This window comes from Pseudorhodobacter antarcticus (assembly GCF_900110135.1).
Classification (GTDB): Bacteria; Pseudomonadota; Alphaproteobacteria; order Rhodobacterales; family Rhodobacteraceae; genus Pseudorhodobacter; species Pseudorhodobacter antarcticus.
In genome coordinates, this window is record NZ_FOCO01000002.1 from 112233 (window position 1) to 163507 (window position 51275).

At 61.1% G+C, this 51275-nt stretch carries 47 protein-coding genes, 1 tRNA gene and 1 riboswitch (1 of these 49 only partly in view); of the genes, 27 read left to right on the top strand and 21 right to left on the bottom strand.

Going from position 1 to position 51275, the window contains the following annotated elements:
* Both BMY36_RS01565 and BMY36_RS01570 read right to left on the bottom strand, forming a co-directional pair.
* A protein-coding gene (locus tag BMY36_RS01565; RefSeq protein ID WP_050518737.1) for a 5-guanidino-2-oxopentanoate decarboxylase crosses the window boundary here: on the bottom strand, positions 1 to 687 show its 5' end (the start). 873 nt of this gene lie to the left of the window's left edge; 687 of the gene's 1560 nt are visible here — the first part of the coding sequence; it begins with the start codon at positions 685 to 687; its stop codon lies off the left edge, out of view.
* Positions 684 to 1865, bottom strand: a complete 1182-nt coding sequence (locus tag BMY36_RS01570) for a pyridoxal phosphate-dependent aminotransferase (protein ID WP_050518736.1) — start codon at positions 1863 to 1865, stop codon at positions 684 to 686. The genes BMY36_RS01565 and BMY36_RS01570 overlap by 4 nt, the downstream gene beginning before the upstream one ends.
* Before the next feature lie 78 nt (positions 1866 to 1943).
* On the opposite strand from BMY36_RS01570, the gene BMY36_RS01575 reads away from it, so the two are divergent.
* From BMY36_RS01575 to BMY36_RS01590, 4 genes are all read left to right on the top strand, one after another.
* On the top strand, positions 1944 to 2717 hold the full coding sequence (locus tag BMY36_RS01575; RefSeq protein WP_050518735.1) for an ABC transporter ATP-binding protein: 774 nt from the start codon (positions 1944 to 1946) through the stop codon (positions 2715 to 2717).
* A gap of 64 nt (positions 2718 to 2781) precedes the next feature.
* Positions 2782 to 3540, top strand: coding sequence for a transporter substrate-binding domain-containing protein (locus tag BMY36_RS01580; RefSeq protein WP_050518734.1), 759 nt, complete (start codon positions 2782 to 2784; stop codon positions 3538 to 3540).
* A gap of 3 nt (positions 3541 to 3543) precedes the next feature.
* Entirely contained in the window at positions 3544 to 4278 is a 735-nt protein-coding gene (locus BMY36_RS01585; RefSeq protein WP_050518733.1) for an ABC transporter permease, read from the top strand.
* Positions 4275 to 5045 (top strand): ABC transporter permease, encoded by a 771-nt coding sequence (locus BMY36_RS01590; protein WP_050518732.1) that lies wholly within the window; start codon positions 4275 to 4277, stop codon positions 5043 to 5045. The genes BMY36_RS01585 and BMY36_RS01590 overlap by 4 nt, the downstream gene beginning before the upstream one ends.
* Here the strand turns inward: BMY36_RS01590 and BMY36_RS01595 are convergent.
* Both BMY36_RS01595 and BMY36_RS01600 read right to left on the bottom strand, forming a co-directional pair.
* The gene (locus BMY36_RS01595) at positions 5042 to 5920 is read right to left on the bottom strand and encodes a cation diffusion facilitator family transporter (RefSeq protein ID WP_050518731.1); all 879 of its coding nucleotides are present in this window, start codon (positions 5918 to 5920) and stop codon (positions 5042 to 5044) included. The genes BMY36_RS01590 and BMY36_RS01595 overlap by 4 nt on opposite strands.
* A gap of 15 nt (positions 5921 to 5935) precedes the next feature.
* Positions 5936 to 6547 (bottom strand): SH3 domain-containing protein, encoded by a 612-nt coding sequence (locus tag BMY36_RS01600; protein WP_050518730.1) that lies wholly within the window; start codon positions 6545 to 6547, stop codon positions 5936 to 5938.
* A gap of 85 nt (positions 6548 to 6632) precedes the next feature.
* Between BMY36_RS01600 and BMY36_RS01605 the strand changes: the two genes are divergently transcribed.
* Entirely contained in the window at positions 6633 to 7619 is a 987-nt protein-coding gene (locus BMY36_RS01605) for a 2-hydroxyacid dehydrogenase (protein WP_050518729.1), read from the top strand.
* A 266-nt stretch (positions 7620 to 7885) separates the two neighbouring features.
* Here the strand turns inward: BMY36_RS01605 and BMY36_RS01610 are convergent, their stop codons facing one another.
* The 8 genes from BMY36_RS01610 to BMY36_RS01645 all read right to left on the bottom strand — a co-directional run bounded on the left by BMY36_RS01610 (position 7886) and on the right by BMY36_RS01645 (position 17850).
* The gene (locus BMY36_RS01610; protein WP_050518728.1) at positions 7886 to 9124 is read right to left on the bottom strand and encodes an NAD(P)/FAD-dependent oxidoreductase; all 1239 of its coding nucleotides are present in this window, start codon (positions 9122 to 9124) and stop codon (positions 7886 to 7888) included.
* 244 nt (positions 9125 to 9368) lie between these two features.
* On the bottom strand, positions 9369 to 10301 hold the full coding sequence (locus BMY36_RS01615) for a 2-hydroxyacid dehydrogenase (RefSeq protein WP_050518727.1): 933 nt from the start codon (positions 10299 to 10301) through the stop codon (positions 9369 to 9371).
* 121 nt (positions 10302 to 10422) lie between these two features.
* Positions 10423 to 11562, bottom strand: coding sequence for a rod shape-determining protein RodA (gene rodA, locus BMY36_RS01620; protein ID WP_050518726.1), 1140 nt, complete (start codon positions 11560 to 11562; stop codon positions 10423 to 10425).
* Complete coding sequence (gene mrdA, locus BMY36_RS01625; RefSeq protein ID WP_050518725.1) at positions 11559 to 13499, bottom strand: penicillin-binding protein 2; 1941 nt, start codon at positions 13497 to 13499, stop codon at positions 11559 to 11561. The genes rodA and mrdA overlap by 4 nt, the downstream gene beginning before the upstream one ends.
* Positions 13496 to 14035, bottom strand: a complete 540-nt coding sequence (locus BMY36_RS01630) for a hypothetical protein (protein WP_050518724.1) — start codon at positions 14033 to 14035, stop codon at positions 13496 to 13498. Before BMY36_RS01630 ends, mrdA begins: the two co-directional genes overlap by 4 nt.
* Positions 14036 to 14947: a rod shape-determining protein MreC gene (gene mreC, locus BMY36_RS01635; protein WP_050518832.1), complete on the bottom strand. Its 912-nt coding sequence runs from the start codon at positions 14945 to 14947 to the stop codon at positions 14036 to 14038.
* 25 nt (positions 14948 to 14972) lie between these two features.
* Positions 14973 to 16010, bottom strand: a complete 1038-nt coding sequence (locus BMY36_RS01640) for a rod shape-determining protein (RefSeq protein WP_050518723.1) — start codon at positions 16008 to 16010, stop codon at positions 14973 to 14975.
* Between the two features lie 262 nt (positions 16011 to 16272).
* A complete protein-coding gene (locus BMY36_RS01645; protein ID WP_050518722.1) occupies positions 16273 to 17850 on the bottom strand; it encodes a 2-isopropylmalate synthase in 1578 nt (525 codons plus the stop codon).
* Between the two features lie 268 nt (positions 17851 to 18118).
* On the opposite strand from BMY36_RS01645, the gene BMY36_RS01650 reads away from it, so the two are divergent.
* Positions 18119 to 18769, top strand: coding sequence for an SDR family NAD(P)-dependent oxidoreductase (locus tag BMY36_RS01650; RefSeq protein WP_050518721.1), 651 nt, complete (start codon positions 18119 to 18121; stop codon positions 18767 to 18769).
* The gene (locus BMY36_RS01655; RefSeq protein WP_050518720.1) at positions 18763 to 20292 is read left to right on the top strand and encodes a cryptochrome/photolyase family protein; all 1530 of its coding nucleotides are present in this window, start codon (positions 18763 to 18765) and stop codon (positions 20290 to 20292) included. Before BMY36_RS01650 ends, BMY36_RS01655 begins: the two co-directional genes overlap by 7 nt.
* 1 nt (position 20293) lies before the next feature.
* Here BMY36_RS01655 and BMY36_RS01660 read toward each other — a convergent pair whose 3' ends face one another.
* Complete coding sequence (locus BMY36_RS01660; protein ID WP_414811672.1) at positions 20294 to 21787, bottom strand: MORN repeat-containing protein; 1494 nt, start codon at positions 21785 to 21787, stop codon at positions 20294 to 20296.
* 159 nt (positions 21788 to 21946) lie between these two features.
* Between BMY36_RS01660 and BMY36_RS01665 the strand changes: the two genes are divergently transcribed.
* Positions 21947 to 23605: an NAD+ synthase gene (locus tag BMY36_RS01665; RefSeq protein ID WP_050518719.1), complete on the top strand. Its 1659-nt coding sequence runs from the start codon at positions 21947 to 21949 to the stop codon at positions 23603 to 23605.
* A 34-nt stretch (positions 23606 to 23639) separates the two neighbouring features.
* Here BMY36_RS01665 and BMY36_RS01670 read toward each other — a convergent pair whose 3' ends face one another.
* The gene (locus BMY36_RS01670) at positions 23640 to 24566 is read right to left on the bottom strand and encodes an MBL fold metallo-hydrolase (RefSeq protein ID WP_050518830.1); all 927 of its coding nucleotides are present in this window, start codon (positions 24564 to 24566) and stop codon (positions 23640 to 23642) included.
* A 190-nt stretch (positions 24567 to 24756) separates the two neighbouring features.
* Here BMY36_RS01670 and gltX point away from each other — a divergent pair, with 190 nt between their 5' ends.
* Positions 24757 to 26091, top strand: a complete 1335-nt coding sequence (gene gltX / locus BMY36_RS01675; RefSeq protein WP_050518718.1) for a glutamate--tRNA ligase — start codon at positions 24757 to 24759, stop codon at positions 26089 to 26091.
* A gap of 154 nt (positions 26092 to 26245) precedes the next feature.
* Here the strand turns inward: gltX and BMY36_RS01680 are convergent, their stop codons facing one another.
* The gene (locus tag BMY36_RS01680) at positions 26246 to 26824 is read right to left on the bottom strand and encodes a hypothetical protein (protein ID WP_050518717.1); all 579 of its coding nucleotides are present in this window, start codon (positions 26822 to 26824) and stop codon (positions 26246 to 26248) included.
* 338 nt (positions 26825 to 27162) lie between these two features.
* A complete protein-coding gene (locus BMY36_RS01685; protein ID WP_050518716.1) occupies positions 27163 to 27591 on the bottom strand; it encodes an RrF2 family transcriptional regulator in 429 nt (142 codons plus the stop codon).
* Positions 27592 to 27671: 80 nt separating this feature from the next.
* Between BMY36_RS01685 and BMY36_RS19780 the strand changes: the two genes are divergently transcribed.
* Positions 27672 to 27827, top strand: coding sequence for a hypothetical protein (locus tag BMY36_RS19780; RefSeq protein ID WP_175469228.1), 156 nt, complete (start codon positions 27672 to 27674; stop codon positions 27825 to 27827).
* Between the two features lie 20 nt (positions 27828 to 27847).
* Here the strand turns inward: BMY36_RS19780 and BMY36_RS01690 are convergent, their stop codons facing one another.
* Complete coding sequence (locus tag BMY36_RS01690; RefSeq protein ID WP_050518715.1) at positions 27848 to 28381, bottom strand: gamma-glutamylcyclotransferase family protein; 534 nt, start codon at positions 28379 to 28381, stop codon at positions 27848 to 27850.
* Between the two features lie 75 nt (positions 28382 to 28456).
* A riboswitch (glycine riboswitch) is annotated at positions 28457 to 28561 on the top strand.
* 159 nt (positions 28562 to 28720) lie between these two features.
* Between BMY36_RS01690 and gcvT the strand changes: the two genes are divergently transcribed.
* The 6 genes from gcvT to BMY36_RS01720 are packed head-to-tail and all read left to right on the top strand — an operon-like array spanning position 28721 to position 34810.
* Complete coding sequence (gcvT, locus tag BMY36_RS01695) at positions 28721 to 29833, top strand: glycine cleavage system aminomethyltransferase GcvT (RefSeq protein ID WP_050518714.1); 1113 nt, start codon at positions 28721 to 28723, stop codon at positions 29831 to 29833.
* A 33-nt stretch (positions 29834 to 29866) separates the two neighbouring features.
* Complete coding sequence (gene gcvH, locus BMY36_RS01700; protein ID WP_050518829.1) at positions 29867 to 30226, top strand: glycine cleavage system protein GcvH; 360 nt, start codon at positions 29867 to 29869, stop codon at positions 30224 to 30226.
* Between the two features lie 58 nt (positions 30227 to 30284).
* Positions 30285 to 33128: an aminomethyl-transferring glycine dehydrogenase gene (gcvP, locus tag BMY36_RS01705; RefSeq protein WP_050518828.1), complete on the top strand. Its 2844-nt coding sequence runs from the start codon at positions 30285 to 30287 to the stop codon at positions 33126 to 33128.
* Positions 33128 to 33580, top strand: a complete 453-nt coding sequence (locus BMY36_RS01710; RefSeq protein WP_050518713.1) for a thioredoxin domain-containing protein — start codon at positions 33128 to 33130, stop codon at positions 33578 to 33580. The genes gcvP and BMY36_RS01710 overlap by 1 nt, the downstream gene beginning before the upstream one ends.
* Entirely contained in the window at positions 33570 to 34175 is a 606-nt protein-coding gene (locus BMY36_RS01715; RefSeq protein WP_050518712.1) for a flavin reductase family protein, read from the top strand. The genes BMY36_RS01710 and BMY36_RS01715 overlap by 11 nt, the downstream gene beginning before the upstream one ends.
* Complete coding sequence (locus tag BMY36_RS01720; RefSeq protein ID WP_050518711.1) at positions 34175 to 34810, top strand: hypothetical protein; 636 nt, start codon at positions 34175 to 34177, stop codon at positions 34808 to 34810. The genes BMY36_RS01715 and BMY36_RS01720 overlap by 1 nt, the downstream gene beginning before the upstream one ends.
* Here BMY36_RS01720 and BMY36_RS01725 read toward each other — a convergent pair whose 3' ends face one another.
* Together BMY36_RS01725 and BMY36_RS01730 are read right to left on the bottom strand one after the other, a co-directional pair.
* Positions 34811 to 37135: a Tex family protein gene (locus BMY36_RS01725; RefSeq protein ID WP_050518827.1), complete on the bottom strand. Its 2325-nt coding sequence runs from the start codon at positions 37133 to 37135 to the stop codon at positions 34811 to 34813. It lies immediately after the preceding gene.
* A gap of 207 nt (positions 37136 to 37342) precedes the next feature.
* Positions 37343 to 37419, bottom strand: a tRNA-His gene (locus tag BMY36_RS01730).
* 128 nt (positions 37420 to 37547) lie between these two features.
* On the opposite strand from BMY36_RS01730, the gene BMY36_RS01735 reads away from it, so the two are divergent.
* Positions 37548 to 37772 carry a DUF6324 family protein gene (locus BMY36_RS01735; protein WP_050518826.1) on the top strand — a complete coding sequence of 75 codons (225 nt, stop codon included), beginning with the start codon at positions 37548 to 37550 and terminating at the stop codon, positions 37770 to 37772.
* Here BMY36_RS01735 and BMY36_RS01740 read toward each other — a convergent pair.
* Positions 37769 to 38206: an MmcB family DNA repair protein gene (locus tag BMY36_RS01740; protein WP_050518710.1), complete on the bottom strand. Its 438-nt coding sequence runs from the start codon at positions 38204 to 38206 to the stop codon at positions 37769 to 37771. The genes BMY36_RS01735 and BMY36_RS01740 overlap by 4 nt on opposite strands.
* A 106-nt stretch (positions 38207 to 38312) precedes the next feature.
* Here BMY36_RS01740 and BMY36_RS01745 point away from each other — a divergent pair, with 106 nt between their 5' ends.
* Complete coding sequence (locus BMY36_RS01745) at positions 38313 to 40325, top strand: M3 family metallopeptidase (protein WP_050518709.1); 2013 nt, start codon at positions 38313 to 38315, stop codon at positions 40323 to 40325.
* A gap of 75 nt (positions 40326 to 40400) precedes the next feature.
* On the opposite strand, the gene BMY36_RS01750 is transcribed toward BMY36_RS01745, so the two are convergent.
* Positions 40401 to 41366 (bottom strand): GlxA family transcriptional regulator, encoded by a 966-nt coding sequence (locus BMY36_RS01750; RefSeq protein WP_050518708.1) that lies wholly within the window; start codon positions 41364 to 41366, stop codon positions 40401 to 40403.
* A gap of 73 nt (positions 41367 to 41439) precedes the next feature.
* On the opposite strand from BMY36_RS01750, the gene bcoG reads away from it, so the two are divergent.
* The 9 genes from bcoG to BMY36_RS01800 form a co-directional block, all read left to right on the top strand.
* Positions 41440 to 42354: a 3-dehydrocarnitine:acetyl-CoA trimethylamine transferase BcoG gene (gene bcoG / locus BMY36_RS01755; RefSeq protein WP_050518707.1), complete on the top strand. Its 915-nt coding sequence runs from the start codon at positions 41440 to 41442 to the stop codon at positions 42352 to 42354.
* Between the two features lie 6 nt (positions 42355 to 42360).
* Complete coding sequence (locus BMY36_RS01760) at positions 42361 to 42723, top strand: hypothetical protein (RefSeq protein ID WP_050518706.1); 363 nt, start codon at positions 42361 to 42363, stop codon at positions 42721 to 42723.
* 41 nt (positions 42724 to 42764) lie between these two features.
* A complete protein-coding gene (locus BMY36_RS01765; protein ID WP_050518705.1) occupies positions 42765 to 44219 on the top strand; it encodes a carnitine 3-dehydrogenase in 1455 nt (484 codons plus the stop codon).
* Between the two features lie 3 nt (positions 44220 to 44222).
* Complete coding sequence (locus BMY36_RS01770; protein WP_050518704.1) at positions 44223 to 45386, top strand: acyl-CoA dehydrogenase family protein; 1164 nt, start codon at positions 44223 to 44225, stop codon at positions 45384 to 45386.
* A gap of 281 nt (positions 45387 to 45667) precedes the next feature.
* Positions 45668 to 47662 (top strand): acetate--CoA ligase family protein, encoded by a 1995-nt coding sequence (locus BMY36_RS01780; RefSeq protein WP_050518702.1) that lies wholly within the window; start codon positions 45668 to 45670, stop codon positions 47660 to 47662.
* Positions 47659 to 48456, top strand: a complete 798-nt coding sequence (locus BMY36_RS01785; protein WP_050518701.1) for a carnitinyl-CoA dehydratase — start codon at positions 47659 to 47661, stop codon at positions 48454 to 48456. Before BMY36_RS01780 ends, BMY36_RS01785 begins: the two co-directional genes overlap by 4 nt.
* A gap of 62 nt (positions 48457 to 48518) precedes the next feature.
* A complete protein-coding gene (locus tag BMY36_RS01790; RefSeq protein WP_231579665.1) occupies positions 48519 to 48983 on the top strand; it encodes an OsmC family protein in 465 nt (154 codons plus the stop codon).
* A gap of 61 nt (positions 48984 to 49044) precedes the next feature.
* Positions 49045 to 50646: a GMC family oxidoreductase gene (locus tag BMY36_RS01795; protein ID WP_050518699.1), complete on the top strand. Its 1602-nt coding sequence runs from the start codon at positions 49045 to 49047 to the stop codon at positions 50644 to 50646.
* Positions 50647 to 50995: 349 nt separating this feature from the next.
* On the top strand, positions 50996 to 51275 hold a 280-nt coding region (locus BMY36_RS01800; RefSeq protein ID WP_175469229.1), incomplete at its 3' end, for a transposase.

The window sequence follows — 51275 nt, forward strand, 5'->3', positions numbered from 1 at the left end:
CACCGTCTGCACCACCGGCGCGTCCAGCGCAGCCGCCAGCCCCGCCACATCCGCCCGCCGTGCGCCCCCGCCCGCCAAAATCACGGGCCGCCGCGCCGCCGCCAACCAACCCACCGCTTGCGCCACCAAATCGGGGCAAGGGGCTGCCACAGGCACAGGCAGCGGCGCGCCAACCTCCACCGCCGCCATCCCCATCACATCCACCGGCACCTCAATATGCACCGGGCCGGGCCGCCCCCCCAACATCGCGGCAAAGGCCCTATCCAAACACTGCTCCAACACCTCCGGCGATGTCACTTGAAAACTGGGGCACAGCGCGCCCACCAACCCCGCTTGGTCGGGCAATTCATGCAACGCGCCCATGCCCAGCCCCAAACTGCCCCGCCGATTGACCCCCGAAATCACCAGCATCGGCACGCTATCCGCCCGCGCCTGCGCCATCGCGGTTAGCGTGTTGGTCACCCCCGGCCCGGTGATCACAAACGCCACCCCCGGCCGCCCCGAAACGCGGGCATATCCATCGGCCATAAACCCCGCCCCTTGTTCATGGCGCGGCGTCACATGGCGCATCCCCGACCCCGCCAGCCCGCGATACAGCTCAATCGTATGCACGCCGGGGATGCCAAAAACCACCTCAACGCCCCGCGCGCGCAGGCCTTGGGTCAACGCCTCGCCCACGGTCGTCATGTCCGCTGCCCGCCCGAAAATTTTGGCGCAAACCGCGCAATCCGCACGCAAGCCTCCGCGATCACATCATCGGGCTGTGTCAAACTCACCCGCACCCACCCCCGCAACGCCGCCCCGAACGATGGCCCCGGCATCACCGCGACTCCCTCGGCCTCCAGCAACGCCAGCGCAAACGCCTCGCCGTCCGTGCCCACATCGACCAGCGCAAACATCCCCGCATCCGGCCTGTGCACCGCCAACCCCGCCACGCCGTCCAGCGCGTCAAACACCAAATCCGCCCGCCGCGCAAACCGTGCGCACATCCCCACAGCCACCGGCGACCCCGCCTTAATCGCCGCCGCCGTCATATCCGCGATGAACGGCTGGTTGCCAAACAACATGGTTTCGGACAGCGGCAACAAGGCCTGCACAAACGCCTCCGGCCCCACGCACCACCCCGACCGAAACCCCGGCGCCGCATGGCTTTTGGAAATAGACGATGCCACAATCACCCGCTCCGCCAAATCTGGCAGGTCCAGCGGCGACGCAAAGGTCACGCCCTCAAACACCAAATCCTCATACACCTCGTCGCACAAAATCCACAGATCATGTGCCTTTGCCACCGCGCCAATCGCCGCAAAATCGGCACGGGTCAAAACCGCGCCAGTCGGGTTGTGCGGCGAATTCAACATGATAACCCGCGTGGCAGGCGTGACCCGCGCCGCAATATCATCCGCCGCAACCCGAAATCCCGTATTCGCGCGCAATGGCACAGGCACGGCCACCGCCCCCGTGGCCGCGATCAACCCTTCATAGGTTGCATACATAGGGTCGCCCACCAGCACCTCATCGCCGGCCCCCACCAACCCCATCAACACCGCATAAAGCGTGGTCTGCGTGCCCGGAAAACACATAATTTGCGCCGGCGTAATCGCCCGCCCGCGCCGCGCCGAATACCGATCGGCCAGCGCACGCAGCAGCGCCGCCTCGCCTTGCCCATTGGAATATCCCGTGCGCCCCGCCCGCATCGCCGCCGCCGCCACGTCCATCAACGCGTCCGGCGTGGCCACATCCGGCTCGCCAATCGTCAGCTCAATCACCGCTCGCCCCTCGGCCTTCATCGCGCGCGCGCGGGCATGCACCGCCCATTTCGCCCCGCCCAACCCCGCCAAACGCTCCGTCACCGCTGCATATCTCATGCCAATCGCCCCCAAATTATGGCTTGCACAATCACGCCTTGGCGGGTGTACTGCAATGGTGAACTTGATGATGGACCCATGACTGCACCAAACACACCCAGCGTTGAGGCGATCCGCGTGGAACGGTTGCACAAATCCTTTGGCCCACTGGAGGTGCTTAAAGGCGTCAATCTAACCGCGCATCAAGGCGATGTGGTGGCGATCATCGGCGGCTCCGGCTCCGGCAAATCCACCATGCTGCGCTGCATCAACTTCCTTGAAACCCCCACCTCCGGCCGCATTATCATTGGCGGGCAGGAGGTTGCCTTGCGCCCAGATGGCCAACCCGCCAACCGCAAACAAATCGAAAATCTGCGCCAAAGCCTTGGCATGGTGTTCCAGCAATTCAACCTGTGGTCCCACAAAACCGTGCTGGAAAATTTGATCGAGGTGCCGACCCAAGTCCTAAAAATCCCCAAGGATCAGGCGATCACCCGTGCCCGCGCCCTGCTCGACCGGGTCGGGCTGGCCGATAAGGAAAACACCTATCCCGCCTTCATGTCGGGGGGCCAGCAGCAACGCGCCGCCATTGCCCGCGCCCTTGCCATAAACCCCCGCGCCATGCTGTTTGATGAACCCACATCCGCACTCGACCCCGAATTGGTGGGTGAGGTGCTGGGCGTCATCCGCGATCTGGCAACCGAAGGCCGCACCATGATCCTTGTCACCCACGAAATGAAATTCGCGCGTGAGGTGGCAAGCCACGTCATCTACCTCCACAATGGCGTGATTGAGGAGGAGGGGCCACCCGACCAATTGTTCGCCGCGCCAAAATCTGAACGATTGCAACAATTTCTTGCGACTGTGGGCTAATTCCTCGCCAATATTATCAAAAAACGAACAAATCAAAAAACGAACCAACAGAAGGAGACTACAAATGAAAAAACTAACCCTCACCCTCGCGGCCCTCGCCCTTGGCACCGCCGCCTATGCCGAACCCGTCAAGGTTGGCATCGCCTCTGAACCCTATCCCCCTTTTGCCGCGCCCGATGCCGCTGGCAACTGGACAGGCTGGGAAGTGGACATGATCAACGCGGTCTGTGCTGCCGCCGAAATGGACTGCGTGATCACCCCCGTCGCATGGGATGGCATCATCCCTTCGCTAACATCGGGTCAGGTCGATGCGATAATGGCCTCCATGTCGATCACCGCAGACCGGATGCAAACAATTGATTTTTCGAACAAATACTACAACACCCCCACCGTGATCATCGCAGCCAAAGGCGCTGGCATCGCGCCAAATGCCGAAGGGTTGGCAGGCAAAATCCTTGGTGTCCAAGTCTCCACCATCCACCAAGATTACGCGCAAACCCATTTCAGCGGGGCGCAAATCAAGCTTTATCAAACCCAGGATGAAGCGAACCAAGACCTTGTCGCAGGCCGCATTGACGCCACCCAAGCCGACAGCATCGCGCTGGATGCGTTCCTAAAATCCGATGCCGGGGCGTGTTGCGAAATGATGGGTGCTGTGCCCGATGATCAGGCGATCTTGGGCCAAGGTGTGGGCGTCGGTCTGCGCAAAGGTGACACCGCGCTGGCCGAAAAATTCAACGCAGGCATCGCCAAAGTTATCGCCGATGGGACGTATGACACCATCTCCGCGCCCTATTTCGACAGCTCGATCTACGGCGGCTAACCCATGTGGGAAGCGCTGATTACGGCGTTTCCAACCCTCAGCCTGCTGGCATGGTCGCCACCGGGCTGGGGGGCCAACCTTATGCGCGGTCTGGCCAATTCCATCCAGATCGCCCTTGGGGCTTACGCCGTTGGGTTGATCATCGGCACCGCAGGCGCGTTCGGCAAACTGCACGGCGGCCCCGTCACCCGCGACCTTTTGGCGGTCTACACCACCGTGGTGCGCGCCGTGCCCGAACTCGTCCTCATCCTCATCCTTTATTTCGCCGTGACCGATTTGGTGAACCAAGCGATGGTCGCCTTCGGCTACGCCCGCATCCAAATATCGGGCGTGGCGGCGGGCATCGCCGTTCTTGGTGTCGTCCAAGGCGCCTACGCGACCGAAGTTATTCGCGGCGCTATCCTCGCCGTGCCCGCAGGCCAGCTAGAGGCCGCGCGCGCCATGGGCATGCCGCCAATGCGCACCGCATGGCGCATCACGCTGCCCCTGATGCTGTCCAACGCCATCCCCGGCCTTGCCAACCTGTGGCTGATCGCGACCAAGGATACCGCCCTCTTGGCCATCGTCGGCTTTGCCGAACTCACGCTGCAAACCCGTCAAGCCGCATCATCCACCAAGGCATTTCTCACCTTTTTCCTCGCTGCCGGGGCGCTTTACCTCCTCATCACCCTCGTCTCCACCCTCATCTTTGCAATCATCGAACGCTGGGCGCGGCGCGGCCAACGGCCCAGCACATGACCAATTTCTGGCACCCCCACCGCATCGTCATGGCCGCCATTGCAATCGCCATCATCCTCGCTTGCGCGCTTTTGCTGCGCTGGGATTGGCTGCCGAAATACCTGCCCCTGATCGGCCAAGGCATCTGGCGCACCCTCTGGCTGCTCGCCGTCACCGCCACCCTCGGCTTCCTCATTGCCATCCCCTTGGGCCTCGCCCAGGCCGCTGGCCCGTGGTATCTCGCCGCCCCCGCCCGCATCTTTTGCACCGTCATCCGGGGCACGCCGCTCTTGCTGCAACTCTGGCTCCTCTACTACGGCCTCGGCTCCTTGTTCCCGCAATTCCCCGCCATTCGCGAAAGTGACCTCTGGCCCTACCTGCGCCAAGCCTGGCCCTATGCCGTGGTCGCCCTCACCCTCAGCTTCGCAGGCTATGAAGGGGAGGTGATGCGCGGCGCATTCAAAGGCGTGCCGGGGGGCCAGCTAGAGGCCGCGCGCGCCATGGGCATGCCCCGCACCACCATCCTGCGCCGCATCTGGCTGCCACTCGCCATCCAACGCGCATTGCCAACGCTTGGTGGCGAAACCGTGCTGCAACTCAAAGCAACGCCCTTGGTCGCCACCATCACAGTCGTCGACATCTACGCCGTCGCCAGCCGCGTGCGCCAAGATACGTTCATCGTCTATGAACCCCTGCTGCTGCTCGCTGTGGTCTATATGGTCATCACAGGGCTAATCGTGCTGGCGTTTCGCTGGCTGGAAAACCGCATCCCCTCGCGGGTCGCTTAACGCGCCACGTCCTTGTGAATAATCACATCCGCCTGCGGATAGGCCAGCAGAATGGTCCGCTTCAACCCCGCGCCAATTTCATGCGCCTCGCGCAAACTCAAATCCCCGTCCAATTCAATGTGCAAATGCACAAACACTTTGCTGCCCGACATCCGCGTTTTCAGATCGTGAAACCCCACCACCCCCGGCCAGTCGCGCGCCAAGGTCGCAATCCCCTCCACAACGTCGGCATCGGCCGCGCGGTCCATCAACGCATCCCACGCCCCGCGTCCAATTTTCAACGCACCAATCACCAACATCCCCGCCGCGGCCAGCGCCATCACACTGTCAATCTGGATCAACCCAAAGCGGGCGGAGGCATAGAGCGACGCAATCGCCCCCAAATTCGGCAGCAAATCGCCCAAATAATGCAGCCGGTCCGCCTTCACCACCTTGTTGCCCGTCAACCGCGCCACCCGCGTCTGCCACGCAACCAACGCCAGCGTCAAAACGATCGACACCACCATCGCGGCAATCCCCGCCCCCTCGGCCTGCAACCGCTCGGGCTGCGCGGTGATCAACCGCCGCACCGCCGCCCACCCAATCACACCCGCCGAGATTAGAATGAACAGCGATTGCCCCAACGCGGCCAAATCCTCGGCGGATGAATGGCCAAACTCATGGTCCTCATCCGCCGGGCGCGCGGCATAGATAATCGCCGCAATCGCCCCCAAACTGACCATCAAATCCATCGCGCTGTCCGCCAGCGACGCCGCCACCGACAGCGCCCCGGTTTCCCCCAGCGCCCACAGCTTCAGCGCCACCAACAAACTGGCGACAATAACCGACGCGGCGCCCGCCGACAGGTTCATCCGTGTGGCATCCGGCCCGCTCATCGCACGCCCGCCAAATCAGTCAAAAATCTCATCCGGCCGCACCCCCCAAAACGCGGTCTTTATCGCCCAACCGCGCTCGCCTTCCACGCTCAACCGGCACCATTCCGCGCGACATTCCAAAACCCGCGCAATCACGCCCGCTTCGGCATGCAGCACCACCGCCGCCTCGGCCATCGGCTGGGCGCGCAAATCCAACACCGCGTCACTGACCAACGCGCTGCGCGTGCCCGATAACAGCGAATAATGCACCCAACCGCCCGCGCCTTCGGCATCTTCAATCCGCCGCCAGTTTTCATATTCGGCGGTGATGCGCAGCGGCATGCCCGCGCGGGTGAACACCCAATCAATCCGGTGCGTCAGGCCCGGCCCGCGCCGCGCATTGCCCTCACTGGTTTTCAAGGACACATAGCGGGGCAGGGGCAAACGTGTGACCGCCCCGCGCGTGCCCGCCAAAACCTCTGCCTCAATCTGCTCTTTGGTCAGATCTTGCGCCACCACAGGGGCCGCCATTGGCAACCCCAGCACCAAAACCGCCGCAAAAACCTTTACCCACACTCGCATAAATCCCGTCCGCCTGTATTCCTTGGCCCCCGCGCAGGCGGGTTTGCCGTCTTTGTTGCCGATCATTGCCGTTCCGGGGCTTGTACGTCGCCCCGCTTGGCGTCACCTTGCCATTAATGCAAAAGATTTGAAAGTGAATCGGGGAATTTTCATGCCAGTACCGCGCCTAACCGTTGTCGTCACGCGCCGCTTGCCCGAAACCGTTGAAACCCGCATGAAGGAGTTGTTTAACGTCGAATTGCGCGACCCCGACGCCAAAATGACCCGCGACGAACTTGGGGCCGCGATGCGTCGCGCCGATGTGCTGGTCCCCTGCGTCACCGATCAAATCGACGCGAATTTGCTGGCGCAAGCTGGTGAGAAATTGAAACTAATCGCCAATTACGGCGCGGGCGTGGACCATATCGACGTGGCATCGGCCCGCCAACGCGGCATCCTTGTTTCCAACACGCCGGGCGTTGTGACCGATGATACCGCCGATATGACGCTGGCCCTAATATTGGCCGTGACCCGCAACATCCCGCAAGGGCTGGCGGAAATGCAGGGCGGCGCATGGAAAGGCTGGTCGCCAATGGCCCATTTGGGCGGTCGCATTGGTGGGCGGCGCTTGGGCATCCTTGGCATGGGCCGCATCGGCCAAGCGGTGGCACGGCGTGCGGCGGCGTTTGGCATGCAAATCCACTATCACAACCGCAAACGCCTGCGCCCGGAACAAGAGGATGTGCTGGGTGCCACCTATTGGGAAAGCCTTGATCAAATGGTCAGCCGGATGGACATTATCTCCATCAACTGCCCGCATACACCCTCCACCTTCCACCTGATGAACGCGCGGCGGCTGAAGTTGATGAAGCCCACGGCAGTCATCGTGAACACCTCGCGCGGCGAAGTGATTGACGAAAACGCTCTGACGCGGGGCTTGCGCGCAGGCGAATTGGCGGGCGCGGGCCTCGATGTGTTCGAACATGGGCACGAAGTGAACCCGCGATTGCGCGAACTGCCCAACGTGGTGCTGCTGCCCCATATGGGCTCCGCCACCGTCGAAGGGCGCGCCGAGATGGGTGAAAAAGTCATCATCAACATCAAAACCTTTGCCGATGGTCACCGCCCGCCCGATCAAGTCGTGCCCGGTATGCTGTAAAAGGGCATGCCGTAGGTCTGCAAACAGGGGGCGCTCCCGCCATTCCTTGATGCGTGCCGCATCGCGTCAATGTTGGGTCCAGATAACCAAAGGGGGCCGCGAAATGCGCCCTATGGGCTGTTTCGCGGCGACAGCCCATGGCGCGGATCGCAGGTTAAGATTTGGTAAACAGAAAAACACTCTCCCTGTAAAATCAAATCCTTACCGCGCGCATCGCGCGCGATGCACCCCCCGTATCGCACCTCAAATGCACCTCAAAACCGCGCCTAAAACCGCGATGGCAAACACGGCACAATCCGCGCCCCCGGGTCGCGCCCCGCCACCAAATCCGCCACCAAACCCGCCGTAACAGGGGCCAGCGTCAGCCCCACATGCCCATGCCCAAACGCATGGATAACCTCCCCCCCGCCACGGCTTGGCCCAATCACGGGCAAGCTGTCGGGCATCGACGGGCGAAATCCCATCCACTCCCGGTCGGGCGGCCCAAGGTCGGGGAAAAACGCCCGCGCCCCTTCGACCAATTTCTCAATCCGGTGGCGGGACGCGGGGGCCTCGGTCCCCCCCAATTCCACCGTCCCCGCAACCCGCAACCGCCCCTGCATCGGGCACAGATAAAACCCGCGCGATGTGGGGCAGCAGGGCCGCGACAGCCGTGGCACCTCCATATCCCACTCCACATGATAGCCGCGCTCGGTATCCAGCGGCACCCTATCCCCCGCCGCCCGCGCCAGCGGTTTTGAATGGGCACCCGCCGCCACCACAACCCGCCGCGCCACCAAATCAAGGCCCACCCCCGTCAGCCGAACCCCCGTCACCCCGCGCGCCAACCCGTCCACCCGCGCCGATAAAAATTGAACCCCCGCTGCCCGCGCCGCAACCGCCAACCGGGCCACCATCACACCGGGGTCAGCCATGAAAACCGCCTGCGGAAAATACGCAGCCCCGCCCGGCATCTCCGGCAAACCCGGTTCCATCGCGGCCACCTCCGCCGCCCCCAGCATCTCCACCGAAACCCCAAGGCCGCGCCGAAAATCCAAATCCGCCCGCGCCGCCTGCGCGCCCCGCGCAGTCTCATACAAATAAAAACACCCGCGCCGGATCAGCACATCCGTGCCGCCAATCCGCGCGGCCAAATCCTCCCACCCCGGCAGTGCGTCCGCCATCAACCCCGCAATCGCCTGCGCATTGCGCCGCGCGGCAGCGGGCAAAGATTGCCGCGCGAACCGCAACAGCCACGGCGTCAAACTCGGCAAGGCCGCCCGCCTGATGGACAGCGGCGAATTTTTGTCAAACAAAAGCGAAGGCAAGGCGCGCAAAACATCCGGGCTGCCCACGGGCTGGATCGCATAATCGGCGATCGTCCCCGCATTGCCAAACGACGCGCCAGACCCCGGCGGGGCAGGGTCGATCACCACCACGCCGTGCCCCGCATCCGCCAGCCGCAGCGCGATGGACAATCCAATCACGCCCGCCCCAATCACCGCAACCTCCACTTGCGCCACCATGATCTACCAGCACTCCTTAGACAAACGGTGGGTGTTGTCTCGCCTCACCTCCTCCGCCTTGGTGGTCCCAAACCGGGCATAATCCGCGTTATGGGGGGCGATGGGGTGCGCCTCAAAGGCCATGTTTCCCAGCATATGCAACATTCCTTTTGGGCGGGCGGTCCGGGGGGCACCCCTGACCGGTTTATCAAAACGCTACCGCGAGGGTTGCGACAATGCCAGCCCCCAATTGGGGGGGCCAATTTCAATAGCCGCGCGACTTGTCCACCAAATGCAGCAACGGCGCACCTGCCTGCGCCCGGCGGATGTTTTCGATAACCACCCGAGAGGCGGAACTGGGCCGAGTTTCTGCGGCCACATGGGGGGTGACGGTCACGCGGGGATGCGCCCAAAATGCGTGGTCTGCGGGCAGGGGTTCCGTGCGAAACACATCCAGCGTGGCGTGGCCCAAATGGCCTGTATCAAGGGCCGCAAGCAAAGCTGCGTCATCAATCAAATGGCCACGGCCAGGGTTCAGGACGGCGGCACCCGGGGCGAGCAAGGCCAAAGTTTGCGCGTTCAGGATGTTTTCCGTCGCCGGCGTTTTGGGCAGCAGTAAGACCACAATCGCAGCCCCCGTCAGCGCCGCGACCAATCCTGCGTCGCCATGATGCAGCGCCACATCCGGTACCGATTTCGCGGTCCTGCTCCACCCCGTCACCGGAAAGCCAACGGCCTGCAAAGCGTGGGCACAGGCAGCCCCCAATGCCCCCATACCCAAAAGGGTCACGGGGCGTTCGGCGGCGAGCGGGGGGCAGGTCGGGTCCCAAGTGTGGGTGGGATTGGTGATGTGGCGGTCCATGCCCAGATGGTGGCGCAGCGTGTGGCCCAGCACCCATTCCACCATCCCTTGCGTCAGCGCGGGGTCCACCATGCGGCACAAGGGCTGCGTCAATGTCGGGTTGCCCACTATCTTTTCCACCCCGGCCCACAGGTTCAAAACCGCATTGCAGCGGGTGTAGGGGCTGAAATCGCTGATGTCGCCCCCGGGGGCAAAGATGATATAATCGACCATCGCAGGATCGGCGCAATCGGGCGTCAGGCTTGCCACAATGCCCGCATCGTCCAGTGCCGCGCGCAACGGTGCGGCGTATCCGGGCCAAAGGCGCGCCCCTGCGGCGAAATAGATTTGGATCATGTGCAGCTCCTATAACGGGTTATGGGGCGGGCGGCGGAGAGGTATTTGGACCAAGCCGAATTGCAAAGCCTGTTTCTTGCTATTCATCTTGGCTTAAATACCTAAAACCCGGCGGCAGCGATCAGCGCGGGCGGTGGATATGCGCGCTTTGGACCAGCCCAAACGCGGCCATCAGCACCAGCATCGACGATCCGCCATATGATACCAAAGGCAGCGGCACGCCCACCACCGGGGCCAAGCCCATCACCATCAGCATATTGACCGAAAAGTAGAAAAAGAAGGTGGCAGCGATACCAAGCGTCATAAGGCTGGCAAAGCGATCCTTGTTCTGTATCGCGCTGGAGATGCAAAACGCCAGCACCAAAGCATAGAGGATGAGCAAGGAAAACGCACCGATAAAGCCAAACTCCTCGGCCAAGGTGGTAAAGATGAAGTCGGTGTGTTTTTCGGGCAAAAAGTTGAGCCGGCTTTGCGTGCCTTGCATGAACCCGCGCCCGGCCCAGCCACCCGACCCCAGCGCAATTTTCGCCTGTGAAATGTGATATCCCGCGCCAAGCGGGTCACTTGACGGATCAAGGAACGTGTCAATCCGGCGGTATTGGTAATCTTTCAGCAATTGCCAGCCCGTGCCACGCGATGCAAACACCCCCGCCACAGCGCCCACCAGCATCCCCGCCACCGCGCCAAAATACCACCAGCTGACGCCCGCGCAAAACATCACCACCGCGCCCCCGGTCATCAACAGCAAGGCGGTGCCCAGATCGGGTTGCACAAGCACCAAAGCGGTGGGCAGCATGATGAAGGCAATCGGGATCAATACCCAAACCGGGCGCGATGTTTTGCGGATATCCAGCCAGTCGTAATAGGCGGCCAGCAGCATCACCAAGGTGACTTTTGCCAATTCAGACGGCTGCAAACGCAGCGGCCCGATTTCAATCCAGCGCTGTGCGCCCATGCCGACTGAGCCGAAAAATTCCACGCCAACCAGCAGCAGCACGGACCCTCCATAGGCAATTGCCGCCATGTTGCGCCAAAACCAGATCGGTACGAAACCCACGAAAAACATCACAGCCAGACCCGCTGCAAAGCGTTTCATCTGCGGTTCCGCCCAAACCCCCATCCGCCCGCCGGCCACTGAATACAGCATCAAAAACCCGACCGATGCGATGGCGATCAGCAAGACCACAAGGGGCCAGTTGACATGCAACAGCTTGGTCGGCCCCGTGGGGACGGTTTTCAGGCGGTATTCCAGAAAGGTCATGCGCGGGTGCTTTCTGGGGGGGTGCCATCGGGCGCGCGCAGGGGCAGGTTGCGGTGCATCGTGTCTATGCGGTTGCGCTGCGATGCGGGATAGGCGGAGGTGGGCGGGATCCCATCGCTCAGCGCGCGCAGCAGCAAATCGCGGCCAATCGGGGCCGCCGCGGTGGACCCGCCGCCACCATGTTCCACCACCACCGCCACCGCATAGCGCGGCGCGTCATAGGGCGCATAGCCGACAAACAGCGCGTGGTCGCGCCGGTCCCACGGCAGGTTGGCGTTGCTGATAACACCGCGCGCGCGTTCCGCCGCACTGATATTGCGCACTTGGCTGGTGCCGGTTTTGCCCGACATTTTCAGCGTTTTATCATCCACCCGCGACCCATAAGCCGTGCCGCGTTGGCTGTTGCAAACCGCATACATTCCCTTATGCACCGCATCCAGCATATCGGGCGTCAGCCCCATGGGCTGTCCTGCATCAAAGGGTTCGGCCACCCCACCCACGCTTTGCACCAGTCGCGGCACCACCGATTTTCCCGTGGCCAACCGCGCGGTCATCACCGCCAGTTGCAAAGGCGAGGTCAGCACATAGCCTTGGCCAATCGACGCGTTGACCGTATCGCCAATCCGCCAATCCGTACCGTAGCGTTCCTGTTTCCACGCTTTATTCGGCATCAACCCTTCGGTGATCGCCGACATCGGAATGTTGTGCCGTTCGCCAAGTCCCAATTTGCGGCCCATTTCCGCGATTTTGTCGATGCCCACTTTCAACGCAAGATCGTAAAAATACACATCGCAGCTTTCGGACAGGGCGCGGTCAAGGTCCACGCGCCCGTGGCCGCGCCTGCTCCAACAGTGGAAACGGCGGCCGCCCACCTCTAGGTAGCCGGGGCAATTGACCGAAGATGCGGTGGTCGCCACCCCCGCCTCCAACGCCGCCAAAGCGGTCACCATTTTGAAGGTGGAGCCGGGCGGATAAGCCCCCGCCACCGATTTATTCGCCAATGGTCGGTGGTCGTTTTCGGTCAATGCGTTGTAATCATTGTGTGAAATGCCGCGCACAAACAGGTTTGGATCGAACGACGGCGCAGACACCACCGCGATCAAATCGCCATTGTTCACATCCATGACCACGGCGGCAGCAGATTCCTCGCCCAGTCGCGCCTGGGTATAATTTTGCACATCGGCGTCGATGGTCAGCAGCACATCGCCGCCAGCAACCCCTTCTTGGCGGCCCAGTTCGCGCATGACGCGGCCCACGGCGTTCACCTCCACCCTGCGGTTGCCCGCTTTGCCACGCAACGCATCCTCCATCCACGTTTCCACACCGATCTTGCCGATCTGGAATTTCGGGGTTTGCAGCAGGGGGTCGGGTTCTTCCAGCTTGGCTAGATCACTGTCGCTGACCGGGCCCACATAGCCTACGACATGCGCAAAATCGGTATCGCGCGGATAAATACGGCTTAACCCCACCTCGGGTGCGACGCCGGGCAGAGCGGGGGCATTGATAGCAACTTTGGAGACATCGTCCCACGACAGGCGGTCTGCCACGATAATGGGCAGGGGGCTGCGGCGGCGCGCATCCTTTAGCGCGCGGTCAAAATCCTCCGGCGCGATGGGCAAGATGCCGGACAAACGGTTCAGCACATCCTCGACGTTGCCTGCATCATCGCGACTGATCACCACGCGGTAATTTTGTTCGTTGCCCGCAATCAGCTTGCCGTTGCGGTCCATGATCAAGCCGCGCGCAGGCGGGATCAGGCGAATGGAAATGCGGTTATCCTCGGCCAGTAGGCGAAATTCATCGGCTTGGTCGACCTGCATATGGCGCATCCGTGCGCCCAGCACGGCCACCACGGCCGCCATGGAACCCCCCAAAAGCAGGCCACGCCGGGTGATTTTACCAGCACTTTCTTCCGTGTCGCGGGCAGATCGTCTCATAGGCGTCTTCCCTTTGCGTCAAGTTCGCCGGGGGTGAGTTTGCGCAATTGCAAGGCCACCCGCAGCACCCACACCACCACAGGATACATCAAAATGGACCCGACCGTCTGCGCAAAAGCAAAGCCAAAGCCGGGCTGCGACATAAAGGCGATCGCAAAGGCCAAACGGTAGGCCAAAAGCATTGCAATCATCACCCCCGCGATCAAAATCCATTCGGCCACAAACCCCAATTCGCGCGTTAGGCTGGACCGGGCGCGCAGAAATTCGGTGGCCAAGATCACAATCGCAGCCCACAGGCCGGGGGGGCGCATCAAGATCATATCCTCGGCCAGCACGACCAGCGCAAGCAGCCCCATCGGCAAATGATCGGGGCGCTGCGTGACCCAAGCCAGCATCAAACACAGCATGATATCGGGGCCGGGCCAATCGCCCGCGACACTGCCCAGCGGCAACATGCGCACGAACAAAACGCCCAAAGCGATCAGCACAAACGCCGCGCGGTAGGCCCACAGGCTGTCGCCCCAACGTTCAAACATCTATTGGCTCACCGTGGCGGGGGCTTTGGTCTGGACCTGCGGGGCCTTGGCGGCCGGAATAGCAATCAGATTGCCCGCATCGGTGATCGGTTCCACAGCATGGCTGCGCAGCACGCGCAAAAATTCCAACCGCTCGTAATCGGCAGACAAGGCCACGCGCAACCGCCTGTCCGCGCCTTGCACCACACTGCCCACCAGCAGGCCCGCCGGAAACACACCGCCATCGCCTGACGTCACAACTTGGTCGCCGGGGCGCACGAGGTCTGGCTTTTCCAAAAATTCTAACGGCGGGCGGGCGGTGTTATCGCCCGATAACAGGCCGCGCTGGCCCGATGGTTGGGCGATCACCGGAATTCGGCTGTTGCTGTCGGTCAGCAAAATCACCCGCGCGGTGCGGTTCCCCACGCCCGAAATCCGACCCACAAGGCCAATGCCATCCATCGTGGCCCAGCCATCTTGCAAGCCATCGCGTGCGCCCACATTCAGCAACACCGATTGGCGAAACGGGCTGCCGCTGTCGGCCAAAACCACGCCCGTCACATGGGTCAGTTTGGGGTCCAGCCGCACTTGGTTCAAATCCATCAGCCGGGCATTTTTCTGCTCCAGTTGCAGCGCTGCCTCTTTCCAGGCCTTCATCTGCTGCAATTCGCGCCGCAGCTCTTGGTTTTGGTCATAAAGGTTGGCGTAGGATTGGAAACTTTCCACCATGTCGGCGGCTTTGGTCACGGGCACCAAGGCCCATTCAAAACTGGGCACCATCCGGTCCACCAACGCGGTGCGAAACCGTTCCACGCGCGGGCTGTCAATGCGCCACACCAAAAACAGCGACACCAGCGCAAACACCAGCAACCCCACCAAAATCCTGCGCAGCGGGCGGGTGTATTCGTCGGGGGATATGCGGTTCTTTGCCACCAAAGCCTCGCGTTAAACGCCGCCCTTAGCTGTCGTAATCAATGACATGGCGGAGCTGTTTTTCATATTCCAACGCCTTGCCCGTGCCAAGGGCCACGCAGTTCAACGATTCGTTAGCGACGGAGACGGAAAGCCCGGTTTGTTCGCGCAGCGCCAAATCCAGATCGCCCAACAGCGCACCGCCGCCAGTCAACATCACGCCCCGGTCCACAATATCGGCAGCAAGGTCGGGCGGTGTTGCTTCCAACGCTTGCATCACCGCGTCGCAAATTTGCTGCACGGGTTCGGCCAACGCCTCGGCCACTTGGGCTTGGTTGATCTCGGTTTCTTTTGGCACGCCGTTCAGCAAATCACGGCCACGAATGGTCATGGAACTGCCACGCCCATCATCGGGCATCCGTGCGGTGCCGATGCTGGTTTTGATGCGTTCGGCGGTGGATTCGCCGATCAGCAAGTTTTGGTGACGGCGCAAGTAGTTGATAATCGCTTCATCCATCCGGTCGCCGCCCACGCGCACGGAGCGTGCATAGACGATATCGCCCAGCGACAGCACGGCCACCTCGGTGGTGCCGCCGCCAATATCCACCACCATGTTACCGGTGGGGTCGGTGATCGGCATGCCCGCGCCAATCGCCGCTGCAATCGGTTCGGCAATCAGCCCCGCGCGGCGTGCGCCCGCCGACAAAACCGACTGACGGATTGCGCGCTTTTCCACCGGGGTCGCGCCATACGGCACGCAAACGATGATCTTCGGTTTCGAAAATGTGGTGCGTTTGTGAACTTTGCGGATGAAATGCTTGATCATTTCTTCGGCCGCTTCAAAATCTGCAATCACGCCGTCGCGCATCGGGCGGATAGCCTCGATGCTGCCCGGCGTGCGGCCCAGCATCAGCTTGGCATCCTCGCCCACGGCCAGCACGACCTTTTTGCCATCCTTGGTGTGATAGGCCACAACGGACGGTTCATTCAGCACAATGCCTTTGCCTCGGATGTAGACAAGCGTGTTCGCCGTGCCAAGGTCGATCGCCATATCGGACGAGAACAGACCCGAAAAAAACCACATGCTGAAGCCATCCTTGTAGGTTGCCGCAAAGCGCCCGCGACTCAGATATCTAAGGCAGGCGTGTTCTTGTAAGATATGGGGCGGATAAGGGAAAGGGTCACGGCACGCGTCATGCGTGCCTTCTCGCCCGTGGGGGCTGTCACTTGGGCGGCGTGACCCTGTGGATAGGTTCGATTTAGGATGGTATTTCGGGTATTGGTGGCAATTTCCCGCCACCAATGTTTGATAATCACAAATTCAGACCGCTCACGAAAAAATGCGATTAGCCTTGATCTTTGTAGCTGACACCTTTGGTATCATAGCCCATTTCGGCCTTTTCGCGCCGCACGATCAGCCGATTCAACGCGTTCACATAGGCCCGCACGGATGCGACGATGGTGTCGGTGTCTGCCGATTGGCCTGTGGCAATCGCACCATTTTCCTCCAGCCGGACAGAAACGGTGGCTTGCGCATCGGTGCCTTCAGTCACGGCTTGCACCTGATACAGCTGCAAACGCGCCTTGTGCGGATACAGCATTTTCACCGCATTAAACGCCGCATCCACCGGGCCATCGCCCGTGGCGTCAATCGAATGGTCCTTGCCTTCAATCGACAGGGTCAGCTCCGCCTCTTGTGGCCCATCGGTGCCGCAAACCACGCGCAGGCGTTTGACTTGCAAGGTGTCATGCGCGGTGTTTGTCGCGCTGTCTTGGACCAAGGCGATCAGATCGTCGTCGAACACCTCCTTCTTGCGGTCGGCCAGTGCCTTGAAGCGCACAAAGGCGTCGTTCAACTGGTTGTCGGCCAGATCAAACCCCAAATCCTTCATCTTGGCCCGCAACGCCGCGCGCCCGGAATGTTTGCCCAAAGGCAAGGATGTGCCCGACAAACCCACATCTTCAGGGCGCATCACCTCAAACGTCTCGCGGTTTTTCAACATACCATCTTGGTGGATGCCGCTTTCATGCGCAAAGGCGTTTTTGCCGACAATCGCTTTGTTAAACTGCACCGCAAAGCCGGAAACGGTGGCAACCCGGCGGCTGATCGCCATGATCTTGGTCGTGTCCACGCCAGTGCGGTAGGGCATAATGTCATTGCGCACGCGCAGGGCCATCACGACTTCCTCCAACGCGGTGTTGCCCGCGCGTTCGCCAAGGCCGTTGATCGTACATTCAATTTGGCGCGCGCCCGCCTCGACTGCCGCCAGCGAATTGGCGGTCGCCATGCCCAGATCATTGTGGCAATGGGTGGCGAAAATGATGTTGTCCGCGCCCGGCACGCGGTCCAACAACATGCGGATCAATGCTGCACTTTCGCGGGGCGCGGTGTATCCCACGGTGTCGGGGATGTTGATGGTGGTCGCCCCCGCCTTGATCGCGATTTCCACCACGCGGCACAAATAATCATGTTCGGTGCGGGTGGCATCCATTGGCGACCATTGCACATTGTCGCACAGATTGCGCGCATGGGTAACAGTTTCATGGATGCGCTCGGCCATCTGGTCCATATCCAAATTCGGAATGGCGCGGTGCAGCGGCGATGTGCCAATAAACGTGTGGATGCGGGGGAAACGCGCGTGTTTCACCGCATCCCAGCAGCGGTCAATATCCTTGAAATTGGCGCGTGCCAGCCCGCAAATTTGCGCAGTTTTCGCTTGGCGGGCAATTTCGGACACGGCCGCAAAGTCGCCCTCAGACGCGATGGGAAAGCCTGCCTCGATGATATCAACGCCCATTTCGTCCAGACTGGCGGCAATTTCCAGCTTTTCATCATGGGTCATGGTGGCACCGGGGCTTTGTTCGCCATCGCGCAAAGTGGTGTCAAAAATCAAGACACGGGGCTGCGTGCTTTTATCGGTCATCTGGATTCTCTCTGGTAAATTATCGGTTAGCGGCGGTTCAGGGCGCTGTTCACATCCGAGCGTTCGCACCCAAGGGCACGCTCAGATGAGGCTAAGAAGGAGGAGGGCACGGGGGGGGGGGGGGCTGATTGCGCCTGCGTCGATTGAAATGATCAAATCCTGTGCCATGAGGCGACTATAGCCAAGGATTTGCGAATGAAAACCCTAAAAATGCGGGGTTGTTTAGGGCGGGGGGGGCGCTATTTGTGACATGGAATAGGGGAGTGTTATGGCAAAATCTTTGGTGATCGGGGCGTCGGGCGGTATTGGGGCGGCATTAGTGGCGGCCCTTGGGGCGCAAGGCATTTCACGCAGCGCGAATGGTTTGGACGTGACGGATGAAGCCAGCATCAAGGCCGCACTGGCAGAATTGGAAGGGCCATTTGACACCGTGTTCATCGCCACAGGTGCGCTGGAAATTGGCCCGCACACCCCCGAAAAAGCCTTGCGCGCCGTAACGCCCGAGGGCTTGCGCGCCCAGTTTGACACCAACGCGCTTGGGCCCATTCTGCTGCTGAAACACCTTATTCCCCTGTTGCCCCGCGACACGCCTGCCCGCATTGGCATCTTGTCGGCGCGGGTCGGGTCGATTGGCGACAACGGTATGGGCGGCTGGTATTCCTACCGCACGGCCAAGGCCGCGCTGAACCAATTGGTGCATACGGCGGCGATTGAACTGGCGCGCACCCACAAACAGGCGGTGCTGGCGCTGCTGCACCCCGGCACGGTCGCGACCGATTTTACCGCCAAATATGTTGGCAACCATCCCACCGTACCACCAGAGGAGGCGGCGGCAAATTTGACCCGCGTTTTGGACGGCTTAACGCCAGCACAAACCGGCGGTTTTTATGATTTTGCGGGCAAAACCGTGCCATGGTAGGGCGGCTGATCCTGATCCTTGGGGATCAACTGTCGCTTGATATTGCAGCCCTCAAATCCGCCAACCCCGCGCACGATGTGGTGGTCATGGCCGAGGTGCGGGCCGAGGGCACTTATGCCCCGCATCATCCGCAAAAGATCGCGCTGGTGCTGACCGCGATGCGCAAATTTGCGGCAGAACTGGGCGCAAAGGGCTGGCAGGTCGCCTATACCCGGCTGGATGACGCGGACAATTCCCACTCCATCAGTGGCGAGTTATTGCGCCGCGCGGCGGAATTTTCGCGCACCCATGTCACCGCCACCCGCCCCGGCGAATGGAGGTTGATCGCCGCGTTGCAAGACGTGCCATTGGACGTGACCATCCTGGAAGACGACCGTTTCATCGCCAGCCACGCCGATTTCGACACATGGGCGGACGGGCGCAAACAGTTGCGGATGGAATGGTTTTACCGCGACATGCGGCGCAAAACCGGGTTGTTGATGGACGGCGACCAGCCCACAGGCGGCCAGTGGAATTTTGACCACGACAACCGCAAACGCGCCGCCCAAGATATGCTGCGCCCGCAGGCGTTGCGGTTTGAACTGGACCAAGTGACTGACGAAGTGCTGGCCTTGGTGGAAACCGAATTTCCCGACCATTTTGGCCGCTTGCGCCCGTTTCATTGGGCGACCGACCGGGCAGGGGCCTTACAAGCCTTGCACCACTTCATCACCCACAGCTTGCCGCGATTTGGCGATGAACAAGACGCCATGCTGATGGACGCGCCGTTCATTTCCCATTCGCTGCTGTCGCCTTACCTAAACATCGGCCTGCTCTCGCCGCTGGAGGTGTGCCAAGCCGCCGCCACCGCGCATCAAAAAGGCAAAGCGCCCTTGAACGCGGTCGAAGGGTTCATTCGCCAGATCATCGGCTGGCGCGAATTTGTGCGCGGCATCTATTTCCATCAGGGGCCGGATTACACGTCCCGCAATGCGCTGGGCCACAGCCGCGCGCTGCCGCCGCTGTATTGGGGCGGCAAAACCCGCATGACCTGCCTGTCGCAATCGGTGGCGCAAACCCGCGACCACGCCTATGCGCACCACATCCAACGCTTGATGGTTACGGGCACCTTTGGCCTGCTGGCGGGCATTGACCCGGCGCATCTGCACGAATGGTATCTGGCCGTCTATATTGATGCGTTTGAATGGGTGGAGGCGCCGAACACCTTGGGGATGAGCCAGTTTGCCGATGGGGGCCTGCTTGCGTCCAAACCCTACGCGGCGTCGGGGGCTTATATCAACCGCATGTCGGATTATTGCGGCAGCTGCGCCTATAAGGTGGCGGAAAAAACCGGGCCGGATGCCTGCCCGTTCAACTCGCTGTTTTGGGATTTCGTGCAGCGCCACCGCGATGTGTTGGCGAAAAACCCGCGCATGGGCCAAATGGTGCGCACATGGGATAAAATGACCCCTGCGCACCAAGCGCAAGTTTTGGAAACATCGACCGATATTCTGGCGCGGTTGGACGCGGGCAAGGTGGTGTAATTCAGGGGGCGGCGGGGGCTGCCCCTTCTGGCACCGCCGCCTCGGGCAGCACCGCCTCGGGCACCTCAGGGTCGGGCACCACCTCCGCTGGTGGTGGCCCAGTCAAAATCCCATTGGTCCATTCGCCCGCCGTTTCTTGCCCCGCCTTATAGCGCAAAACCCCTTGGCCTTGCCGTTTTCCCGCCACAAATTGCCCGGTATAAGTGTCGCCATTGGCATAGGTGGCAACACCTTGCCCGTCAATCACGCCAGCCTTCCAATCGCCGGTATAGCGAAAACCGTCCGGCATCACCAATTCGCCCGTGCCGTGGCGCGCGCCCGCCACAAACCCGCCTTTGTACACGCTGCCATCGGCATAGGTGGCGACGCCTTCCCCTTGGCGCTGCCCGCCAACCCAAGCGCCTTCATACCGATACCCGTCGGGATAGGTCATCACGCCTGCACCTTGATACTGCGCCTCAACAAACGCGCCTTCATACACTTGCCCATTGGCATAGGTGGCCCGGCCTGTGCCGTGGATCACGCCTGCGCGCCATGCCCCGTCATAACTGGCCCCATCTGGATAGGTGATGACGCCCGCGCCATGGGGTTTGTCCTGCAAAAATGCGCCGGTATAAATGGCCCCATTGGGATAGGTGACGGTCCCCACCCCTTCAATCCGCCCTTCCACCCAATCGCCATTATAAACATAGCTTTCTGGCCCGCGAAACACGCCCTTGCCGTGGCGGCGGTCGGCCAAAAACGCCCCTTCATACAGATCGCCATTGGCATAGGTCACGCGGCCCAAGCCCACCCGCGCGCCCCCGTCAAACGTGCCGGTGTACACATCGCCATTGGCCTGCGTCAGCGTGCCGGTCCCGTTGATCTGCCCATCCTCCCATGCACCGTCATAGATCAAACCATCAGGCATCGTCAGCCGGCCCATGCCCACCCGCGCGCCCGCAATCAAATCACCTTCATACATCGACCCATCGGCAAAGGTGATGCGCCCCTTGCCCTGCTTTTCCTCTGCGACCCAATCCCCGTCATAGATATATCCGGTGGGGTCGCGCAAAACGCCTTTGCCGGTGCGCACCGCGTTCACAAACGCGCCCGTGTACACTGACCCGTCGGGATAGGTCGCCACCCCTTGCCCGGTCATCTGGCCCGCCGCCCAATCGCCATCATAACTGCCACCATCGGGATAGGTGATCTTGCCGCGCCCTTCGGGCTTGCCAGCCAAAAACATACCTTCATAGAGCGACCCATTGGGGAATCGCGCCACGCCTGCGCCGCGAATTTCCCCGTCCACCCACGCCCCGGTATAAGTGTATCCATTGGGCAAGGTATACGTCCCGGTGCCATGCTGCCGCCCATCCTTGAACGTGCCTTCATAAACAGACCCATCATCGTATTGCTTGGCGATCACGCCATCTTGGGCAAAGGCGGGTGGGACCGCGCATATTGCCACAGCCAAAATCACAGTTTTGGTCCATCCGCTTTTCGTCTGTGCCAATTCCCTGATCCTTTTGCAGCCATTCCCAAATCTTACCTCTCCACCTTGGTCGTGACAAGTTTGCAAAGCGCCGCTGCGCGTCCGGTCGGCGGTGGGCGGCCCTTTCCCTCGCGCGCCAGTCTGCTACATCTGACCGGGTAACAGACAAGGACCCAGCTTATGGCCACCCGATTTCGCCTGACTTTGGCACAGCTGAACCCGACCGTCGGGGCGATTGCCGCCAATGGCGATTTGGCGCGGGACGCGTGGAAAACCGCAAAGGCGGCAGGGGCTGATATGGTCGCGCTGACCGAGATGTTTATCACGGGGTATCAGATCCAAGACCTTGTGCAGCGCCCCCGGTTTATCGAGGATGCGATCGCCGCGATTGATGCGCTGGCTGTGGATTGCGCCGATGGTCCTGCGATGGGTATCGGTGGCCCGCTGTTCAAAGCGGGGCGTTTGTACAACGCCTATTTCATCCTGCAAGGCGGGCAGATCACCGCGACCGTGCTGAAACATCACCTGCCAAATGACAGTGTTTTTGATGAAAAACGTCTGTATTCCTCGGCCGAGGTGACAGGCCCCTACCGCGTCGGCCCCCTGCGCATCGGCTCGCCGATATGTGAGGACAGCTGGCACACGGACGTATCCGAAACACTGGCCGAGACGGGCGCCGAGATTTTGCTGGTCCCCAACGGATCGCCCTATCACCGCGAGAAACTGGCGGTACGCCAGAATATCATGGTCGCGCGGGTGGTCGAAACCGGGCTGCCGCTGGTCTACCTGAACATGGTCGGCGGCCAGGATGACCAAGTGTTTGATGGCGCGTCTTTTGTGCTGAACCCCGGCGGCGCGCTGGCCGCGCAGATGCCCGCGTTCGAAACTGCGATCACCCATGTCGACTTTGTGCAAACCCCTGACGGTTGGCGCGCGGACCCCGGCATGATGGTAAAACAGCCCGATACATGGCAGGCGGATTATCACGCAATGGTTTTGTCCTTGCGCGACTATCTGGGCAAAACCGGGTTCAAGCGGGTGCTGTTGGGCATGTCGGGCGGCATTGATTCGGCGCTGGTCGCCACCATTGCCGCCGATGCGATTGGCCCTGAAAACGTCCGCTGCGTCATGCTGCCGTCCGAATACACCAGCCCGCACAGCCTAGAGGATGCAAAGGACTGCGCCACCCGCCTTGGCACCGCCTATGATTTCGTGTCCATCGCTGCGGGCCGTGCGGCGATCACCGACACGCTGGCCCCGCTGTTTGACGGGCTGGCGGCGGATATCACCGAGGAGAATATCCAGTCGCGCCTACGCGGTATTCTCCTCATGGCGATGTCGAATAAATTTGGCGCGATGCTGCTGACCACGGGCAATAAATCCGAAGTGGCGGTGGGATATTGCACGATTTATGGCGATATGGCGGGCGGCTATAACCCGATCAAGGACCTGTATAAAACCCGCGTGTTTGAAACCTGCCGCTGGCGCAATGCCAATCATTTTGACTGGATGATGGGCGTGGCGGGCCAGGTTATCCCTCCCCGCATCATCGACAAACCCCCATCGGCTGAGCTGCGCCCCGACCAAAAGGATGAGGACAGCCTGCCGTCATACCCCGTCCTTGATGCGATACTCGAAGGGTTGGTGGACAATGATGTGGCGATTGAGGATCTGGTCGCCGCAGGGTTCGCGCGCGCCGATGTGGAACAGGTGGAACGGCTGATTTATCTGTCGGAATACAAGCGCTTTCAATCTGCCCCCGGCACGCGCCTGACGCGCCGCGCGTTCTGGCTGGACCGTCGGTATCCGATGGTCAACCGCTGGCGCGACCGGGAATAAGGGCCCGCGCCAGTTTCCCGGCGCGGGCCAAACATCAGCCCATCATCATCTGATAGCTGGCAGGCACATATTGGAACCCGTCACCGCGCGTGTCCACATATCCCAAAGCGGGAAAGGGCATGTGATAGCCGATAAAGGGCACACGGTCGGCGGCCAGCATCCCCAAAACACGACGGCGGGTGGCGGCAGCGGCGGTTTTGTCCATGTCAAACTTCACCTCCCAATCGGGATGCGCCAGCGACCAGACATAGTGGTTGGCAAGGTCGGCCACCAGCATCAACTGCGCGCCGTCGCTTTCCAGCATATAGCCCATGTGGCCGGGGGTGTGGCCCGCAGCATCCATCGCGGTGATGCCGGATGTGACCGCGCCACCATCTTCCAAAAACGTGATTTGGTCATTCAAAGGCCGCACGTTTTTGTCAAACCCTTCGTTGGCCGCAGCCATCCAGTGGTTATGTTCCACACTGCCCGTGATATATTTGGCGTTGGCGAAAGTTGGCCCCGCCTCACCCATCAAACCACCGATATGGTCGCCATGCATGTGGGTCAGCACCACCGTGTCGATCTGGTCGGGGGTGTATCCGGCAGCGGCCAGCGCGCCTGTGATGCCGTCGGCGTTCAGGCCAGTGTCGAACAAAACCAGCTCGGACCCGGTGTTGACGACCGTGGGGGTAAAGAAAAACTGCGCTTTGTCGGTGGGCAAAAATGCGGCCTTTGATACTTCGGCAAATTCGGCGGGGTCGGCGTTCAACCCGAAAATCTCGGTCGGGTTTTCGACGGTGCGGGTGCCGGCCAACAGGGCTGTCACTTCAAATCCGCCCAGTTTGAAACGGTTGAATTGGGCCATGGATGCGCCTTTCATGTCTGCGGCGGCGTGAGCCATCCCCGCCAATCCGGGGGCAAAAGGCAAGGCTGCGGCGGCCATCAGCGCGTGGCGGCGGGACAGATAGGGTGTTTTCATGCGCGGCGTCTCCTGTTCCATGTACTTGCGATGTAGGGCAGGTGCTGTCTGCGGCCAACCCACCGCAGTAAATCGTCCGGGTTTGCGGCGCAAATGGAAAGTCACGTCTGCGTCAGGGCGGGGCCTTTGCCCCCGATATGGACAAACCCGCCCCCATGTGACAGATCATCAGCGTCCAAAGGAGCCTGATATGACAACCCGCCCGACCGTGACCCGTTTCGCCCCATCCCCCACCGGATATATCCATGTGGGCAATCTGCGCACCGCTTTGATGAACTGGATGATCGCCCGCAAATCGGGGGGTACGTTCATTTTGCGGCTGGATGATACCGATCAAGAACGGTCCAAACAGGAATATGCGGACGGGTTGATGGAAGATCTGGAATGGCTGGGCCTGACCTGGGACCGGGTGGAAAAGCAGTCCTTGCGGATGGACCGTTACCGCGAGGCGGCGGAAGAGTTGAAAGCCGCGGGTCGGTTTTATGAGTGTTTTGAGAGCCCGACCGATCTGGACCTGAAGCGCAAGAAATTGCTGAACATGGGCAAGCCTCCGGTTTATGACCGCACATCTTTGCGGCTGTCGGAGGCCGAAAAGGACCGGCTGCGCGCCGACAGCCCCGGTTATTGGCGGTTCAAGCTGGATTTGGAACGGATTGAATGGCCGGACGGCATTATCGGCGATGTGTCGATTGATGCGGCATCCGTTTCGGACCCGGTGTTGATCCGGGGTGATGGGCAGGTTTTGTACACCTTTGCCTCGTCGGTTGATGACATTGATATGGGTGTGACCTTTATTGTGCGGGGCGCGGACCACGTGACCAACACGGCGACCCAAATTCAGATCATGCAGGCAATGGGGGGCACGCCGCCGAATTTCGCCCACCATTCGTTGCTGACCGGCCCGTTGGGCGAGGCGCTGTCGAAACGGCTGGGCACGCTGAGTTTGCGGGATTTGCGCGCGCAGGGGGTGGAGCCGCTGGCGCTGCTGTCGCTGATGGCGCGCTTGGGGTCATCCAAACCGGTGGAGCTGGCGGGCAGCCATCAGGAATTGATGGACGGGTTTGATATTGGCAGCTTTGGGGCGGCACCGACGAAATTCAATTCCGACGATCTGTTTCCGCTGACCCGCGCCCATGTTCAAGGTTTGCCTTTGGATGCGGTGGCGGCGCGGATTGCAGCGCTGGGCGTGCCCGACGCATTGGCAGACGGGTTTTGGCGCGTGGCCAAGGGAAACATCACCGTGCTGGCCGATTTGGACGGCTGGTGGGCGCTTTTCCGCGACGGGGCGGAGCCGTTGATCGACGAGGACGACCGCGAATTTGTGGCCCAAGCTGTGGCGATGCTGCCCGAGGGGCCGTTTGGCCCCGAGACGTGGAAAGACTGGACCGCGGCCGTAAAAGAGGCCACGGGGCGCAAAGGAAAAGCGCTGTTTATGCCGCTGCGAAAGGCGCTGACGGGGCAGGAACATGGGCCGGAAATGGGCGATGTGATGCCGTTGTTGCAGGTTGTGCGCGCGCGGGGTTGAAGTTTTGGGCGCGATAATGCGAAAGTATCGCGCGCGATGCGCTGGCTAAGGCACTGATTTAGAACGATATCTGAATTTTTGTTTACCAAATATTAAGGTTTGAACCGCGCAGATCGCAGGGCGATTTTGCGCGGGTCAACAGCTGCGCTGCGCCTTATTCTGTGACCCATTCGGGGTGGCCGATGCCCTGCAATGTTGTATGGATAAGGTCGTGATGTTTGGGGTCAAACCGATCGATGATCGACGACCCGTGCAGCTTTTCCTTTTGCGGGACCAAGGGCATATCTGCCATTCCCAAGAAATTCAGCACGGTCGAAAAACCGCCCGCCTTGATTTCATCATAAGTGCTGTGCAGCACAGCGCCTTTGGTGTTGGCGCGGTATTGCGCGAACATGTCGTTGTGCTGTTTCAAATAGGCGGCAAAGGTTTTGGCGTTGAAATCAATCAAACTGTCGAGTTTTTCCGACCGTTTTCCCCCCGGTTTGAGGTTGTAAATCTCGGTTTCCTTGACCAACCGGCTGGAGGAAAACCGCGCCAGCACGTTGGTGCGTTCGTAGATGATTTTTGCAACCGATGTGTCGGCCATCAATTGATCGGCAATCGCGGGCGCTTGGTTGTGCCAGATTTTGAAACCGACGGATTTCACCTCGGGGTGGTCATAAAACCATGTCACATAGGCTTGGGGGTCGGTGTCGCGCAGGGCGACGGCGGCGGCAAGATCCAGTCCGCGCATGTCGCCTTTTAGATGCGAATGGGGTGTGGGGTGAAAGGGTTCACCGTGGCACAAAATATCGGGGTGGCTGTTCAGCGTTTCGGACAAAAGCGAGGTGCCGGAGCGCGAGCCGCTGAGGATAATAAAGCGGGCGGGGGCGGTGGGGTGCGGGCCGACGGTAGAAGCGTTTATTTGTCAAAATCTCAACATATATTTTGGGTGAATATTGTTCGGGAAATGGAGCCGAAAAGCGATGATTTCATCAAGATTTTTTGGCGTTTAGCCCTAGAGGGTGCTGCCCGCCCTGTCAAGGCGCCCGCCAGATTGGGGGCGGATTTGGGGCAGATTGGCGGCGGCCTTTACGTCAGTATCAAGGCGGTAAGGGTTGCGCGGTTGCGCGTGATGTCGGCCAGTGTGTGGGGGTCGAGAGCGGCAAAAAACGCCTCTTGGGCTGCGGCCAGTGGCGCGCGCAACCCGCAGGCGGGCAGGATACGGCAGGAGGTGTTTGCGCCGAAACATTCGGCGACCGGGTCATCGCGCATCATGGCGCGCACCACGGCCCCGGTGCTGATTTGGTCGGCGGGGCGGGCCAGCACCATGCCGCCGTTGCGGCCGCGTTCGGACAGCACAAACCCATCGCGGGCCAATTGGGTGGCGACCTTGGACAGATGGTTTTCGGACAGCCCGTAAAGCCCCGCGATTTCAGACGTGGGCACACGGGCAGGCGCACGCACCGCAAGGGTCATGAGGATGCGCAGGGCGTAATCGGTGAATTTGTCTAACTGCATGAGCAGATAATTAGCATTTACAATGCGCAATTAAAATGGCTATTTAATAGGTATTGAAAATGCAGATTAAGGGGGCAAAGATGACATTGGCAGATATGATTTTATGGCCGGGCACCAAAGTATGCGAACGGCTGGGCGTTGACCCGACGGGCGATGCGGTGTTGATCCGATGGTTGATCAACACGCTGGTGTATCTGACCGTCAGCCTGATTATTGTTTGGATTGTGGTGGTTTGACGGGGTTTTGCGCGCGGGGATTAACCCCGCGCCGTCCGCAAACCTGCATCCACCACTGCCAATTCTGCATCCGATAGGCGCTGCGCACGCGGGTATTGCGGGGCTGCGCGGTCATCCAATATGGGCGCGTTCCAGCCTGTGGTGGTGGAAAAGAAATGGCTGGTGCCTTGGTGGCCATATTCAATCAAAAACCCTTGTATCACCGCGTCCAGATAGCTGAGCAGGATGGGTGCGTGGTCGCTGGGCGGGTTGCCGCCCGGGACAGCGTAAACTTGGATAGGATGCGGGTGATCGCCGACCATCGCGTGATCGGGGCTGCGGGTGTAGCCTTGTTCGCGAAGATCGAGGGCGGACCAATCGCCGCCCGGCACCTCGGCCACCAAACCCATAATGGTGCAGGTGGGGTCGGGGATGACGGATAAAAAGCTGCGTGTCAGGTCCGGGGTGTGGACCCAAGCGCGCCGCCAGCCGCGCAAAGTGGCGGGCCGGGCGTTGGGATAGCTGTGCGTGGCGCGGTTGACGAGCGAGCCGTAGCCGAAAAAATGGTGGGTCATGTCGGTTTCCTGTGGCGATGGGTCGGTTTCGTTTTGGGGCTTGCGCAGGCGGGCTGCGCCGGGCTAGGTTTTGCCCCATCAGGATCGGGAGAATCCGGTCGGGGCGCAAGCCCTTGTTTTCTGGTGCCGAAGGAGCAACCGCCCCGGTAAACTCTCAGGCAAAAGGACCGGTTCTGGTGGTGGACTCTGGAGAGTGGCTTTCCCGCGTTTGGGGTGGCCCGCCGAAGGGATAACGATCTCAGGCGCCCTGTTGCAGGGTAAGGACAGAGGGGGCATTTTGCAGATGGGGTTGGCCTGTCTGCGGGGTGCCGGGGTTTTTCCGGCGTGAAAGGGGGCGTTATGGCCGATCTGAAGCGGACCGGGTTGTTTGATTTACATGTGGATTTGGGTGCCAAGATGGTGCCGTTTGCGGGGTACGAGATGCCCGTGCAATACCCCATGGGCGTGATGGGCGAGCATTTGCATTGCCGCGCGCAGGCCGGGTTGTTTGACGTAAGCCATATGGGGCGACTGGTTTTGCGCCCGCTTGGTGACATGGCGGCGTTGGAGGCGGGGCTGGAGGCGATGATGCCTGTGGCCGTGGCGGGGCTGGCCGAAGGGCGGCAGCGGTACGGGTTGCTGACCAACGCGCAAGGCGGAATTATTGATGATTTGATGTTTGCCAACCGGGGCGATCATATTTTTATGGTGGTCAATGCGGGCTGCAAAGCGGGCGATATTGCGCATTTGCGGGTTGGTTTGGCGGGGATTGCGGAGGTGATTGAGGTCGCGGACCGCTGCCTGATCGCGCTGCAAGGCCCGCAGGCGGAGGAGGCGATATCGGGGATGATCCAAGCCGTGATGGGGATGCGGTTCATGGATGTGATCACCGCCCATTCGGTGTTTGGCGAATTGTGGATTTCGCGGTCGGGATACACCGGCGAGGATGGGTTTGAGATTTCGGTGCCCAATGGCGGGGCGGCGGGCCTTGCGCGCGCGCTGTTGGCGCATCCGGCAGTGGCCCCGATTGGCCTTGGTGCGCGCGACAGCCTGCGGCTGGAGGCGGGGCTGTGCCTATATGGTCATGACATGGACGAGGGTGTGACACCCGTAGAGGCGGGGCTGGTTTGGGCGATTTCCAAGTCGCGGCGCGGGGGGGGATTCCCCGGTGATGCGGTGATTTTGGCGCAGCTGGCGGACGGGCCTGCGCGGGTGCGGGTGGGTTTGCGCCCCGAGGGGCGTGCGCCGATGCGCGAAGGGGTTGAGATTTTTGACCGTTTGGAGGGGGGGCAGGCTGTTGGCCGCGTCACTTCGGGCGGGTTTGGGCCGTCGGTGGAAGCGCCGATTGCCATGGGGTTTGTGCCTGCCGCGCAATCGGCCGTGGGCACGCAATTGTGGGGTGAGGTGCGGGGCAAACGCTTGCCCGTCGCGATCGCCGCTTTGCCGTTTCAACCAACCACTTACAAGCGCTGAGGCCAGCGTTTTACCATAAGGACCAAGCACATGATGAAATTTACCGAAGATCACGAATGGCTGCGGGTGGAGGGCGATCTGGTGGTCGTGGGCATCACCGAACATGCCGCCACGCAATTGGGCGATGTGGTGTTTGTGGAGCTGCCAGAGGTGGAAACCATGGTCGCCACCGGGGATGAGGTGGTGGTGATTGAAAGCGTCAAGGCGGCGTCTGACATTCTGGCCCCGGTCGATGGTGAGATTGTGGAGGTCAATGACGCGCTGACCGACAAACCCGGTTTGGTGAATGATGACCCGCTGGGCGATGCGTGGTTTTTCAAGCTGAAGATTGATGACATGGGCGTGCTGGACGCGTTCATGTCCGAAGATGAATACGCCGATTTTATTGGCTGATACCCGCCCCTTTCGCCACGGCGGGGGGGCACCAAAACCGCGCTTTTTGGGGATGACCATGACCTATACGCCTGTTGACTATGACACCTATGATTTCGCCAACCGCCGCCATATCGGCCCATCGCCCGAGGAAATGGCCGCGATGTTGCGCGCGGTTGGGGCCGCCAGTCTGGATGCGCTGATGGATGAAACCATCCCGGCGTCGATCCAACAAAAGACGCCGCTGGGCTGGCCCGCATTGACCGAGCATGAGTTTTTGGCCAAAATGCGCGATGTGGCGGGGATGAACAAGGTGATGACCAGCTTGATTGGTCAAGGCTATTACGGCACCAACACGCCGCCTGCGATTCAGCGCAACATCCTTGAAAACCCCGCGTGGTACACGGCCTATACCCCCTATCAGCCCGAAATTGCCCAAGGGCGGTTGGAGGCGTTGCTGAATTACCAGACCATGGTGGCGGATTTGACGGGCCTGCCTGTGGCCAATGCGAGTTTGTTGGATGAGGCGACGGCGGCAGCGGAGGCCATGACCATGGCCGAACGCAGCGCGAAATCCAAAGCGCGCGGGTTTTTTGTGGACCGCAACTGCCATCCGCAAACGATTGCGGTGATCAAAACCCGCGCCGCCCCCTTGGGGATTGAGGTGCATGTGGGCGACCCGGCGGCGATGGATGCGAGCGCTGTGTTTGGTGGGATTTTTCAATATCCCGGCACGTACGGCCATGTGACCGATTACACCGACCAGATCGAGGCCTTGCACGCCTTCAAGGCGATTGCGGTGGTGGCGACAGATTTATTGGCGCTGACCATGATCAAGGAACCCGGTGCGATGGGGGCCGATATTGCGGTGGGGTCCAGCCAGCGCTTTGGGGTGCCGCTGGGGTACGGCGGGCCACATGCGGCGTTTATGGCGTGTAAGGATGAGTTGAAACGCGCGATGCCGGGGCGGATTGTGGGCGTGTCGATCGACAGCCACGGCAACATGGCGTACCGGTTGAGCTTGCAAACCCGCGAACAGCATATTCGCCGCGAAAAGGCCACGTCAAACGTGTGTACGGCGCAGGCGCTGCTGGCGGTGATGGCGTCATTTTATGCAGTGTTTCATGGGCCAAAGGGCCTGCGCGCGATTGCCGAACGCGTGCATTTTGCCACCGTGCGTTTGGGCCGGGCGCTGCGGGCGGCGGGGGCCAAAGTTTCCCCCGATGCGTTTTTTGACACCATCACGGTGGAGGTGGGGGTGGGCCAAGCCGGTATCCTTGCCGCTGCGCGCCATGAAGGGTTAAATTTCCGCAAGATCGGGCATGACCGCGTGGGGATTTCGCTGGACGAGACCACGGATGAGCGCGTGTTGATGCGGGTCTTGCGCGCCTTTGGGATTGACGGCGTGGCCCCGCACCGCGCGGAACTGGGGTTCCCTGAAGCGATGGTGCGGACCAGCGATTACCTGACCCATCCGGTCTTTCATATGAACCGGGCGGAATCGGAAATGATGCGCTATATGCGCCGATTGTCGGACCGTGATTTGGCGCTGGACCGCGCGATGATCCCGCTGGGGTCATGCACGATGAAGCTGAACGCGGCGGCGGAAATGATGCCGATCACTTGGCCGGAATTTGGGTCGTTGCACCCGTTTGTGCCGGTTGATCAAGCGCAGGGATATGCGTATGCGATTTCGGATTTGTCGGAAAAGTTGTGTGAGATTACGGGTTATGATGCCATGAGCATGCAGCCCAATTCCGGCGCGCAGGGCGAATATGCAGGGCTGCTGACGATTGCCGCCTATCACCGCGCGAATGGCGGGGCGGCGCGTGATGTTTGCCTGATCCCCACATCGGCGCATGGCACCAACCCGGCATCGGCGCAAATGGCGGGGATGAAGGTGGTTGTGGTGAAATCTGCGCCGAATGGCGATGTGGATTTGGATGATTTTCGCGAAAAAGCGGCGGCGGCGGGCGACCGGTTGGCTGCCTGCATGATCACCTATCCATCGACCCACGGCGTGTTTGAAGAAACCGTGCGCGAGGTGTGCCAGATTACGCATGACCACGGCGGGCAGGTTTATATTGACGGCGCGAACATGAATGCGCTGGTGGGCTTGGTGAAACCCGGCAAAATTGGCGGCGATGTGAGCCATTTGAACCTGCACAAAACCTTTGCCATTCCGCATGGCGGCGGTGGGCCGGGGATGGGGCCAATCGGGGTTGGCGCGCATTTGGCCCCCTATTTGCCGGGCCACCCAGAACAGACCGGGCTGGAGGAGGGGCCGGTTTCAGCGACACCTTATGGGTCGGCGTCTATCTTGCTGATTTCATGGGCTTATTGTTTGATGATGGGCGGGGAGGGGTTGACGCAAGCCACCCGCGTGGCGATTTTGAACGCCAATTATATCGCAGCTAGGCTGAACGGGGCCTATCCGATTTTGTTTATGGGCAACAAAGGCCGCGTGGCGCATGAATGTATTTTGGACACCCGCCCCTTTGCCGATGTGGGCGTGACGGTGGATGACATTGCCAAGCGGTTGATTGACAATGGGTTTCACGCGCCAACGATGTCTTGGCCCGTCACGGGAACCTTGATGGTGGAGCCGACCGAGAGTGAGACGAAAGCGGAGATTGACCGCTTTATCACCGCCCTTTTGGCCATCCGTGAGGAGATTAGGGCGGTGGAGGATGGCGAGATTTCGGCGGAGGACAGCCCGCTGCGCCATGCGCCCCACACGGTCAATGATCTCGTGGCCGAATGGGACCGCAAATACAGCCGCGAACAGGCCTGTTTCCCGCCCGGCGCGTTCCGGGTGGACAAATACTGGCCGCCTGTGGGCCGCGTTGACAACGTGCATGGCGACCGCAATTTGATTTGCACTTGCCCGCCGCTCTCCGATTACGCGGAGGCTGCCGAGTAATGGCGGACGGCGTCACGCTCGCCTGCATGACCTGCGGGCAGATGAACCGGGTGCCCGCTGCAAAACTGGCGGCGGGGCCGAAATGCGGGTCTTGTGGTGATGCGCTGGTCACGGGCCGGGTGGCGGAAATGGATGTGGCCGCCCATGACAAGGCCACGCGGGGCGATGCGCTGCCGCTGGTGGTGGATTATTGGGCGCCGTGGTGCGGGCCGTGCCGCATGATGGCCCCGGAATTTGCCAAAGCGGCCAAAGGGTTGGAGGGGCTTGCTCGCTTTGCTAAGATCAACACCCAAGACCATCCGAAAGTGGCGGACCGGTTGCGCATCCAAGGGATTCCCCTGTTGATTTTGTGGAAAAATGGGCGCGAAGTGGCGCGGCTGGCAGGCATGCGCCCGGCGGCGGACATTACGGAATTTGTGCGGACCAAAGGCGGGGTAAGCGGTGGAGTTTGATTTTGACGCGATCACGCCAGCGGTCGGGTACAAGCTGCTGACATCGACCATCCTGCCGCGCCCGATTGCCTGGGTGACCAGCGTGGGGGCGGATGGTGTGGTGAACGCGGCCCCGTTTAGCTTTTTCAACGCGATGGGGGCGAACCCGCCGACAGTGGCGCTGGGCATGGTGCGTGACGGGGTGCGGGGCTGGAAAGATACGCCGCGCAATATCCTTGATTCAAGCGAGTTTGTGGTGAATTTGGTGCCCGAAAACATGGCTGGCGCGATGAACGCCACGGCGATGGCGCTGCCTGCGGGGGAAAGTGAGATTGACGTGGCGGGGTTGCAGGTTTTGGCGTCCACCCGCATCGCGCCGCCGCGGATTGCGGGGGTGCCAGTGGCGTTTGAATGTCGGGCGATTTCAAGCGTGGTGACGGGGCCGATGCAGGTGGTGGTGATTGGGCGTGTTTTGGCGGCGCATATCGATGATGCGGTGATTTTGGATGCGGAGCGCGGCTATATCGACAGCCCGGCGCTGGGGTTGATTGCGCGGATGCATGGCGCGGGCTGGTATGCGCGCACCAGTGATTTGTTTCAGTTGGAGCGGCCTTGATGCGTTTGCTTTTTGCGATTGGCGTTGTGGGGTTGGTCGCAGGTGGTGCTGTGGCGCAAGACCGCGCGGGCGTGAATTTGGGTGCGGGCGTGGCGGTGCCGAAGGGTGTGGCGCAGCTTGATATGGCGCAGCGGTTATTTGCGCTGGCGGTGGTGCAAAAGGATGCGGTGCTGGCAGTTGCGGCGGCACGGTTGGTGGCGGGGGTGCAGATTTCGGGGGCCCAAACCCCGGAGCCTGCGATTGGGCCCGATCTGGGCGCGATGCTGGACACCGCGCGCGGGTTTGCCGGGGATGATGAAGGGATGCTGGGCGTGATTGACGGGGTCGCGGCAGCGGGTGCCTGGGGGCAGATTTCGGGGGCAGTGCGGCAAGCGGCGCTGGCAGAGGCGGGGGCTGCGGCGGTTTTCACGCAGCCGTTTTTTGGCGATGCAACCGCCGAGGTTGGGCTGTGGGGCGATGGTTTGGCCCCACTGGCCGTTGATATTACGGATGAAAATGGCAACGTGGTGCCGTGCCCCGTGCGCGCGGGGGCGGCGTTTTATTGCGCTTTTGTGCCATTGTGGAACGGTAATTTCACCGTGACAGTGACCAACGCGGGCACCGCCACGGCGCAATACGCGCTGATCACCAACTGATTATGTGTTGAATTTACCGCGCAGGGCATCGGCAAAAGGGTTGGCCGAAGGTGTGGCTTTGGGGGCGGCCTGCATTTGCGCGGGTTTTGGCGGGGATTTAGGCGCGGGGCCACGGGTATCGCGCCGTTCAGCCGCGTTTTCGCGCGCTTCTCCGCTGTCTTTTTTCATGGTCAGGGCGATGCGTTTGCGGGGCGCGTCCACTTCGACCACCCGCACCTTGACCACATCGCCAGCCTTCACCACCTCATGCGGGTCGCTGACGAATTTATCGGCCAATTGGCTGACATGGACCAAACCATCTTGATGCACGCCGATGTCCACAAACGCGCCAAACGCGGCCACGTTGGTCACAGTGCCTTCCAACATCATGCCGGGTTTGAGGTCTTTGATATCATCAACCCCATCGGCAAAAGTGGCGGTTTTGAATTCTGGGCGGGGGTCGCGGCCCGGTTTTTCCAATTCCAAAAGAATGTCTTTGATGGTGGGCAGGCCAAAGCGGGCATCGAAAAATTGCTGGGGGTCAAGGGCCGCGAGTTTTGGCGAGCCCATCACCTCGCGCAGGTCACGGCCGCAAGCGGCGACTATTTTTCGTGCGATATCATAGGCTTCGGGGTGGACGGAGGATGCATCCAGCGGTTCCGCGCCGCCTGTGATGCGCAAAAACCCTGCGGCCTGTTCAAACACTTTGGGGCCAAGCCGCGCCACTTTCAGCAGGTCACGGCGTTTGGCAAAGGGGCCGTTGGCATCGCGGTGGGCCACAATCGCCTCGGCCAAACCCGGCCCCACGCCGGACACACGGGCGAGCAAGGGGGCGGAGGCGGTGTTCAAATCGACGCCAACTGCGTTCACCGCATCCTCGACCACCGCCTCTAGGCTTCGGCCCAAACGGTGTTGGTCCACGTCATGCTGGTACTGGCCCACGCCAATCGCCTTTGGTTCGATTTTGACAAGTTCGGCTAGCGGATCTTGCAGGCGGCGGGCAATGGAGACGGCCCCGCGGATGGATACGTCCAAATCGGGGAATTCTTTTGATGCGAGTTCAGACGCGGAATAGACGGACGCGCCCGCCTCGGACACGATGACCTTGGTGGGTTTTTTGGCAGTGGCCGGCAGGTGCGCCAGCAGGTCCGCGACCATTTTTTCCGTCTCGCGGCTGGCTGTGCCGTTGCCGATGGCGATCAACCCCACGCCGTGTTTGCCGATCAGCTGCGCGATGGTGACTTGCGCGCCGCGCAGATCGTTTTTGGGCTGGAACGGATAGACGGTGTCATAACCAAGCAGCTTGCCCGTGGCATCAATCACGCACACCTTGACCCCGGTGCGGATGCCCGGATCGAGGCCCATGGTGGCGCGGCCCCCCGCAGGGGCGGCGAGGAGGAGGTCCTTGAGGTTGCGGGCGAAAACGCGTATCGCCTCCGCCTCAGCCCGGTCGCGCAGATCACCCATCAGATCGAGGGTGAGGGAGGTTTTGAGCTTGATGCGCCATGTCCATGCGGCCACCTCGCGCAGCCAGACATCGCCTTTTTGCTGGCTGGCGGCGTTCAATGCGGCCCCGCAAGATGCCTCACAGGGTGATGTGCCGCGTGCAGCGTCAGAGTCCACGGCCAAATCCAGCGTCAAAAACCCTTCGTTGCGACCGCGCAGCATGGCGAGGACACGGTGCGAGGGGGCGGAATGCCACGGTTCGGAATGGGTGAAATAGTCGGAAAATTTGGCACCCGCAGCCTCTTGGCCCGCGACGACCGTGGCGGAAAGGCGGCCCACGGATTTCATGTGATTGCGCAGGCGGCCCAGCAATGTGGCATCTTCGGCCAGCCCTTCGGCGATGATATCGCGCGCGCCCTCTAGGGCGGTTTTGGTGTCGGGGACCTCAGCCGTTAGAAATTTAGTTGCCAATTCAAGGGGACCTTCGGCGCGGTTGGCCAAGATCGCATCGGCCAAGGGGCCAAGGCCATTTTCGCGCGCAATCATCGCGCGGGTGCGGCGTTTGGGTTTATAGGGCAGATAGATGTCTTCCAGCTCTGCCTTGGTCATCACCTTAACCAAAACAGCGGTCAGCGCATCGGTCATTTTGCCTTGCTCGGTGATCGACGACACAATCGCCGCACGCCGCGATTCAAGGTCGCGCAGATAGACCAGCCGTTCCGCCAAATTGCGCAGCTGCGTGTCGTCCAAGCCGCCCGTCACCTCTTTGCGGTAGCGCGCGATGAAGGGCACGGTGGCCCCACCATCCAGCAGGTCCACGGCGGCGCTGACTTGGGCCGCATTGGCGTTGATTTCCGTGGCGATAAGGCGGTTCAGGCGGGCGGCAAGATCTGGGGTCATGGGCATATCCGGCATAAGGGAAGTGCGACCATAGCCAGCCCGCGCGCCGGGGCCAAGACCTTAGATGAGGGGAATCAGCGGCACACCGCCACCGCAAGCGGCAAGGAGGGTGAGGACGGCGAGGGCGATGAGGGATTTCATGGTGGGATTCCTTATTGTTCGCGCCAAACTATGGATTTGCGCAGCGATAACAAGGGAAAGGGGGGATGGTACCACGTCCCCGGCTCGAACGGGGGACCTCTTGATCCACAATCAAGCGCTCTAACCTACTGAGCTAACGCGGCACTTGGGGGCGATTTAGACCGTGCCAAAGGTGATTGCAAGACCCTTTGGACCGCTTGCCCCGCGCATGGCTTCGGTTTATGCCGGAAAAAACCGGAATTTTGCGGCCGGGTTACAGGGGAGACATGCGATGGGTATCGACAAACAAAGCGAGTTGGCAGCGAATTTGCAGATTGGGCCAACCAGTCTGGGCATGGTGCGGATTTATGTGGAAGGCGAGGGCGTGGATTTGCCTTTGGATTTCGACCCTGATGAGGCGGACGAAATTGCCGAGGAATTGCGCGCAGCGGCAGTGGCGGCCCGTGCCATGGGCGGCGGGGCAGGCGGTGGGGCAGGCGCAAAGAAAAAGCGTTAAATCCGCAGGCTGAGGTGATTTGGATCGCGCAACGCTTGCAGGCGCAGGGCAGCGGCGCGCGCGAAAATATGGGTGATGGATTTGCGGCGGGGCGGGGGCAGTTTTTGGTCAGGCCCCATGCGGATAATCTCAGCATCATAATCATCCGCGAAAATGAGGCCCGTGTCGGGGGGCAATAGGTCGGTGGGAAATTGCGTGTCCACCGCCCAGAAAAACCTGTCGCACCACGGCAGGTAGTTTTGCCATTTGCCGTCTGCCATAAAATCGGCGCGGCTGGATTTACATTCGACCACCCAAATCTTGCCTTTTGGACCCAGCGCCATGACATCGACGCGCAGACCGGGGGTTGGAATAACCTCCTCCAGACACACGAACCCGTGGGTGTGGAGGTGGCGGCAAGTGCCGCGAGCAAGGCGTTGACCGGGGGTGTTCATGATTTGAATTTTGAACGAAGCAGGAACATTTGGCAAGGGGGCGCGCGGATGGGCACTGGACGTTTGCCCGGTGCGTCCCTAGCTTTAGGTGCAAAGGAGTATCCCCATGACCAACCCGCTTTTGTCCGAATGGACCGCCGAATTTGCCCTGCCGCCCTTTGGTGCGATCAAGGATGATAATTTTATGCCCGCCTTTGACGCCGCCTTGGCGCAGGCGCGCGGCAATATTGCCAGCATTGCCACCAACCCCGCCGCCCCCGATTTCGCCAATGTGATTGAGGCGATGGAGCAGGCCGAAGCCACGTTGGACCGCGTGGCGGGCGTGTTTTACAACCTTGCGGGCGCCGACAGCACGCCCGCGCGCGAGGCGTTGCAACGCGATTTGGCCCCGAAGATGAGCGCGTTTGCATCCGAGGTGACCAACAACAAAGCCTTGTTTGCGCGGGTGCAAGCGGTGTGGGACGCGCGGGAGGGGTTGGGCACGGAGCAGTTGCGCGTGTTGACGCTGTACCGCCAAATGTTCATCCGGTCGGGCGCGCAGCTGGAAGGGGACGCCGCCGCGCGGTTGACGGCGGTAAAGGCTCGGTTAGCGGTGCTGGGGACTGCGTTCAGCCAGAATTTGCTGGCGGATGAACGGGCGTGGTTTATGGAAGTTTCGGAGGATGATCTGGAAGGGCTGCCGGATTTTGTGGTGGCATCGGCGCGGGCGGCAGGTTCGGAAAAGGGGGTTTCTGGGCCGGTTATCACGCTGAATCGGTCGTTGATTGTTCCATTCCTGCAATTTTCGCCGAAACGCGCGTTGCGCCAGCGCGCGTATGAGGCCTGGGTGGCGCGGGGCGAGAATGGCAATGCCAATGACAATCGCGCGGTGGCGGCAGAAACGCTGCACTTGCGAGAGGAACGGGCGAAGCTGTTGGGATATGCCAGCTTTGCCGATTTCAAGCTGGAGCCGGAAATGGCGAAAACACCTGCCGCCGTGCGTGATCTGCTGATGCGGGTCTGGGTGCCCGCGCGCGTCAAGGCCGAGGCGGACGCGGATGTTTTGACCGCGATGATGCAAGAGGACGGCGCGCCCGGCCCGTTGGAGGCGTGGGATTGGCGCTATTATTCCGAAAAACGCCGCAAGGCGGAGCATGATTTGGATGAGGCGGTTTTGAAGCCGTATTTGTCGCTGGACGCGATGCTGGGTGCGCAGTTTGATTGCGCCAACCGCCTGTTCGGGTTGGAGTTTCGGGAATTGTCGGTGCCTTTGTACCACGCGGACGCGCGGGCGTGGGAGGTGACGCGCGCGGGCCGCCATATCGCCGTGTTTATCGGCGATTATTTTGCGCGGGGATCGAAACGGTCGGGCGCGTGGTGTTCGGCGATGCGCAGCCAGCGCAAATTGGGCGGCGATGTGCGGCCCATCGTGGTGAATGTGTGCAATTTCGCCAAAGGGTCGCCTGCGCTGCTGTCATATGATGATGCGCGGACCTTGTTCCATGAATTTGGTCATGCGCTGCACCAGATGCTGTCGGATGTGACCTATGGGTTTATTTCCGGCACCTCTGTGGCGCGCGATTTCGTCGAATTGTCCAGCCAATTGTACGAACATTGGCTGGAAGTGCCCGAAGTGTTGGAAAAACACGCCCGCCATGTTGATACCGGGGCCGCGATGCCCGCCGATATGCTGGCGCGTTTGTTGGCGGCGGGGACATACGACCAAGGCTTTGCCACTGTTGAATTTTTGGCGAGTGCGCTGGTCGATCTTGCGTTCCATGAAGGGCCAGCGCCCGCCGACCCGATGGTGATGCAAGCGGAGGTGTTGGCCGAATTGGGCCTGCCGCATGCCATTCGGATGCGCCACGCCACCCCGCATTTCGCGCATGTGTTTTCGGGTGATGGGTATTCATCGGGCTATTACAGCTACATGTGGTCCGAGGTGATGGATGCCGACGCATTCGCCGCGTTTGAGGAGGCGGGGGATGCGTTTGATGCGGGCGTGGCCGCGCGGTTGGAAAAATTTATCCTGTCGGCGGGGGGGAGCCAAGACGCGGAGGCGCTGTATATGCAGTTTCGCGGGCGGATGCCGGGGGTGGAGCCGTTGCTGAAAGGCCGGGGGCTGTTGGAAGTGGTTTGATTTCGGGTTTGTCGCAAAAGCCGGGGGGCGTCAAAGCCCCCCGGACCCCCCGCAGGTATTTTTGCCAAGATGAAATCAGCGGCTTTTACGCAGGGTTGAAGGGGGATGGCCAAAAGCGCGGGTGAAAGCGCGGGTGAGGGTGGATTGGCTGGAAAACCCGCAGCGCAGGGCGATTTCGGCCAGCGGGTGGTGCGTGTCGGTGACAAGGCGGCGCGCGGCAGCAAGGCGCAGGGTTAGGGCGTAGGCGGCGGGGGATTGACCGAGCGCGGATTGGAACAGGGTTTCCAAGCGGCGGGGCGACAGACCCAAGGCGCGGGCGGTGGCAGCCATTGGTTCGGGGCTGTCCAGACGCGCCTCCCATCTGGTCAGGGCGTTTGCGATGCGCGGGTCGATGTGGGGACCGCTGGCAACCTGTTGCGGATTGCTGGCGGGTTGGGGCGTGGTGAGAAAGCTGGCGGCAACTTGGCGGGCCAGTGCAGCACCTTGGCGTTGCGCGATCAAGTGCAGCATCAGGTCATGCGCGGGCGCAGCACCGCCCGCAGTAAAGCGATTGCGATCAATCACATAGCGGTCGGGCAGCAAGGTTGTGTTGGGGTGGGCGGCTGCCATATCTTCAAAATCCTCCCAATGCACGGTCGCTTTATACCCGTCCAGCAGGCCTGCGCGGGCCAGCACCCAAGGGCCTGCATCAATGCCGCCGATCATCGCAAACCGCGGCGCGGCGCGGCGCAGGGCGGCGATCAATGGGCGCGTCGCCCCTTGGGTTTGTTTGAAGCCCGCGATGACAACCAAAGCATCGGCCCCGGTGGCTTGTTCGATTGTGCCGGAGGCAGGCAGTTCAATCCCGCAGGTCAGCGGCACGGGGCCACCATCGGGGCTAAGGATGCGCCAATTGTAGGCGGTGCTGCCCAAATGGCGATTGGCGGAGCGCATGGGGTCCAGCGTGCTTGCCACCTCTAGGATGGACGCTTGGGGCAGCACCAGCACCGCGAGGGTGAGGGGGGCGGTGGCAGGTGTGAAAATAGATGCGTATTGTGCCATGCATCCTTCGTAAATTGCAAAACAGGTTTTGCCAAGCGGGTTAAGCTGTTGGTTAAATCGAGGAGGAATCACCATGCCATTGCAAATGAACCGTGAGGTTTTCATCACTTGCGCCGTCACCGGGTCGGGTGGGTCGCAAGACCGCAGCCCGCATGTGCCACGGTCCCCCCAAGCGATTGCCGAAAGTGCGATTGCGGCGGCAAAGGCAGGGGCGGCGGTGGTGCATTGCCATGTGCGCGACCCCGAAAGCGGCAAACCCAGCCGCGACCCGGCGCTGTACCGCGAGTTGACGGAACGAATTCGGGACTCTGATACCGATGTGGTGTTGAACCTGACCGCAGGCATGGGCGGCGATTTGCTGTTTGATGGCACGGAAAAGATGGGCAAAATGGCCGCCCATTCCGACATGGCGGGGGCGGCCGAACGGGTGGCGCATGTTGTGGACTGCCGGCCCGAGATTTGCACGCTCGATTGCGGCACGATGAATTTCAACGAGGCCGATTATGTGATGGTCAACACCCCCGGTATGTTGCGCGATATGGCGCGGCGCATGGTGGCAAGCGGCGTGCGGATTGAAATTGAGGCGTTTGATACGGGCCATTTGTGGCTGGCAAAGGAGCTGGCGCGCGAGGGGATTATCCCGGCGCCAACGCTGGTGCAGCTGTGCATGGGGGTGCCATGGGGCGCGCCGGATGACCTTAATACCTTCATGGCGATGGTCAACAATGTGCCCACAGATTGGCACTGGTCGGCGTTTTCGATCGGGCGCAACCAGATGGCTTATGTCGCGGCCAGCGTTTTGGCGGGTGGCAATGTGCGCGTGGGGTTGGAGGATAACCTGTGGCTGGACAAGGGCGTGTTGGCGACCAATGCGCAACTGGTGGAACGCGCGGCGGGGATTATCACGGCGCTGGGCGCGCGGGTGATCACGCCTGCCGAAGTGCGCACGCGGTTGGGGTTGGAAAAGCGGGCGCCGATGGTGCGGTAGTCATCAATGGAACTTCTGTTTTTTCTCGCCTTCGTGTTTGTGATCGCCATGGTGATGCTGCCCTCATTCTTGCTGACCTTTAAGATGCAGGCGTGGCTGGGTCTGACCCTGGCTTGCGCGGTTGTGTTGGGGCTGTGTGCAGCGTCGGATCAGTTTTTTATATCGACCGTTGAGGAGCCTCGGGTTGCGTTTATCCTTGGCTTGGGCACGCTGTTGTTTGGCGTGGGTGGTTTGTGTGGCGCGATTGCCCGGGCGGTTATCCTTATCTTTCGCAGCATGGCGCGGCCGCTGGATGAGGAGCGCGTGATGCGCTGGGCGATTGGGCTGATGATGGCGGGAACCTTTTCGGCCCTGTGGATTGCGGGCTGACCCAAGGTGGCCCCCAAAGATTTTAAATATAAGGACAAAACATGACACGCAAAGCGGCGATTATTGGCGGTGGGGTTATTGGCGGTGGCTGGGCGGCGCGGTTTTTGCTGAACGGCTGGAATGTGTCGGTGTTCGACCCCGACCCGCAGGCCGCGCGCAAAATTGGGGAGGTGATGGCCAACGCCCGCGCCTCCCTTCCCGCATTATCCGACATTCCGATGCAGGCCGAAGGGGTGCTCAGCTTTGCCGATACCATCACCGAAGCGGTGCAGGGCGCTGATTACATTCAAGAATCTGTATCCGAACGGTTGGAGTTGAAGCACCGCGTCTTTGCACAAATCCAACAATCCTGTCCCGATACGTTGATCGGGTCGTCTACCTCTGGGTTCAAACCATCCGAGTTGCAGCAAAACGCGGCCAACCCCGCGACGATTTTTGTCGCCCACCCGTTCAACCCAGTGTACCTGTTGCCGCTGGCCGAGGTGGTGCCTTCACCCGCCAGCGACCCCGCAGCGATTGAGCGTGCCAAGGAGATTTTGCGCGAAATTGGCATGTTCCCGTTGCATGTGCGCAAGGAAATCGACGCCCATATCGCCGACCGCTTCCTAGAGGCGGTGTGGCGTGAGGCGCTGTGGCTGGTCAAAGACGGGATTGCGACGACCGAGGAGATTGATGAGGCAATCCGCATGGGTTTCGGGTTGCGCTGGGGCCAGATGGGGCTGTTTGAAACCTACCGCGTGGCGGGGGGTGAGGCGGGGATGAAGCATTTCATGGCCCAATTTGGCCCCTGTTTGCAATGGCCGTGGACCAAGCTGACGGACGTGCCGGAGTTTACGGAGGAGTTGGTTGACCTGATCGCAGGCCAATCGGACGCGCAATCAGGGCATCATACCATCCGAGAGCTGGAGCGTATTCGCGATGGCAACCTCGTAGGGTTTTTGCGCGCGCTAAAGGATCGTAACTGGGGCGCGGGCAAGGTGCTGCGCGAACATGACGAACGCCGCCGCGTGGCCTTCGTGGCCGCCCCCGCCACAGGCGCGCCGATGGTTATGGCGCGCATGCAGGTGTTGCCAAGCTGGATTGATTACAACGGCCACATGACCGAAAGCCGCTATCTGTTTGCGGCGTCTGAAACCTCGGACGCGTTTTTGCGCTTTATCGGTGCGGATATGGATTATGTGGCAACCGGGTTCAGCTATTACACGGCGGAAAGCCACATCATGCACAAGGGGGAGGCGAAGCTGGGCGACCATCTGACAGGCTCGGTCCAAGTGATCGCGGCGGATGAAAAGCGGTTGCATATTTTCATTGCGATTCAAAAGGATGGCGTGGATGTGGCAACCATTGAACAAATGTTGCTGCATGTGGATATGGCGGCTGGGCGCACGGTGGCGGCCCCTGCGGCCATCCTTGATCGTTTAACCCCTGTCGCCCATGCCCATGCGGGCCTTGCACGGCCCACAGCCGTTGGCCGCTTTACCGGGCAAAGGAATTAACCCATGCATTTTGGCCTGACAGACGAACAACGCATGATCATCGACACCACCCGCGCCTTTGTGGAGGCGGAGCTGTACCCGCATGAGGCAGCGGTAGAACGCACGGGGCACCTGCCGATGGAGGTGATCCGCGAGGTGCAGGCCAAGGCCATCGCGGCAGGCCTTTATGCGGCGAATATGCCGGAGGAGGTGGGCGGCGCGGGTCTCGATACCCTTACATGGCTGCTTTATGAACGCGAACTTGGCCGCGCCAATTACGCTTTGCATTGGACCTGCGTGGCGCGCCCTTCGAATATCTTGCTGGCAGGTAATGCAGAGCAACGCGAACGCTATCTTTACCCCTGCATCAAAGGCGAGAAATGGGATTGTCTGGCGATGACCGAACCCGGCGCCGGGTCCGACCTGCGCGGCATGACCGCCTCGGCGCGGCGCGATGGTGGCGATTGGGTGCTGAACGGCACCAAGCATTTCATCAGCCATATCGACATCGCCGATTTCGCGATTGTGTTTATGGCCAGCGGCGAGGAAGACACCCCGCGCGGCAAAAAGAAGCTGATCACCGCGTTTTTCGTCGACAAAGGCACGCCGGGGTTTCACGTCCGCGACGGCTATCGCAACGTCTCGCATCGCGGCTATTCCAACGGCGTGCTGGCCTTCGACAATTGCCGCATCCCCGATGCCCAAGTGCTGGGCGAGGTCCACAAAGGGTTTGAGGTCGCCAACGCATGGCTGGGCGCCACCCGCCTGCAAGTCGCCGCCACCTGCCTTGGCCGCGCCGACCGCGCGCTGGGCCACGCGGTGCAATACGCGGCGGAACGCGAACAATTCGGCCAAACCATCGGCAAGTTTCAAGGGGTTAGCTTCAAACTCGCCGATATGGCGATGGAGCTGAAAGCGGCGGAGTTGCTGACATGGGACGCCGCATGGCGGTTTGATGCGGGCTGCGTCACGGAGGCCGATATGTCGATGGCCAAGCTGAAAGCCAGCGAAGTGCTGGCGATGGTCGCGGATGAGGCGATCCAGATCCACGGCGGCATGGGCCTGATGGAGGATTTGCCCTTGGAACGCATCTGGCGCGATGCGCGGGTGGAACGGATTTGGGAAGGTACATCAGAAATCCAGCGCCATATCATCAGCCGCCAATTGCTGCGTGCCGTCGGCGGGTAGTCGTGCGGGCAACAAAAAAGCGGGGGGCTGTCTGCCCCCCCTTCGCGCTTCGCGGCGAATTCCCCCCCGAGGATATTTTTAAACAGAAAAAGTAACGGAGTGTTAATCTTGTTGCGCAAAAATGATGACGCGGTACAGGCGGGGACGCCGATGACCGTAACAGGAAAAGGCACCTTGTTCCTTCCACGAGGGCAAGGTGCTGACATCCTCTTTTTCTGTTTGAAAATATCCCGGGGTCCGGGGCAGCGCCCCGGCGCGTTGCCCAAAAACGTGGCTTTGATATGAAAGACCTGTCTCGCCTTTTGCGCCCGCAGTCTATCACTGTCCTTGGGTCAGTGTGGGCCGAAAATGTCGTTGTTCAATGCGTCAAAATGGGGTTTTCCGGGCCAATCTGGCCTATCCACCCCAGCAAACCGCATATCGGGGGCTTGAAGGCCTATGCCAGCATCGCCGACTTGCCCGCCCCCCCCGATGCGACGTTCATCGGGGTTAACCGCCATGCCACAGTCGATGTCGTGGCCCAGCTTGCGCAAATCGGGGCGGGCGGTGCGATCTGTTTCGCCTCTGGCTGGACCGAGGCGGGCGAGGCGGAATTGCAGGCTGATCTGGTTGCGGCGGCGGGCGTGATGCCGATTTTGGGGCCGAACTGCTATGGCGTGATCAACTACTTGGACGGTGCGCTCTTGTGGCCCGATCAGCATGGGGGGCGGCGGGTGGCGCGGGGCGTGGCGCTGCTGTCGCAATCGTCCAATATTGTGATTAACTTGACCATGCAGGCGCGGGGCTTGCCGGTGGCTTATGTGGCCTGCCTGGGCAATGCGGCGCAGGTGGGGTTGGCGGGTTTGGGGGCGGCGTTGTTGGCCGATCCGCGTGTTACGGCATTGGGCCTGTATGTCGAGGGGATTGACGATGCGCCCGCGTTTGCGGGTCTGGCGCAGGCGGCGCGGGCAGCGGGCAAGGGGATTGTCTGCCTGAAATCGGGCAAGACAGAGGCCGCACAGGTGGCAGCGGCGTCGCATACGGCGGCGCTGGCGGGGTGCGGCGCTGCATCCTCGGCGTTTTTACGACAGTCCGGGGTGGCGGAGGTTGCGACCTTGCCGGAGTTGTTGGAGACGTTGAAGATTTTTCACGTTCATGGGCCGCAGATTGGGCCGCGTTTGTGTTCGCTGTCGTGTTCGGGGGGCGAGGCGGGGTTGGTGTCCGATCTTGCGGGGCCGCTTGGCCTGTCGTTTCCTGCGCCAAGTGATGCGCAGCGCAGGGCTTTGGGTGATATCCTTGGCCCCATCGTGACCATTGCCAACCCGCTGGATTACCACACTTTTATTTGGGGCGATGGCCCGCGCACCACCGATGTGTTCACCACCATGTTGGCGGGGTATGACGCGGGCGTGTTTGTGATTGACCCGCCGCGCCCGGACCGGTGCGATCCTGCATCCTTTGCGCCTGCCCTTGCGGCGATTGAGGCGGCGGGGGCGGCGACGGGCAAGCCCGCGTTCCCCGTTTCCTCTTTGCCCGAAAACTTTGATGAAAGCCTTGCCACCGCGATGATGGCGCGGGGCACGGTGCCTTTGATGGGGTTGGAACCCGCCCTTGGGGCCTTGCGCGCGGCGCAAACGCCGCCGGGTCGGGGGGGGTGGCGGCCTTGGCCGTCGCGCAATTCGACCCGCGCTGGTTTGATGGATGAGGCGGCGGCCAAGGCGCTGTTGGCCGCGCAGGGTGTTGGCGTGCCGCGGGGCGTGTCGGCGGGCAGTTTGGCCGAACTGGCCCCTTTGACAGCGAGCTTAACCGCGCCCTTCGCCCTAAAAGGCCTTGGGTTTGCGCATAAAACCGAAAATGGTGTGGTGCGTTTGGGGCTTTATAACCTTAACGCGCAGCCCGAGATGCCGGGGGCCACAGGTTATTTGTTGGAGGAGATGGTGACGGGTGTGGTGGCAGAGTTGCTGATCGGGTGCAGGCGCGACCCGGTGTATGGCGCCAGCCTGACGATTGGGTTTGGCGGGGTATCCGCCGAACTGTTGGCCGACACCCAAACCTTGATCTGCCCCGTGGATGCGACAGAGATTGAGGCAGCCCTGCGCCGTTTGCGCCTGTTCCCTTTGCTGGACGGGTATCGCGGGCGGGTGCGCGGCGATATTGTGGCCGTGATCGACGCAGCACTGGCGGTGCAAGCCCTGTTGCTGGCGGGCGGTTTGGAAGAGATTGAGATCAACCCGTTGATGGTGCGCGAAAGCGGGGCTGTTGCGGTGGATGCGGTGATTTGGAAGGATATGGAATGATGCAGATGCGCACAGATGGCCCGATTTTGACGCGGGTGGACGGGGCGATTTTGGAGGTCACTTTGTCACGCGGCAAGGCCAATGCGATTGATTTGGCCACCAGCCGCCTGATGGGCGAGGTGTTTCGCGATTTCCGCGATGATGACGCGTTGCGCGTGTGTATCCTGCGCGCGGCGGGGGAAAAGTTCTTTTGCCCCGGCTGGGATTTGAAGGCGGCGGCGGATGGCGACGCGGTGGATGGCGATTACGGCGTGGGCGGTTTTGGCGGTTTGCAGGAATTGCCGCACCTAAACAAACCCGTGATTGCCGCCGTGAACGGTATTTGCTGTGGCGGCGGGTTGGAGCTGGCGCTGTCATGCGATCTGATCCTTGCCAGCACCACCGCGACATTCGCGTTGCCCGAAATCCGGTCGGGCACGGTGGCCGATGCGGCGTCCTTGAAGTTGCCAAAGCGCATCCCTTATCATGTCGCGATGGATTTATTGCTGACAGGCCGCTGGTTTGATGTGGAGGAGGCGCAGCGCTGGGGCTTGATCAAGGAGATTTGCGCGCCCGGCGATTTGCTGGCGCGGGCATGGGATTTGGCACGGCTGTTGGAAAGCGGGCCGCCGCTGGTTTACGCCGCGATCAAAGAGGTGGTGCGCGAGGCCGAAGCCATGCGGTTCCAAGACGGGTTGAACCGCATCACCAAGCGGCAATTTGCCACCGTGGACCGCCTTTACGGGTCGGATGATCAGCTGGAAGGCGCGCGTGCCTTTGCAGAAAAGCGTGATCCGGTGTGGCGGGGGCGGTAGGCCCGTGCTGCGCGTGTGACCAGCGTTTTTAGGTATTTGGACCAAGGCGAATGGGCAAGGCAATGCATAAATACGACGCCCGTGTGGTGTGGACGGGCAACACAGGCGCGGGCACGGCCAGTTACAAAGGCTATGCGCGGACATGGGATATTGCGGTGCCGGGCAAGCCAGTGGTGGCTTGTTCCAATGACCCGTTGTTGGGCGGCGATCCGACCAAGATGAACCCCGAGGATTTGCTGTTGTCCGCGCTGTCGGCCTGCCATATGTTATGGTATTTGCACTATGCCGCCGAGGCGGGCGTGGTGGTGACGCGGTATGAGGATTGCCCTGAAGGTGTGGGCGAGGTGGACAAAGGCGGCGCGGGGCGGTTTTTATCTGCGCAGTTGCGCCCGGTGATTTGGCTGGCGCGCGGTGCGGATGTGGATGTAGCGCGCGCGTTGCATGACCGTATCCATGCTGTGTGTTTCATCGCGCGGTCGGTGAATTTCCCCGTGACCTATGTGCCGCAATTTCACCTTGAACCTTAGGTGGTTTGCGACATAGTGCGGGGCAACGCGCAAGGCCTGTGGCCGCAGATAAGGGGGCCGCATGGCCGAGGTTGATTTTCTGATCGTCGGCGCAGGCTCGGCGGGGTCCGTTTTGGCGGAGAGGTTGAGCGCGGATGGCAAGCACCGCGTTTTGGTGTTGGAAGCGGGGGGCAGCGACCGCCGATTTTTCGTGTCGATGCCGCTGGGATATGGCAAGTTGTTTTACAACAAGGCCGTGAACTGGGCGTATGAGACGGACCCCGATCCCGGCCTTGGCGGCAACCGCGATTATTGGCCGCGGGGTAAGTTGCTGGGCGGGTCATCCTCCATAAACGCGATGGTTTGGGTGCGCGGACAGGCTACTGATTATGACGAATGGGGCGCGATTGGTGGCCCCGATTGGGGCTGGGACGCGGCGCGTGCGGCCTATAAGGCGATTGAGGACAATGAGGCGGGGGACGACGCGTGGCGTGGCACGGGCGGGCCGTTGTTCATTTCTGCCAACCGCGACGGGTTGCACCCTTTGGTGCGCAATTATCTGGACGCTTGTGCGGCTGCGGGCCTGCCCGAGACGCCGGATTTCAACGGCGCATCCCAAGAGGGTGCGGGCGTGTATCAGATGACCATCAAAAACGGGCGGCGCAATTCCACCGCCCGCGCGTTTTTGCGCCCCGCCATGTCGCGCCCGAATTTGGAAGTGTGGACCCGCACCCATGTCACCCGCGTAGTGTTTGAAGGCAAGCGCGCGATCGGGGTGGAGGTGGTGCGCGGCGGCAAGCGCGACGTGATCTTGGCGCGTGAGGTGATTTTGGCGGGCGGGGCGATCAATTCGCCGCAGCTGTTGCAATTGTCGGGTGTGGGGCCGGGGGCGCATTTAGCGGGGCTTGGGGTGGATGTGTTGGTTGATAACCCGCATGTGGGCGGCAACCTGAACGACCATCAAGGGTTGAATTATACCTATCGCATGACGGTGCCGACCTATAATGATGTGCTGCGTCCGTGGTGGGGCAAAGCGTTGGTGGGGATGCAATATTTGCTGCAAGGGCGCGGTGTGCTGTCCAAAAGCATCAACCATGCTGGGGGTTTTTTCCGCACCTCGCCAGACCTTTCGCGCCCCAATATGCAGCTGTATATGCAGGCGTTTTCCACCCTTGTGCCGCGCGTGGGCGAACGCCCTTTGCTGGCGCCGGACCCGTTTTCGGGGCTGTCGATTGGCCTGTCAAACTGCCGCCCCACATCGCGCGGCTGGTTGAAAATTCGCGCGAACGACCCGTTTGCGCCGCCGCAAATCGTGGGCAATGCGTTTTCCACCGATCATGACGTGGCCGAGATGTTGGCAGCGGTGAAATTCATCCGCCATATCGCCGCCCAATCCCCGATGGCACGTGTAATTGCCGAAGAATTGCGGCCTGGCCCCGCGGTCACATCAGACGCGGATTTGATTACCGATTTTCGCACCCGGTCGGGCACCGTGTACCACCCGTCCTGCACCTGCCGGATGGGCGATGTGGTGGACAACCGCTTGCGGGTCAAAGGGGTGGAGGGGCTGCGGGTTTGTGATGCATCGGCGTTTCCGAACTTGATCGCGGGCAATACGAATGCGCCTGCGATTTTGATGGGCTGGAAAGGGGCGGAGTTGATTTTGGCAGATCAGATGGGGTGATGCATCGCGCGCGATGCGCGAAGTAAGTAATTGATTATGTTTACTATGTTATTTTTTGTTTACCCTATCTTAAGGTTTGCATCGCAGTGACCTTCGTTTAGGCTGCCTAACGTCGGGCAAGTGGGACGGGCATGGTTGTGCCCCGCCATCCGTCGTAAATACGCCGGTCAATCATCTGACCGCGATGGCCGATAAGGTGGAAGATAAACACCTCGACAAGCCACATCGCAACAAGCCAAGCTTCATGGAGTTGCACCCCCGTCGGGGTGAATTTAGGGTCTTGGTGGGCTCTGTTGCACAAATCTCATGAGGGATTCATCTTGTGAATCCAGCATGGTAGCTGTGTGGTATGAGTAAACCCACACCCCTCGCCTACAAGACCAGGAACTGGTCCGCCTATAACGAAGCGCTCAAGCGTCGTGGCTCGCTGACGATTTGGTTCGATCCCACCATGACCTGGGAGGCTGCGCCGACCGGAAAACGTGGCCGACAGCCCGACTACAGTGACGCTGCGATCCAGACATGTCTGACGATGAAAGTACTGTTCGGCATGGCGCTGCGGCAGACGACGGGGTTTGTCGAGAGCCTCCTGCACCTGATCGACTTGGATTGGGCGGTGCCAAACTTCA

Coding starts and splice junctions, on each gene's coding strand:
- BMY36_RS01570 (WP_050518736.1), bottom strand. CDS start 1,865: ATGAGATATGCAGCGGTGACGGAGCGTTTGGCGGGGTTGGGCGGGGCG.
- BMY36_RS01575 (WP_050518735.1), top strand. CDS start 1,944: ATGACTGCACCAAACACACCCAGCGTTGAGGCGATCCGCGTGGAACGG.
- BMY36_RS01580 (WP_050518734.1), top strand. CDS start 2,782: ATGAAAAAACTAACCCTCACCCTCGCGGCCCTCGCCCTTGGCACCGCC.
- BMY36_RS01585 (WP_050518733.1), top strand. CDS start 3,544: ATGTGGGAAGCGCTGATTACGGCGTTTCCAACCCTCAGCCTGCTGGCA.
- BMY36_RS01590 (WP_050518732.1), top strand. CDS start 4,275: ATGACCAATTTCTGGCACCCCCACCGCATCGTCATGGCCGCCATTGCA.
- BMY36_RS01595 (WP_050518731.1), bottom strand. CDS start 5,920: ATGAGCGGGCCGGATGCCACACGGATGAACCTGTCGGCGGGCGCCGCG.
- BMY36_RS01600 (WP_050518730.1), bottom strand. CDS start 6,547: ATGATCGGCAACAAAGACGGCAAACCCGCCTGCGCGGGGGCCAAGGAA.
- BMY36_RS01605 (WP_050518729.1), top strand. CDS start 6,633: ATGCCAGTACCGCGCCTAACCGTTGTCGTCACGCGCCGCTTGCCCGAA.
- BMY36_RS01610 (WP_050518728.1), bottom strand. CDS start 9,124: ATGGTGGCGCAAGTGGAGGTTGCGGTGATTGGGGCGGGCGTGATTGGA.
- BMY36_RS01615 (WP_050518727.1), bottom strand. CDS start 10,301: ATGATCCAAATCTATTTCGCCGCAGGGGCGCGCCTTTGGCCCGGATAC.
- rodA (WP_050518726.1), bottom strand. CDS start 11,562: ATGACCTTTCTGGAATACCGCCTGAAAACCGTCCCCACGGGGCCGACC.
- mrdA (WP_050518725.1), bottom strand. CDS start 13,499: ATGAGACGATCTGCCCGCGACACGGAAGAAAGTGCTGGTAAAATCACC.
- BMY36_RS01630 (WP_050518724.1), bottom strand. CDS start 14,035: ATGTTTGAACGTTGGGGCGACAGCCTGTGGGCCTACCGCGCGGCGTTT.
- BMY36_RS01640 (WP_050518723.1), bottom strand. CDS start 16,010: ATGTGGTTTTTTTCGGGTCTGTTCTCGTCCGATATGGCGATCGACCTT.
- BMY36_RS01645 (WP_050518722.1), bottom strand. CDS start 17,850: ATGACCGATAAAAGCACGCAGCCCCGTGTCTTGATTTTTGACACCACT.
- BMY36_RS01650 (WP_050518721.1), top strand. CDS start 18,119: ATGGCAAAATCTTTGGTGATCGGGGCGTCGGGCGGTATTGGGGCGGCA.
- BMY36_RS01655 (WP_050518720.1), top strand. CDS start 18,763: ATGGTAGGGCGGCTGATCCTGATCCTTGGGGATCAACTGTCGCTTGAT.
- BMY36_RS01665 (WP_050518719.1), top strand. CDS start 21,947: ATGGCCACCCGATTTCGCCTGACTTTGGCACAGCTGAACCCGACCGTC.
- BMY36_RS01670 (WP_050518830.1), bottom strand. CDS start 24,566: ATGAAAACACCCTATCTGTCCCGCCGCCACGCGCTGATGGCCGCCGCA.
- gltX (WP_050518718.1), top strand. CDS start 24,757: ATGACAACCCGCCCGACCGTGACCCGTTTCGCCCCATCCCCCACCGGA.
- BMY36_RS01680 (WP_050518717.1), bottom strand. CDS start 26,824: ATGCGCGGACTGGATCTTGCCGCCGCCGTCGCCCTGCGCGACACCGAC.
- BMY36_RS01685 (WP_050518716.1), bottom strand. CDS start 27,591: ATGCAGTTAGACAAATTCACCGATTACGCCCTGCGCATCCTCATGACC.
- BMY36_RS19780 (WP_175469228.1), top strand. CDS start 27,672: ATGACATTGGCAGATATGATTTTATGGCCGGGCACCAAAGTATGCGAA.
- BMY36_RS01690 (WP_050518715.1), bottom strand. CDS start 28,381: ATGACCCACCATTTTTTCGGCTACGGCTCGCTCGTCAACCGCGCCACG.
- gcvT (WP_050518714.1), top strand. CDS start 28,721: ATGGCCGATCTGAAGCGGACCGGGTTGTTTGATTTACATGTGGATTTG.
- gcvH (WP_050518829.1), top strand. CDS start 29,867: ATGAAATTTACCGAAGATCACGAATGGCTGCGGGTGGAGGGCGATCTG.
- gcvP (WP_050518828.1), top strand. CDS start 30,285: ATGACCTATACGCCTGTTGACTATGACACCTATGATTTCGCCAACCGC.
- BMY36_RS01710 (WP_050518713.1), top strand. CDS start 33,128: ATGGCGGACGGCGTCACGCTCGCCTGCATGACCTGCGGGCAGATGAAC.
- BMY36_RS01720 (WP_050518711.1), top strand. CDS start 34,175: ATGCGTTTGCTTTTTGCGATTGGCGTTGTGGGGTTGGTCGCAGGTGGT.
- BMY36_RS01725 (WP_050518827.1), bottom strand. CDS start 37,135: ATGACCCCAGATCTTGCCGCCCGCCTGAACCGCCTTATCGCCACGGAA.
- BMY36_RS01735 (WP_050518826.1), top strand. CDS start 37,548: ATGGGTATCGACAAACAAAGCGAGTTGGCAGCGAATTTGCAGATTGGG.
- BMY36_RS01740 (WP_050518710.1), bottom strand. CDS start 38,206: ATGAACACCCCCGGTCAACGCCTTGCTCGCGGCACTTGCCGCCACCTC.
- BMY36_RS01745 (WP_050518709.1), top strand. CDS start 38,313: ATGACCAACCCGCTTTTGTCCGAATGGACCGCCGAATTTGCCCTGCCG.
- BMY36_RS01750 (WP_050518708.1), bottom strand. CDS start 41,366: ATGGCACAATACGCATCTATTTTCACACCTGCCACCGCCCCCCTCACC.
- bcoG (WP_050518707.1), top strand. CDS start 41,440: ATGCCATTGCAAATGAACCGTGAGGTTTTCATCACTTGCGCCGTCACC.
- BMY36_RS01760 (WP_050518706.1), top strand. CDS start 42,361: ATGGAACTTCTGTTTTTTCTCGCCTTCGTGTTTGTGATCGCCATGGTG.
- BMY36_RS01765 (WP_050518705.1), top strand. CDS start 42,765: ATGACACGCAAAGCGGCGATTATTGGCGGTGGGGTTATTGGCGGTGGC.
- BMY36_RS01770 (WP_050518704.1), top strand. CDS start 44,223: ATGCATTTTGGCCTGACAGACGAACAACGCATGATCATCGACACCACC.
- BMY36_RS01780 (WP_050518702.1), top strand. CDS start 45,668: ATGAAAGACCTGTCTCGCCTTTTGCGCCCGCAGTCTATCACTGTCCTT.
- BMY36_RS01785 (WP_050518701.1), top strand. CDS start 47,659: ATGATGCAGATGCGCACAGATGGCCCGATTTTGACGCGGGTGGACGGG.
- BMY36_RS01790 (WP_231579665.1), top strand. CDS start 48,519: ATGCATAAATACGACGCCCGTGTGGTGTGGACGGGCAACACAGGCGCG.
- BMY36_RS01795 (WP_050518699.1), top strand. CDS start 49,045: ATGGCCGAGGTTGATTTTCTGATCGTCGGCGCAGGCTCGGCGGGGTCC.